This window comes from Streptomyces sp. XM83C (assembly GCF_023072675.1).
In the GTDB taxonomy this organism is placed as follows: domain Bacteria; phylum Actinomycetota; class Actinomycetes; order Streptomycetales; family Streptomycetaceae; genus Streptomyces; species Streptomyces thermocoprophilus.
Genome location: NZ_JALLGL010000003.1, coordinates 1 through 55,936, shown reverse-complemented (window position 1 = coordinate 55,936; position 55,936 = coordinate 1). Strand labels below are relative to the sequence as shown.

52 protein-coding genes, 1 pseudogene and 1 riboswitch (1 of these 54 cut by a window edge) are annotated in these 55,936 nt (G+C 72.6%); of the genes and pseudogenes, 32 read left to right on the top strand and 21 right to left on the bottom strand.

The features are described from left to right. The 9 genes from MTQ10_RS01020 to MTQ10_RS00980 all read left to right on the top strand — a co-directional run. A protein-coding gene (locus MTQ10_RS01020) for a sugar-binding transcriptional regulator (protein ID WP_247461209.1) crosses the window boundary here: on the top strand, window positions 1-676 show its 3' portion. The gene continues 368 nt to the left of window position 1, outside the view; 676 of the gene's 1,044 nt are visible here — the last part of the coding sequence; its start codon lies beyond the left edge, outside the window; it ends in the stop codon at window positions 674-676. Window positions 677-716: 40 nt separating this feature from the next. After that, window positions 717-1,124: a ribonuclease domain-containing protein gene (locus MTQ10_RS01015; protein ID WP_247461207.1), complete on the top strand. Its 408-nt coding sequence runs from the start codon at window positions 717-719 to the stop codon at window positions 1,122-1,124. Continuing rightward, complete coding sequence (locus MTQ10_RS01010; RefSeq protein ID WP_247461205.1) at window positions 1,121-1,414, top strand: barstar family protein; 294 nt, start codon at window positions 1,121-1,123, stop codon at window positions 1,412-1,414. Before MTQ10_RS01015 ends, MTQ10_RS01010 begins: the two co-directional genes overlap by 4 nt. A gap of 291 nt (window positions 1,415-1,705) precedes the next feature. Next, window positions 1,706-3,157 carry a GuaB1 family IMP dehydrogenase-related protein gene (locus MTQ10_RS01005; RefSeq protein WP_308404525.1) on the top strand — a complete coding sequence of 484 codons (1,452 nt, stop codon included), beginning with the start codon at window positions 1,706-1,708 and terminating at the stop codon, window positions 3,155-3,157. A 448-nt stretch (window positions 3,158-3,605) separates the two neighbouring features. Continuing rightward, on the top strand, window positions 3,606-5,072 hold the full coding sequence (locus MTQ10_RS01000; protein ID WP_247461203.1) for an amino acid permease: 1,467 nt from the start codon (window positions 3,606-3,608) through the stop codon (window positions 5,070-5,072). Between the two features lie 25 nt (window positions 5,073-5,097). Beyond that, a complete protein-coding gene (locus MTQ10_RS00995; protein ID WP_247461201.1) occupies window positions 5,098-5,550 on the top strand; it encodes an Lrp/AsnC family transcriptional regulator in 453 nt (150 codons plus the stop codon). A 366-nt stretch (window positions 5,551-5,916) separates the two neighbouring features. Then, window positions 5,917-7,107 carry an MFS transporter gene (locus MTQ10_RS00990; RefSeq protein WP_247461199.1) on the top strand — a complete coding sequence of 397 codons (1,191 nt, stop codon included), beginning with the start codon at window positions 5,917-5,919 and terminating at the stop codon, window positions 7,105-7,107. A 145-nt stretch (window positions 7,108-7,252) separates the two neighbouring features. Continuing rightward, entirely contained in the window at window positions 7,253-8,041 is a 789-nt protein-coding gene (locus MTQ10_RS00985; protein WP_247461198.1) for a carbon-nitrogen hydrolase family protein, read from the top strand. A 55-nt stretch (window positions 8,042-8,096) separates the two neighbouring features. After that, window positions 8,097-9,794, top strand: coding sequence for a flavin monoamine oxidase family protein (locus MTQ10_RS00980; RefSeq protein WP_247461196.1), 1,698 nt, complete (start codon window positions 8,097-8,099; stop codon window positions 9,792-9,794). 40 nt (window positions 9,795-9,834) lie between these two features. Here MTQ10_RS00980 and MTQ10_RS00975 read toward each other — a convergent pair whose 3' ends face one another. After that, window positions 9,835-10,764, bottom strand: a complete 930-nt coding sequence (locus MTQ10_RS00975; protein ID WP_247461194.1) for a TIGR03619 family F420-dependent LLM class oxidoreductase — start codon at window positions 10,762-10,764, stop codon at window positions 9,835-9,837. Window positions 10,765-10,843: 79 nt separating this feature from the next. Continuing rightward, window positions 10,844-11,530, bottom strand: a complete 687-nt coding sequence (locus MTQ10_RS00970; RefSeq protein WP_247461192.1) for a DUF5995 family protein — start codon at window positions 11,528-11,530, stop codon at window positions 10,844-10,846. A 283-nt stretch (window positions 11,531-11,813) separates the two neighbouring features. Here MTQ10_RS00970 and MTQ10_RS00965 point away from each other — a divergent pair, with 283 nt between their 5' ends. Next, window positions 11,814-12,947: a glycoside hydrolase family 6 protein gene (locus MTQ10_RS00965; protein ID WP_247461218.1), complete on the top strand. Its 1,134-nt coding sequence runs from the start codon at window positions 11,814-11,816 to the stop codon at window positions 12,945-12,947. On the opposite strand, the gene MTQ10_RS00960 is transcribed toward MTQ10_RS00965, so the two are convergent. Next, complete coding sequence (locus MTQ10_RS00960) at window positions 12,926-14,305, bottom strand: uracil-xanthine permease family protein (RefSeq protein ID WP_247461190.1); 1,380 nt, start codon at window positions 14,303-14,305, stop codon at window positions 12,926-12,928. The genes MTQ10_RS00965 and MTQ10_RS00960 overlap by 22 nt on opposite strands. Before the next feature lie 140 nt (window positions 14,306-14,445). Between MTQ10_RS00960 and MTQ10_RS00955 the strand changes: the two genes are divergently transcribed. Next, window positions 14,446-14,907 (top strand): acyl-CoA thioesterase, encoded by a 462-nt coding sequence (locus MTQ10_RS00955; RefSeq protein WP_247461188.1) that lies wholly within the window; start codon window positions 14,446-14,448, stop codon window positions 14,905-14,907. On the opposite strand, the gene MTQ10_RS00950 is transcribed toward MTQ10_RS00955, so the two are convergent. Further along, entirely contained in the window at window positions 14,864-16,078 is a 1,215-nt protein-coding gene (locus MTQ10_RS00950) for an MFS transporter (protein WP_247461186.1), read from the bottom strand. The two genes, MTQ10_RS00955 and MTQ10_RS00950, sit on opposite strands and share 44 nt — an antisense overlap. Before the next feature lie 84 nt (window positions 16,079-16,162). Between MTQ10_RS00950 and MTQ10_RS00945 the strand changes: the two genes are divergently transcribed. Then, a complete protein-coding gene (locus MTQ10_RS00945) occupies window positions 16,163-17,344 on the top strand; it encodes an ROK family transcriptional regulator (protein ID WP_247461184.1) in 1,182 nt (393 codons plus the stop codon). A gap of 486 nt (window positions 17,345-17,830) precedes the next feature. Here MTQ10_RS00945 and MTQ10_RS00940 read toward each other — a convergent pair whose 3' ends face one another. Both MTQ10_RS00940 and MTQ10_RS00935 read right to left on the bottom strand, forming a co-directional pair. Then, entirely contained in the window at window positions 17,831-18,727 is an 897-nt protein-coding gene (locus tag MTQ10_RS00940) for an RNA polymerase sigma-70 factor (RefSeq protein ID WP_247461183.1), read from the bottom strand. 96 nt (window positions 18,728-18,823) lie between these two features. Continuing rightward, entirely contained in the window at window positions 18,824-21,154 is a 2,331-nt protein-coding gene (locus MTQ10_RS00935) for a chitinase C-terminal domain-containing protein (RefSeq protein ID WP_247461180.1), read from the bottom strand. A 173-nt stretch (window positions 21,155-21,327) separates the two neighbouring features. Next, a riboswitch (FMN riboswitch) is annotated at window positions 21,328-21,458 on the top strand. Window positions 21,459-21,613: 155 nt separating this feature from the next. Between MTQ10_RS00935 and MTQ10_RS00930 the strand changes: the two genes are divergently transcribed. From MTQ10_RS00930 to MTQ10_RS00890, 9 genes are all read left to right on the top strand, one after another. Then, window positions 21,614-22,216 (top strand): riboflavin synthase, encoded by a 603-nt coding sequence (locus MTQ10_RS00930; RefSeq protein ID WP_247461178.1) that lies wholly within the window; start codon window positions 21,614-21,616, stop codon window positions 22,214-22,216. Beyond that, window positions 22,213-22,854, top strand: coding sequence for a nicotinamide mononucleotide transporter family protein (locus tag MTQ10_RS00925; protein ID WP_247461177.1), 642 nt, complete (start codon window positions 22,213-22,215; stop codon window positions 22,852-22,854). The genes MTQ10_RS00930 and MTQ10_RS00925 overlap by 4 nt, the downstream gene beginning before the upstream one ends. Then, complete coding sequence (locus MTQ10_RS00920) at window positions 22,851-24,155, top strand: bifunctional 3,4-dihydroxy-2-butanone-4-phosphate synthase/GTP cyclohydrolase II (protein WP_247461175.1); 1,305 nt, start codon at window positions 22,851-22,853, stop codon at window positions 24,153-24,155. The genes MTQ10_RS00925 and MTQ10_RS00920 overlap by 4 nt, the downstream gene beginning before the upstream one ends. Before the next feature lie 24 nt (window positions 24,156-24,179). Continuing rightward, window positions 24,180-24,665, top strand: a complete 486-nt coding sequence (ribH, locus tag MTQ10_RS00915) for a 6,7-dimethyl-8-ribityllumazine synthase (RefSeq protein WP_247461173.1) — start codon at window positions 24,180-24,182, stop codon at window positions 24,663-24,665. 34 nt (window positions 24,666-24,699) lie between these two features. Then, the gene (locus MTQ10_RS00910; RefSeq protein WP_031486114.1) at window positions 24,700-24,972 is read left to right on the top strand and encodes a phosphoribosyl-ATP diphosphatase; all 273 of its coding nucleotides are present in this window, start codon (window positions 24,700-24,702) and stop codon (window positions 24,970-24,972) included. 65 nt (window positions 24,973-25,037) lie between these two features. Further along, a complete protein-coding gene (gene hisG / locus MTQ10_RS00905; protein WP_247461171.1) occupies window positions 25,038-25,886 on the top strand; it encodes an ATP phosphoribosyltransferase in 849 nt (282 codons plus the stop codon). Between the two features lie 10 nt (window positions 25,887-25,896). Then, window positions 25,897-26,361, top strand: coding sequence for a PH domain-containing protein (locus MTQ10_RS00900; RefSeq protein WP_247461169.1), 465 nt, complete (start codon window positions 25,897-25,899; stop codon window positions 26,359-26,361). Between the two features lie 480 nt (window positions 26,362-26,841). Beyond that, a complete protein-coding gene (locus MTQ10_RS00895) occupies window positions 26,842-28,176 on the top strand; it encodes a hemolysin family protein (protein WP_247461167.1) in 1,335 nt (444 codons plus the stop codon). Further along, on the top strand, window positions 28,173-29,222 hold the full coding sequence (locus MTQ10_RS00890; protein WP_247461165.1) for a hemolysin family protein: 1,050 nt from the start codon (window positions 28,173-28,175) through the stop codon (window positions 29,220-29,222). Before MTQ10_RS00895 ends, MTQ10_RS00890 begins: the two co-directional genes overlap by 4 nt. A gap of 34 nt (window positions 29,223-29,256) precedes the next feature. Here the strand turns inward: MTQ10_RS00890 and MTQ10_RS00885 are convergent, their stop codons facing one another. Both MTQ10_RS00885 and MTQ10_RS00880 read right to left on the bottom strand, forming a co-directional pair. Then, on the bottom strand, window positions 29,257-31,113 hold the full coding sequence (locus tag MTQ10_RS00885; protein WP_247461163.1) for an AAA family ATPase: 1,857 nt from the start codon (window positions 31,111-31,113) through the stop codon (window positions 29,257-29,259). Between the two features lie 443 nt (window positions 31,114-31,556). Next, complete coding sequence (locus tag MTQ10_RS00880; protein ID WP_247461215.1) at window positions 31,557-32,168, bottom strand: uridine kinase family protein; 612 nt, start codon at window positions 32,166-32,168, stop codon at window positions 31,557-31,559. A 313-nt stretch (window positions 32,169-32,481) separates the two neighbouring features. On the opposite strand from MTQ10_RS00880, the gene MTQ10_RS00875 reads away from it, so the two are divergent. The 3 genes from MTQ10_RS00875 (at window position 32,482) to MTQ10_RS00865 (ending at window position 34,833) form a co-directional block, all read left to right on the top strand. Beyond that, window positions 32,482-33,834 carry a peptidase C39 family protein gene (locus tag MTQ10_RS00875; protein ID WP_247461162.1) on the top strand — a complete coding sequence of 451 codons (1,353 nt, stop codon included), beginning with the start codon at window positions 32,482-32,484 and terminating at the stop codon, window positions 33,832-33,834. 104 nt (window positions 33,835-33,938) lie between these two features. Continuing rightward, window positions 33,939-34,079, top strand: a complete 141-nt coding sequence (locus tag MTQ10_RS00870) for an SCO1431 family membrane protein (protein WP_247461160.1) — start codon at window positions 33,939-33,941, stop codon at window positions 34,077-34,079. An 88-nt stretch (window positions 34,080-34,167) separates the two neighbouring features. Next, on the top strand, window positions 34,168-34,833 hold the full coding sequence (locus MTQ10_RS00865; protein WP_247461158.1) for a TetR/AcrR family transcriptional regulator: 666 nt from the start codon (window positions 34,168-34,170) through the stop codon (window positions 34,831-34,833). 76 nt (window positions 34,834-34,909) lie between these two features. Here the strand turns inward: MTQ10_RS00865 and MTQ10_RS00860 are convergent, their stop codons facing one another. Together MTQ10_RS00860 and MTQ10_RS00855 are read right to left on the bottom strand one after the other, a co-directional pair. Next, complete coding sequence (locus MTQ10_RS00860; RefSeq protein WP_247461156.1) at window positions 34,910-35,164, bottom strand: hypothetical protein; 255 nt, start codon at window positions 35,162-35,164, stop codon at window positions 34,910-34,912. A gap of 303 nt (window positions 35,165-35,467) precedes the next feature. Beyond that, window positions 35,468-35,902, bottom strand: coding sequence for a hypothetical protein (locus tag MTQ10_RS00855; RefSeq protein ID WP_247461154.1), 435 nt, complete (start codon window positions 35,900-35,902; stop codon window positions 35,468-35,470). Between the two features lie 293 nt (window positions 35,903-36,195). Between MTQ10_RS00855 and MTQ10_RS00850 the strand changes: the two genes are divergently transcribed. The 4 genes from MTQ10_RS00850 (at window position 36,196) to fxsA (ending at window position 40,397) form a co-directional block, all read left to right on the top strand. After that, window positions 36,196-36,636, top strand: coding sequence for an Lrp/AsnC family transcriptional regulator (locus MTQ10_RS00850; protein ID WP_247461152.1), 441 nt, complete (start codon window positions 36,196-36,198; stop codon window positions 36,634-36,636). A 47-nt stretch (window positions 36,637-36,683) separates the two neighbouring features. Beyond that, window positions 36,684-38,285, top strand: coding sequence for an amidohydrolase (locus MTQ10_RS00845; protein WP_247461151.1), 1,602 nt, complete (start codon window positions 36,684-36,686; stop codon window positions 38,283-38,285). A 583-nt stretch (window positions 38,286-38,868) separates the two neighbouring features. Beyond that, on the top strand, window positions 38,869-39,711 hold the full coding sequence (locus MTQ10_RS00840; RefSeq protein ID WP_247461149.1) for a polyprenol monophosphomannose synthase: 843 nt from the start codon (window positions 38,869-38,871) through the stop codon (window positions 39,709-39,711). 116 nt (window positions 39,712-39,827) lie between these two features. After that, a complete protein-coding gene (fxsA, locus tag MTQ10_RS00835; RefSeq protein WP_247461147.1) occupies window positions 39,828-40,397 on the top strand; it encodes an FxsA family membrane protein in 570 nt (189 codons plus the stop codon). Window positions 40,398-40,602: 205 nt separating this feature from the next. Here the strand turns inward: fxsA and MTQ10_RS00830 are convergent, their stop codons facing one another. The 4 genes from MTQ10_RS00830 to yczE form a co-directional block, all read right to left on the bottom strand. After that, window positions 40,603-40,977, bottom strand: coding sequence for an RNA polymerase-binding protein RbpA (locus MTQ10_RS00830; protein WP_010357981.1), 375 nt, complete (start codon window positions 40,975-40,977; stop codon window positions 40,603-40,605). A 280-nt stretch (window positions 40,978-41,257) separates the two neighbouring features. Further along, window positions 41,258-42,604, bottom strand: coding sequence for an MFS transporter (locus tag MTQ10_RS00825; protein WP_247461145.1), 1,347 nt, complete (start codon window positions 42,602-42,604; stop codon window positions 41,258-41,260). 64 nt (window positions 42,605-42,668) lie between these two features. Then, on the bottom strand, window positions 42,669-43,436 hold the full coding sequence (locus tag MTQ10_RS00820) for a glycerophosphodiester phosphodiesterase (protein WP_247461143.1): 768 nt from the start codon (window positions 43,434-43,436) through the stop codon (window positions 42,669-42,671). Next, window positions 43,433-44,080 (bottom strand): membrane protein YczE, encoded by a 648-nt coding sequence (yczE, locus tag MTQ10_RS00815; protein ID WP_247461141.1) that lies wholly within the window; start codon window positions 44,078-44,080, stop codon window positions 43,433-43,435. The genes MTQ10_RS00820 and yczE overlap by 4 nt, the downstream gene beginning before the upstream one ends. Window positions 44,081-44,290: 210 nt before the next feature. Between yczE and MTQ10_RS00810 the strand changes: the two genes are divergently transcribed. After that, on the top strand, window positions 44,291-45,790 hold the full coding sequence (locus MTQ10_RS00810; RefSeq protein WP_247461139.1) for an SCO1417 family MocR-like transcription factor: 1,500 nt from the start codon (window positions 44,291-44,293) through the stop codon (window positions 45,788-45,790). 369 nt (window positions 45,791-46,159) lie between these two features. Here MTQ10_RS00810 and MTQ10_RS00805 read toward each other — a convergent pair whose 3' ends face one another. Beyond that, window positions 46,160-47,731: an ATP-binding cassette domain-containing protein gene (locus MTQ10_RS00805; protein WP_247461138.1), complete on the bottom strand. Its 1,572-nt coding sequence runs from the start codon at window positions 47,729-47,731 to the stop codon at window positions 46,160-46,162. Window positions 47,732-47,771: 40 nt separating this feature from the next. Beyond that, window positions 47,772-47,966, bottom strand: a complete 195-nt coding sequence (locus tag MTQ10_RS00800) for a hypothetical protein (protein ID WP_110626839.1) — start codon at window positions 47,964-47,966, stop codon at window positions 47,772-47,774. A gap of 274 nt (window positions 47,967-48,240) precedes the next feature. On the opposite strand from MTQ10_RS00800, the gene MTQ10_RS00795 reads away from it, so the two are divergent. Then, window positions 48,241-48,633: an ankyrin repeat domain-containing protein gene (locus MTQ10_RS00795; protein ID WP_247461136.1), complete on the top strand. Its 393-nt coding sequence runs from the start codon at window positions 48,241-48,243 to the stop codon at window positions 48,631-48,633. Between the two features lie 323 nt (window positions 48,634-48,956). Next, window positions 48,957-50,375, top strand: a complete 1,419-nt coding sequence (locus MTQ10_RS00790) for a HEAT repeat domain-containing protein (protein WP_247461132.1) — start codon at window positions 48,957-48,959, stop codon at window positions 50,373-50,375. A 120-nt stretch (window positions 50,376-50,495) separates the two neighbouring features. Here the strand turns inward: MTQ10_RS00790 and MTQ10_RS00785 are convergent, their stop codons facing one another. The 5 genes and pseudogenes from MTQ10_RS00785 to MTQ10_RS00765 all read right to left on the bottom strand — a co-directional run bounded on the left by MTQ10_RS00785 (window position 50,496) and on the right by MTQ10_RS00765 (window position 55,039). Then, the gene (locus MTQ10_RS00785; RefSeq protein WP_247461130.1) at window positions 50,496-51,368 is read right to left on the bottom strand and encodes a biotin-dependent carboxyltransferase family protein; all 873 of its coding nucleotides are present in this window, start codon (window positions 51,366-51,368) and stop codon (window positions 50,496-50,498) included. After that, window positions 51,365-52,018: a 5-oxoprolinase subunit PxpB gene (pxpB, locus tag MTQ10_RS00780; RefSeq protein ID WP_247461128.1), complete on the bottom strand. Its 654-nt coding sequence runs from the start codon at window positions 52,016-52,018 to the stop codon at window positions 51,365-51,367. The genes MTQ10_RS00785 and pxpB overlap by 4 nt, the downstream gene beginning before the upstream one ends. After that, a complete protein-coding gene (locus MTQ10_RS00775; protein WP_247461126.1) occupies window positions 52,015-52,773 on the bottom strand; it encodes a LamB/YcsF family protein in 759 nt (252 codons plus the stop codon). Before MTQ10_RS00775 ends, pxpB begins: the two co-directional genes overlap by 4 nt. 19 nt (window positions 52,774-52,792) lie before the next feature. Beyond that, window positions 52,793-53,624: pseudogene (locus MTQ10_RS00770) on the bottom strand (putative hydro-lyase). Between the two features lie 113 nt (window positions 53,625-53,737). Continuing rightward, entirely contained in the window at window positions 53,738-55,039 is a 1,302-nt protein-coding gene (locus MTQ10_RS00765) for an MFS transporter (protein ID WP_247461124.1), read from the bottom strand. A gap of 125 nt (window positions 55,040-55,164) precedes the next feature. Here MTQ10_RS00765 and MTQ10_RS00760 point away from each other — a divergent pair, with 125 nt between their 5' ends. Next, complete coding sequence (locus MTQ10_RS00760) at window positions 55,165-55,872, top strand: GntR family transcriptional regulator (RefSeq protein WP_247461122.1); 708 nt, start codon at window positions 55,165-55,167, stop codon at window positions 55,870-55,872. Window positions 55,873-55,936: the final 64 nt, after the last annotated feature.

The window sequence follows — 55,936 nt, the reverse complement described above, 5'->3', positions numbered from 1 at the left end:
CGGGGAACTGGTCAACGAGGGCGACGTACTGGGCCTGGCCTGGGGACGTTCCACGATCCACATGGCGGCGGCGCTCGACCGGCTGCCGCCGTGCACCGTCGTGCAGCTGACGGGCGTGTACGACGCCGGAACCGCCGAACGCGGCTCCGTCGAGGCCGTGCGCCGCGCCGCCCAGGTGTCCGGCGGTGACGCCCACCCCATCTACGCGCCGATGCTGCTGCCGGACGCGGCCACCGCGGCGGCGCTGCGCAACCAGACCGGGATCGCCCGGGCCTTCGAGTACTTCGACAAGGTCACAGTCGCCTGCGTCTCCATCGGCTCCTGGGAGCCGGGCATCTCCACGGTGCACGACATGCTCAGCGAGGAGGAGCGCGCCCACTACGCCTCCCTCGGTGTCGCCGCCGAGATGTCCGCGCACCTCTTCGACGCCGAGGGACGCCGCGTCGGCCGGGACCTGGGCGAGCGGTGCATCACCGTCAAGGCCGACCAGCTGCGCCGTATCCCCGAGGTCGTGGCGATCGCGGGCGGCCAGCGCAAGGCGCCCGCCATCGACGCGGTGCTGCGCTCGGGGCTCGTCACCAGCCTGGTGACGGACACCTCCGCCGCCGACTACCTGATGACGGCGGGCCCCACGCCGCGCCCCGCGCTGAACCGGGCGGACCCGGACGGTGCCTGACAGCGGGTGAGCGGGGGAGGGCCGTGGCAGCATCGACCGCATGCTGCAGCGGTTCGTCCCCCGCGTCCTGGTGTGCCTGCTCGCCCTCCTCGTCGGCTGCTCCGGCACCCCGGCGCCCGGCACACCCTCCGGCGGCACACCGTCCGCCGGTATCCCGTCCTGGGCCCGCGGCACGGCCGTCGTGCGGGTGGCCGACCTGCCCGCCGAGGCGCGCGAGACCCTCGACCTCATCGACCGCGGCGGCCCCTTCCCGTACGCCAAGGACGGCGCCGTCTTCGGCAACTTCGAGGGCCTGCTGCCGAAACACCGGCGCGGCTGGTACCACGAGTACACCGTCCCCACGCCCGGCTCCCGCGACCGCGGCGCGCGCCGCATCGTCACCGGCGAGGGCGGCGAGATCTACTACACCGACGATCACTACGAATCGTTCCGGGCGGTACTGAGATGACGCGCACCGTGCTCACCCTGGACCTCGCCGGGGTCACCGACAAGGCTGCCCTCATGGAGCGCTGCGCCCGTGACCTGGACCTGCCGGAGTGGTTCGGCCGCAACTGGGACGCCCTCGCCGACGTGCTCTCGGACCCCGGGCTGTGGCCGCGCCCCGCCGGCGCGGACGAGCCGCTGGTCGTCGTCCGCAACTGGCAGCGATACGCCCAGGCCCGGCCCGCCGAGTGGGAGACCGCCCGCGAGGTGTTCGCCCTGGCCGACGCGGTCACCGTGGCGCTCGCCCTGCGGTGAGCCGGGACGCCGGACCCGGGCCCTGCCCCGGACGCGGACCGAAGCCCGGACCGACCCGGCCACCGGACGTCCGGCGCCCGAGCCTGCCCCGGACGCGGACCGAAGCCCGAGCCCGGACCCGAGCCGGAGCCCGCTGAGCCCGCCCAGGCCCCTGTCGGATCCTCCAAAGCGTCACGGACGGTTCCTGGACGTTACGACCAGGCGTCGCATTCCCCCTGACATGGGACAATGAAGTACGTGCTCTTTCCCCCTGGCACACCTGTCAGGGGGTCGCCTCTGAACGACTGGGATGTGCAGCACGTGCGTTTCCTCAACGACATCCGGCCCGCTTACGACCTGACGTACGACGACGTCTTCATGGTGCCGAGCCGCAGCGCCGTCGGCTCCCGTCAGGCCGTGGACCTCCGCTCCCCGGACGGTACGGGCACCACGATCCCGCTGGTCGTCGCCAACATGACCGCCATCGCGGGCCGCCGGATGGCGGAGACGGTGGCCCGGCGCGGCGGCCTCGTCGTCATCCCGCAGGACATCCCGATCGAGGTCGTCACCGAGGTCGTCTCCTGGGTGAAGAGCCGCCACCTGGTGCTCGACACGCCGATCGTGCTGGCCCCGCACCAGACCGTCGCAGACGCCCTCGCCCTGCTGCCCAAGCGCGCCCACAACGCCGGCGTCGTGGTCGACGAGGAGCAGCGGCCCATCGGTGTCGTCACCGACCAGGACCTCACCGGCGTCGACCGCTTCACGCAGCTGTCCGTCGTCATGTCCAAGGACCTGCTGCTGCTCGACGCGGACATCGACCCGCGCGAGGCGTTCAACACCCTCGACGCGCACAACCGGCGCTACGCCCCGGCCGTCGGCAAGGACGGCAGGCTCGCCGGCATCCTCACCCGCAAGGGCGCCCTGCGCGCCACCCTGTACACGCCGGCCGTCGACGCGCAGGGCCGGCTGCGGATCGCCGCCGCCGTCGGCATCAACGGAGACGTCGCCGGCAAGGCCAAGCAGCTGCTCGACGCGGGCGTGGACACGCTCGTCATCGACACCGCGCACGGCCATCAGGAGACGATGATCAGCGCGATCCGGACGGTACGGGCACTCGACCCGCAGGTCCCGGTCGTGGCCGGCAACATCGTCTCCGCCGAGGGCGTCAAGGACCTGATCGAGGCGGGCGCCGACATCATCAAGGTCGGTGTCGGACCCGGCGCGATGTGCACCACCCGCATGATGACCGGCGTCGGCCGGCCGCAGTTCTCCGCGGTGCTGGAGTGCGCCGCCGAGGCCCGCAAGTACGGCAAGCACGTGTGGGCCGACGGCGGTGTCCGCCACCCCCGTGACGTCGCCATGGCCCTCGCCGCGGGCGCGTCCAACGTGATGATCGGCTCCTGGTTCGCCGGCACGTACGAGTCGCCGGGCGACCTCCAGCAGGACGCGAGCGGACGGGCGTACAAGGAGTCCTTCGGCATGGCCTCCGCGCGCGCCGTGCGCAACCGCACCTCCGAGGAGTCGGCCTACGACCGCGCCCGCAAGGCGCTGTTCGAGGAGGGCATCTCCACCTCCCGGATGTTCCTCGACCCGGCCCGCCCCGGCGTGGAGGACCTGATCGACTCGATCGTCGCGGGTGTCCGCTCCTCCTGCACCTACGCCGGCGCCTCCACCCTGGAGGAGTTCGCCGAGCGCGCCATCGTCGGCATCCAGAGCGCCGCGGGCTACGCGGAGGGCAAGCCGCTGCACGCCAGCTGGAGCTGACCCGCCGTAGCCCGCACAGCGCCCCCGCCGCCCCGACCGACCGGGGTGGCGGGGGCCTTGTCGTACCCGTCGTCGACAGCGTTGTCACGCCGTACGCCGCTCCGCGCCCTCGCCGACAGCGCCTACACGCCGAATGCCGCCTGGTCCTCGACAGCGTTGTCACGTCGAGATCCCGGCCCGCCTCGACAGCGTTGTCACGCTTCCTCGACGACCGGTGCGCAAAGTGCGGATGCAACGCCCGAAACCCGGTGTGCAACGAATGGTCGTCTGACCGCGAGCAACGCAATGATCTTGCAGAAGTGCGCAAGGTTGCTGCATTACAGGGGCAATGTCCCCACCCCTAAAGTGTCGCGCTGTACGTGGCGGGGACCCCGCTCGGTGGCCCCCGCGGGACGCGGCGCCGCCCGGTCCCCGCCGCCCCCTCCCCGGCAGCGACAAGGAGCCGCGCGTGCTCGACCAAGGTGCACCCCCGCAGGACCCCGACCGGACCGCCACCATGTCCCTCATGGGCGGCCTCATGCGCCGCAAGCCCGTGGAACGCCTGGTCGCCGAGGGCGGCCACGGTGAGGGCGGCTCGCTCCGCCGCTCCCTCGGGCTGTGGCAGCTCACCATGATCAGCATCGGTGCCACGCTCGGCACCGGCATCTTCGTCGTCCTCGGCGACGCCGTCCCCGAGGCCGGCCCCGCCGTCACCCTCTCCTTCGTCATCGCGGGCCTGACCGCCCTGTTCTCGGCCCTGTCCTACGCCGAGCTGGCCGGCAGCATCCCCGTCGCCGGCTCCTCGTACTCGTACGCCTACGCCACCATGGGCGAGCTGGTCGCCTGGGTGTGCGGCTGGTGCCTGGTGCTGGAGTACGGCGTGTCCGTCGCGGCCGTCGCCGTCGGCTGGGGCGAGTACCTGAACGAACTCCTCGACGGCACCATCGGCGTCACCATCCCCGACGCCCTGTCCTCGGCGCCCGGCGAAGGCGGCATCGTCGACCTGCCCGCGCTGCTCGTCGTTCTGCTGGCCATGGTGTTCCTGCTCGGCGGCGCCCGTGAGTCGGCCCGCGCCAACACGATCATGGTCGCCGTGAAGATCGTCGCGCTCGTGCTGTTCTGCGCGGTCGGCATCACCGGCTTCAAGTCCGGCAACTACGCCGACTTCATGCCGATGGGCATGGCCGGCGTCAGCGCCGCCGGCGCGACCCTGTTCTTCTCGTACATCGGCTTCGACGCCGCCTCCACCGCCGGTGAGGAGGCGAAGAACCCGAAGAAGGACCTGCCCCGCGCGATCATGCTCTCGCTGATCATCGTCACCGCGCTGTACGTCCTCGTCGCGGGCGTCGCCGTCGGCGCCTGGAACTGGACGAAGTTCGACGGCTCCGAGGCCTCCCTCGCCGCGATCATGAAGGACGTCAGCGGCCAGACCTTCTGGGGCACCCTCCTCGCCCTCGGCGCGGTCATCTCCATCGCCAGCGTCGTCCTGACCGTCCTGTACGGCCAGACCCGCATCCTCTTCGCCATGTCCCGCGACGGACTCGTCCCCAAGGCGCTCGGCAAGGTCCACCCGAAGACCGGCACCCCACGCCTGAACACGCTCCTCGTCTCCCTGTTCTGCGGCGCCCTCGCCGCGCTGATCCCGCTCGGCAAGCTCGTCGACGCCACCAGCATCGGCACGCTGTTCGCCTTCGCCCTGGTCAACGTCGCGGTGATCGTGCTGCGGGCCAAGCGTCCGGAGTTGGAGCGCACCTTCAAGGTGCCGTTCGGGCCGGTGCTGCCGCTGCTCGGCTTCCTCTTCTGCGCGTACAACATGTTCAGCCTGGACACCGTGACCTGGGTGGTGTTCGGGTGCTGGATGGCCGCCGGTCTCGTGTTCTACTTCAGTTACGGTCACCGCCGTTCCCGGCTCGCGGTGACCGGCCCGCAGTCCTGACCAGAAGCGAAGTGAACCACCTTCCGTGCTGAACGATCTCGACGAACGCATCGTGCACGCCCTCGCCGAGGACGCCCGCCGCTCCTACGCGGACATCGGCCAGCTCGTCGGCCTCTCCGCACCCGCCGTGAAACGGCGCGTGGACCGGCTGCGGGCCACCGGGGCCATCACCGGCTTCACCGTCCGCGTCGACCCGGCGGCGCTCGGCTGGGAGACCGAGGGGTTCGTCGAGATCTTCTGCCGGCGCAACACCTCACCGGAGACCATCCAGCGAGGCCTGGAGCGCTACCAGGAGGTCGTGGCCGCGTCGACCGTCACCGGCGACGCGGACGCGATCGCGCAGGTGTTCGCGGCGGACATGCGGCACTTCGAGAGGGTGCTGGAACGCATCGCGGGGGAGCCGTTCGTGGAGCGGACCAAGTCGGTGCTGGTGCTGTCGCCGCTGCTGCGCCGGTTCTCGTCCGGGTCGCCCACGTAGGCGCCACGGGGCCTGTCCCGGGGCGCCGTTCTCGGGGGCTCTGCCGCCGTCCGGCGGGTGCGGTCCGTCGTGGTCGCTCGCGCGGTTCCCCGCGCCCCTGGGGGCATGTCCCGTCCCGGCGCCGCAAGCGGGCCCCCCGGAACCCCGGCCCACCGGAGCCCGCACTCCTTCAGGCTTCCCGTGAATCCCCGGGTCCACAGGGCCCCGCCCGTTCAGGCTTCCCGTAAATCCCTGGGCTGCCAGGTTCCCGGCGGATAGCATCGGTCACATGACCCGGCGACATTGATCCACACCTGATGCCTCCCGAGGGCCGCCTCGGACGCCGTTCCCGCGACGACGTCCGAACCGCCACCTCGGGAAGGCCCCATGACACTCACCTCCGCGCGCGTGCCCGCAGCCGTCGGTGAACGGCGCATCACGGCCACGCTGTACGGCTATCAGTTCCTGGACGACTTCGTCCTGCTCTACCCGGTGTACGCGCTGCTCTTCGCCGACGCCGGACTGTCCCTGTGGCAGATCTCCTCCCTGTTCGCCCTGTGGTCCCTCACCGGCGTCCTGCTGGAGGTCCCCTCCGGCGCCTGGGCCGACTCCGTCTCGCGTCGGCTGCTGCTGTGGATCGGCCCCCTGCTCACCGCCGTCGGCTTCGCCCTGTGGGTGATCCTGCCGTCCTACGGCGCGTTCGCGCTGGGCTTCGTCCTGTGGGGAGCGCGCGGCGCGCTCGGCTCCGGCGCCCTGGAAGCCCTCGTCTACGAGGAACTGGACCGCATCGGCGCCGCCGGACGGTACGCCCGCGTCATGGGCCGCGCCCACGCGGCGGGACTCGCCGGCGTGATGGCTGCCATGGCTGCCGCCGGGCCCGTCTTCGCCTGGGGCGGCTACCCGGCCGTCGGCACGGCGAGCGTCCTGGCCTGCCTGCTGACCGCGGCCACCGCGACCCGCTTCCCCGAACACCGGCGGCCCCTGGCCGACGACGAACGCTGGGCCGCCGTGCTGAAGTCCGGCCTGTCCGCCGCCCGCCGCGACCGCCGGCTGCGCGCCGCCGTGCTGCTCGTCCCGGCCGTCGGCGCGATCTGGGGCTCCCTCGACGAGTACACCCCGTTCCTCGCCCGCGAGACCGGCGTGCCCGACGCGTTCGTTCCGTACGCACTGCTGCTGATCTGGGCCGGAGCCACCGTCGGTGGACTGTTCGCCGGGCCCGCCGAACGCCTCGGCACCCGCGGTCTCGCCGCCCTGCTCGCCGGCGCCGCCCTCGCCCTCGCCGCCGGCGCCCTGACCGGCCGGCCGGCCGGACTGCTGCTGGTGGCGGTCGCCTTCGGCGGCTTCCAGTTGGCCACCGTCCTCGCCGACGCCCGGATGCAGCACCGCATCGAGGACACCGGACGCGCCACCCTGACCTCGGTCGCGGGCCTCGGCACCGAGGTGGCGACCGTCGCCGTCTACGGGGCGTACGCGGCGATCGGCTCCATGGCCGGACACGGCACCGTCTTCGCGGTGCTCTCCGTGCCGTACCTGGTCACCGCCCTGTCGCTGACCGTACGGGCCCGGACGCGCGAATAGGGCCGCGCAACGAATCGCCGCGAAGGGCCCCGGGGACGCAACGAACCTTCCACCGGCGCGCAACGGCTTCTCCTTGTCCGGCCGCGCGCGCCGACCGTACCGTCTAGGTGATCCCCCGAACCCCCGTGACCGGTGAGGAACCCGCATGCGTACCGCCCTGCTCCAGAGCTCCGGCCGCCCCGGCTCGACCGCCGAGAACCTCAAGGTCCTCGACGACGCCGCGGCCCGTGCCGCCGCCGCCGGAGCCGGGCTGCTGGTCACGCCGGAGATGTTCCTCACCGGGTATGCGATCGGCGACGACATCGCGCGCCTCGCCGAGCCCGCCGACGGCGAGTCCGCCGACGCCGTCGCGGAGATCGCCGGGCGGCACGGCCTGGCCGTCGCCTACGGCTACCCGGAACGCGACGGCGACACCGTCCACAACTCCGCCCAGCTGATCTCCGCCGACGGCACCCGCCTCGCCGACTACCGCAAGACCCACCTCTTCGGCTGCTACGAGCGGGACCACTTCACCCCCGGCGAGCAGCAGGTGGTGCAGGCCGAGCTGAACGGCCTCCGCGTCGGCATCCTCATCTGCTACGACGTCGAGTTCCCGGAGAACGTCCGGGCCCACGCCCTCGCCGGCACCGACCTGCTGCTCGTGCCGACCGCGCAGATGCACCCCTTCCAGTTCGTCCCCGAGTCGATGATCCCGGTCCGGGCGTTCGAGAACCAGATGTACGTCGCGTACGTCAACCGCGTGGGCCTCGAAGGGGAGTTCGAGTTCGTCGGCCTGTCCACCCTGGCCGGACCCGACGGCGTCGCCCGCACCCGCGCCGGACGCGAGGAGGACCTGGTGTTCGCCGACACCGACCCCGTGTTCCTCGCCGCCTCCCGCGAGGCCAACCCGTATCTGAAGGACCGCCGCCCCGGCCTGTACGGGTCCCTCGTCTGAGGCCCGCCCCCCCACCCCCGCACAGTTCTCGCAAGTCGCAAGGAGTCCGTACCCCATGACGTCCACGGTGCCCAACGCCGTCGAGCACACCGACGCGCAGCAGCCGCCGATCACCATGTTCGGCCCGGACTTTCCCTACGCCTACGACGACTTCCTCGCCCACCCGGCGGGCCTCGGCCAGATACCGGCGACCGAGCACGGCACCGAGGTCGCGATCATCGGCGGCGGCCTGTCCGGCATCGTCGCCGCCTACGAGCTGATGAAGATGGGCCTCAAGCCCGTGGTCTACGAGGCCGACCAGATCGGCGGCCGGCTGCGCACCGTCGGCTTCGACGGCTGCGACGAGTCCCTCAACTGCGAGCTGGGCGCGATGCGCTTCCCGCCGTCCTCCACCGCCCTCCAGCACTACATCGACCTGGTCGGCCTGGAGACCAAGCCGTTCCCGAACCCGCTCGCCGAGGCCACCCCGTCGACCGTCGTCGACCTCAAGGGCGAGACGCACTACGCCGAGACCATCGACGACCTGCCCCAGGTGTACCGGGACGTCGCCGAGGCCTGGAACAAGTGCCTCGAAGAGGGCGCCGACTTCTCCGACATGAACCGCGCCATGCGCGAGCGGGACGTCAAGCGCATCCGCGAGATCTGGGCGAAGCTCGTCGAAAAGCTCGACAACCAGACCTTCTACGGCTTCCTCTGCGACTCCGAGGCCTTCAAGTCCTTCCGCCACCGCGAGATCTTCGGCCAGGTCGGCTTCGGTACCGGCGGCTGGGACACCGACTTCCCCAACTCCATCCTGGAGATCCTCCGCGTCGTCTACACCGAGGCCGACGACCACCACCGCGGCATCGTCGGCGGCTCCCAGCAGCTGCCGCTGCGCCTGTGGGAGCGCGAGCCGGAGAAGATCGTCCACTGGCCGTACGGCACCTCGCTGAAGTCCCTGCACGTCGACGGCGAGCCCCGCCCCGCCGTGACCCGGCTGCACCGCACCACCGGCAACCGGATCACCGTCACCGACGCGAACGGCGACATCCGCACCTACAAGGCGGCGATCTTCACCGCCCAGTCCTGGATGCTGCTGTCGAAGATCGACTGCGACGACGCGCTGTTCCCGATCGACCACTGGACCGCGATCGAGCGCACCCACTACATGGAGTCCTCCAAGCTGTTCGTTCCCGTGGACCGGCCGTTCTGGCTGGACAAGGACGAGGAGACCGGCCGGGACGTCATGTCGATGACGCTCACCGACCGCATGACCCGCGGCACCTACCTCCTCGACAACGGCCCCGACCAGCCGGCCGTGATCTGCCTGTCGTACACCTGGTGCGACGACAGCCTGAAGTGGCTGCCGCTGTCCGCGAACGAGCGGATGGAGGTCATGCTGAAGTCGCTGTCGGAGATCTATCCGAAGGTCGACATCCGCAAGCACATCATCGGCAACCCGGTCACCGTCTCCTGGGAGAACGAGCCCTACTTCATGGGCGCGTTCAAGGCCAACCTGCCCGGCCACTACCGCTACCAGCGGCGCCTGTTCACCCACTTCATGCAGGACCGGCTGCCCGAGGACAAGCGGGGCATCTTCCTCGCCGGCGACGACATCTCCTGGACGGCCGGCTGGGCCGAGGGCGCCGTGCAGACCGCGCTCAACGCCGTCTGGGGCGTCATGCACCATCTGGGCGGCGAGACCGACCCGACCAACCCCGGCCCCGGCGACGTCTACGACGACATCGCGCCGGTCGAGCTGCCCGAGGACTGACACCCACCGTCGTCGGCGGGCACGGCGCGCGCCGCCCGGGTCACAGCCCGGCGGCGCGCGCCTTCTCGTACACCTCCGCAGCGACGTCCTTCAGCTCCTGCGCGTCGCGCGGCGTGGTCTGCAGATCGATCAGCACCTCGTCCATGCCGACCTCGGCGTGCGCGACGAGGTCCTCGACGATCTGGTCGACGCTGCCCTGGAACGGCTGCCGGTCGTCACCGTCGTACGGCTTCGGCGAGTACATCGCGTTGGCCCGCGGCACCCGCTCGATCGGCCGGGTGCGGCCCCGCTCGGCGGCGATGTCCTGCAACCGCCGCCAGCCGTCGGCGTACCCCTCGGCGCCCATCGCGACGGGGATCCAGCCGTCGCCCCGCTCCACGACCCGCGCCAGCGCCTTCGGCCCGGACGCCGCGAGCAGCACCGGGATCGGACGCGCCGGCTTCGGTGCGACCACCGCGGCCTCGATCGTGGCGAGCCGGCCCTCGTGGGAGACCGGGTCCGGGCCCCACACCGCCCGGCACACGTCGAGCGTCTCCTCCAGCACCCGGTTGCGTTCCTCGTACGGCGTCGCCGACGCGGCGGCGAACTCCTCCGCCGACCAGCCCGGGCCCAGGCCCGCGACCACCCGGCCGCCGCTCGCCGCGTCCAGCGTGGCCAGCGCCCTGGCCAGCTGGAACGCCCCGTGCAGCGGCGCGACGATGATGCCGGAGCCCAGCCGGACCCGTTCGGTGACGGCGGCGGCCAGGGTCAGCGTGACCAGCGGGTGCGCCAGGCCCTTGTACGAGTCCGGCCAGGGCAGGCCGGGGATGCCGTACAGGCCCTGCTTCGGGTTCTCCGGGACGAGCGCCCGCTCGTACACCCATACGCTGTCGTAGCCGATCCGCTCGGCCTCGCGCGCCACGTCCGTGACGTCCTTCGCGGGGTCGTACTGCCGGTGCTGGGGAAGACCGAGTCCGAGACGAACGGCCATGGCACTGCTCCTTCGCGCGTCGGTGTGCCCCATCGGCCAACGTACAGCGGGCCGCCGCGGGCGCCAGTCGGGCCGGGGCTCAGGCGGACAGCGGGGTGAGCAGCATCCGGCCCGCGAACCCCACGGCCGCGTCCAGCCGGTCCGTGAACTCCGCCGTCAAGTCCGGCATGTCCCGCAGCGCCCACAGCGCGCGGGCCGCCGCCCAGGTGGCGTCCCGGGCGCGCTCCAGGCTCCAGGAGGCGAGGAGATGGGTGAGCGGGTCGGCGATCTGAAGCAGGTCGGGGCCGGGCATCAGATCCTCGCGGATGCGCTCCTCCAGCGACACGAGGAGATCACCCACCCGGTCGAACTCGTCCTCGAGCTCGGACGGGGCGCAGCCGAGCGTACGGCAGGCGTCCACCACGGCGAGCGCCAGGTCGTGGCCGATGTGCGCGTTGATACCGGCCAGCGCGAACTGCAACGGGCGTACGCCGGGATGGCGGCGGAACTGGAGCAGGGGCCGCCAGCAGGCCGGCGGACGGCGGTCGGGCCCGGGCGGCTCCACCGCCGTCAGATACCGTTCCGCGAACCGTACGTCCAGGGTGATCGCCGCCCGCCGGTCGGGGAAGTCGCCCGCGTCGATCCGCCGGTCCACGGCCTCCGTCACCGCGAGATAGACGCGGTTGAACACCGCGACGCCGTCCCGGGCGGGGAGCGCCGCCTCCAGGGCCCGCATCCGGGAGAGCACCGCGTCGACGGGTGTGGTGAACTGTTCCAACTGCGCCATGGGGGCAGGGTCCCAGTCCTAGGCTGGCCGTGGTGGTGACGGGCCGCGGCTTCCCCGGAACGGAGCAACGCGCGCGTCACACGGAAGAGTGAGCCACCGGGGGGTGGCAGGCCCGCGACGACGACGTCGCGGCCCAGGGGGCAAGGCCCGGCGGACGGCACCGGAAGACGGTGGCGTCCGGCGGAAGGAACGACGAGGGGGAGGAGCGACCGTGCCAGGCACCCGTGCCCAGAGGCTGGCCGCCCGCCGGACACAGCGCAACCACACCGCCCGCCGGGGCGCGATGGTGACGGCGGCGTCCGTCGTGGTCGCCGTCGGCGCCGCCACCGGAATGATCACCGCACTCGAGGACCGGGACGGCACGGACGAGGCCAGGCCGTCGGTCACGAACTCGCCGTCGCTGGACCCGGCGCCCGTGGTGCCGCCCTCCCCGTCGGCGTCCCCGACACCGGCGGAGCGCGGGCGTCTGTCCGGGTCGCCCGTGCCGAAGGCGTCCGCCCGGCCGACCGCGACCGCCCCGGCGGCCGGGCGGACCCGTGCCCCCGCCGCGTCCGGGCGTCTCTACCGCAACCCGTCCTCCCAGGTGCTGGACTGGGTGCGGGCCAACCCGGGCGATCCCCGGGCGTCCGTCATCCGGTCACGGATCGCGGAGCAGCCGGCCGCGGTCTGGTTCACCGACAGCCGGCGGGACACCATCGCCTCCCGGGTCCGCGCCGTCACCTCGGGTGCCGCCGCACAGGGCCGGGTCCCGGTGCTCGTGGTGTACGCGATACCGGAGCGGGACTGCGGCGGCGCCTCCGAGGGCGGCGCGCCCGACCTCGACTCCTACGACGCCTGGATCGACGGTTTCGCAGCCGGGCTGGGCTCCGGCGAGGTCATCGTCGTCCTGGAGCCCGACTCGATCGCCCAGTCCGAGTGTCTCTCCGCCGACGGGCGCGCCGCGCGTTTCGCCTCGCTGGCCCGCGCCGGGCGCGTGTTGAAGTCGGCGAACCCGCGGGCGCGGGTCTACTACGACGCCGGGCACTCCGGCTGGCACGCGGCGTCCAAGCAGGCGGCGCTGCTGCGGCAGGCCGGTGCCGCGTCGGCCGCCTCCTCCGATGGCATCTTCAGCAATGTCTCCAACTTCCATCGCACGGCCGACGAGATCGTCTACGACCGTGCCGTCCTCGACGCGCTCGGCGGCCCCGCCGGGCTGGGTGCCGTGATCGACACCAGCCGCAACGGGGCCGGCGCTCCGCCCGACGGGGAGTGGTGCGACCCCGACGGGCGCAAGCTGGGCCGCACCCCCACGCTGAGCACCGGTGAGGCGCGCATCGACGCCTACCTGTGGGTGAAGCTGCCGGGGGAGTCCGACGGCTGCAAGGGCGAGCCGGGGCAGTTCTCCCCCTCGTACGCCTACGACTTGGCGTCGTCGTAGCGGGATGTGCCCTCGTCGAGCAGCGGCTCCTGCTGCTTGAGGTGGGCGGGCGCGAAGGCGCGCAGGGCGTGATAGCCGGTGATCACGACGACCGTGCCGAGCGCGATGCCGCTGAGGGAGAAGGTGTCGGTGAACTTCATCGTCACGTTGCCGACCCCGATGATGATGCCCGCCGCGGCCGGGACCAGGTTGAGCGGGTTGCGCAGGTCGACCCGGGCGTTCGTCCAGATCTGGGCGCCGAGCAGGCCGATCATGCCGTACAGGATGACGGTGATGCCGCCGAGGACGCCGCCCGGGATCGCGGCGACGACCGCGCCGAACTTCGGGCACAGACCGAACAGCAGGGCGAAGCCTGCGGCGGCCCAGTACGCCGCGGTGGAGTAGACGCGGGTCGCGGCCATCACGCCGATGTTCTCGGAGTAGGTGGTGTTGGGCGGGCCGCCGACCGCGGTGGAGAGCATCGAGCCGATGCCGTCGGCGGAGATCGCGGTGCCCAGCCGGTCGTCCAGCGGATCGCCGGTCATCTCGCCGACCGCCTTGACGTGCCCGGCGTTCTCGGCGACCAGGGCGATGACCACAGGCAGGGCGACGAGGATCGCCGACCACTCGAAGGACGGGCCGTGCAGATGCGGCAGGCCGATCCAGTCGGCCTTCGACACACCGGACAGGTCGAGCCGCCAGTGGTCGGTGAGCTTGCCGCTCGCGTCCACGGAGTGGATCTTGCCGAAGATCCGGTCGAACGCCCAGGAGATGCCGTAGCCGAAGACCAGCCCGAGGAAGATGGCGATCCGGGACCAGAAGCCGCGCAGGCAGACCACGGCCAGACCGGTGAAGAGCATCACCAGCAGGGCGGTCCACTGGTCCTGCGGCCAGTACGTGGACGCGGTGACGGGCGCCAGGTTGAAGCCGATCAGCATCACGACCGCGCCGGTGACGATCGGCGGCATCGCGGCGTGGATGATCCGCGCCCCGAACCGCTGCACCGCGAGACCGACCAGGAACAGGGCCGCGCCGACGACGAAGACCGCGCCGGTGACGGTGGCGCTGCTGCCGCCCTGGGCGCGGATCACGGCCGCGACGCCGACGAAGGACAGCGAGCAGCCCAGGTAGCTGGGGATGCGGCCGCGGGTGGCGAGCAGGAAGACGACCGTCGCCACACCGGACATCATGATCGCGAGGTTCGGGTCGAGACCCATCAGAACGGGCGCGACGAAACTCGCGCCGAACATCGCGACCACGTGCTGCGCGCCCAGCCCGACCGTGCGCGGCCAGGACAGCCGCTCGTCGGGCCGGACGACCGCACCGGGGGCCGGGGAGCGTCCGTCGCCGTGAATTTTCCAGCGGACGCCGAGATCCATGGTGGTTTCGCTTTCGGTTGTACGGGGTGAAGGACCGTGGGGGACGACGGGCCGCGGACCATTGTCCCCGCCCGTGAGCATGGTGAGCGCCCGCTTAGGATGGTAGGTGGTTGAACCATCCACCACAGGAGTGCCCCGCCGTGACCGCCGAAGCTTCCCTCGCCCCCGCCGTGTCGTACGGCCGGCTCGTCCCCGTCACCGTCCACTTCGACGACCTCGACGCGCTCGGCCTGCTGCACAACGCCCGCTACCCGGTGATGGTCGAGCGGGCCTGGGCCCGGCTGTGGCAGGAGCACGGCCTGACCTTCGAAGGCGACTGGGCCGCCGCCGGCGACGCCTGCAACGCCGTGAAGGAACTGCGGATCACCTACGACGCCCCGGTCACCCGGCCCGGCGCGTACGCCGTCCATCTGTGGCTGGAGCGGCTCGGCACCACCGGCCTCACCTACGGCTTCCGCTTCTGCTCGGCCGACGGAGCGACGACCTACGCCCACGGCAGCCGCGTGCTGGTCCGGCTCGACGCCGAGACCCTGCGCCCGGCGCCGTGGAGCGAGACGTTCAGGACCGCGGGCCGGGAACTGCTGCGTCCTTCGGACGGCTGACCGTCGGCCGGCTGCTGTCGCCGGCCCGCAGCACCCCCGCGAACGCGACCAGACCGCAGGCCAGCAGGGTCACCAGCCCGAACGACACCACCAGGCTGGTCGCCTGGGCGAGCCCGCCGATCGCGCTCGGCGCGACCAGCCCCGAGGTGTAGGTGATCGTGGCGACACCCGCGATGGCCTGGCTCGGGTTCGGGCCGCTGCGGCCCGCCGCGGCGAAGCACAGCGGTACGACCACCGCGATGCCGAGTCCCATCAGTGCGAACCCGGTCATCGCCAGGGCGGGATGCCCCGCACACACGACGAGCAGACCGCCGAGGACGGCGAGCACACCGCCCGCCCGCACGGTGCGCACCGAGCCGAAGCGGTCCACCACCCTGTCGCCGGCGATCCGGGCCACGGCCATGGTGAGGGTGAAGCCGGTGGTGCACGCCGCGGCGAGCCCCGCGGACGTCTCCAGCCGGTCCCGCAGATACACCGCCGACCAGTCCAGGCTCGCCCCCTCGGCGAACACCGCGCAGAACCCGACCGCGCCGATGAGCAGCGCCGACTTCGGCGGCAGCGCGAACCGCGGCGGGGTCTCCTCGTCCTCGGCCGGCTGGAGGTCCAGCACCCAGGAGCAGGCGCCCACCCCGAGCACGGTCAGCACGGCCGCCGCCAGCAGATGATGCAGCCGGGCGTCGGAGCCCAGATGTGCTGCGAGCGTGCCCGCCGCCGAACCCACCAGGGCCCCCGCGCTCCACATGCCGTGCAGCCCGGACATGATCGAGCGGCCCAGCCGGTTCTCCACCTCCACCCCGAGCGCGTTCATCGCCACGTCGGCCATGCCGGCGGTCGCGCCGTACGTGAACAGAGCCAGGCACAGGGCGAGCAGGTTGGGGGAGAGGGCCGGCAGGGTCAGCGACAGCGTCCACAGCGCGATCAGACCGCGCAGGGCGTTGCGGGCGCCGAAGGTGTGGCTGATCCGCCCGGCGAGCGGCATCGCCAGGGACGCGCCGAGCGCCGGGAACGCCAGCGCCAGCCCGAGCTGGCCCGCGCTCACCCCGGCATGGTCCTGGATCCACGGAACGCGCGTCGCGAACGAGCCGGTCACCGCGCCGTGCACGGCGAACACGGCGGCCACGGCGTACCGGGCCCGCCGCACGTCGCGTTGCTCGTAGGTCACTGCCTCCATTGTCCCGCCCCTCCGCCTGTCCGTTCGATGCGGCAGTAAACTATCAGGAAGCCTGCCTGATAGATAGCGGATACGATGGCCGTCATGCCCGCATCACCGAGCACCGCCAGAGCGATCAACGACCGGCTCGCGCTGCGGCTGCTTCAGCAGGAAGGGCCGCTCACGGCCGCACAGCTGAAGCAGCTCACGGGACTGTCCCGGCCGAGCGTCGCCGACCTCGTCGAACGGCTCACCGCAGCCGGGCTCGTCCAGGTCGTGGGCGAGGCGGGCGAACAGCGCCGCGGCCCCAACGCCCGGCTGTACGGCATCGTCGCCGACCGCGCCCATCTCGCCGCCCTCGACGTGCGCACCGAGGGCGTCGCCGTCGTCGTCTCCGACCTGGTCGGCCGGGTGCTCGCCGAGGATTCCGCCCCGATCGCCGGCGAGTCCGGCACCGAGCCCGCCGTCGAACAGGCGGTCGCCCTCGTGGAGCGGGCCGCCGAGGAGGCCGGCGCCAAGGAACTGCACACGGTCGGCATCGGCGCGCCCGGCCTGATCGACCCCGCGACCGGCGAACTCCGTGACACCGCGGCGTTGCCCGAATGGCACCGCCGCCTGGTCGCCGCCCTCCAGCAACGTCTGCCCGACGCCCGGGTCAGCGTCGAGAACGAGACCAACCTCGCCGCGCTCGCCGAGCAGCGCGACGGTGCCGCCCGCGACCGGGACACCTTCGTCCTGCTGTGGCTCGGCCACGGCACCGGCGCCGCCGTCGTCCTCGACGGCACCCTGCGCCGCGGCGCCTCCGGCGGCACCGGCGAGATCGGGTTCCTGCCGGTGCCCGGCACAGGCGCGCTGCCGGCGGCCACCGACTGCTCGGGCGGCTTCCACGCCCTGGCCGGCTCCCAGGCCGTCGCGGACCTCGCCGCGGAGCACGGGCTGACGGCCACCCCGACGGGAGGCGAGCCGAGGGCGGCGGCGCTGGTCCGCGCGGCGGTTCGGCTCGGCACGGCCGGCGCCTTCCTCGACGCCCTCGCCGACCGCGTGGCTATCGGCGTCGCTTCCGTCGTGGCCGTCCTGGACCCCGGCTGTGTGGTCCTCGGCGGCGAGGTGGGCCGGGCCGGCGGGGACGCGCTGGCCGGGCGGGTGGAGGAGCGACTCCGGCGGCTGTCGCCCCTGCCGACGGAGGTGCGGGCCTCCGCGTTGGGCGGCGAGGCGGTGCTTCGCGGTGCGGTGCTCACTGCGCGTGAGAGGGCGCAGGAGGAGTTGTTCGGGGCGGGGGAGTGGTGATTTCGCGGGTGCGGGATCTTTTCTTGTGCGCAGTTCCCGGCGCCCCTTCTGTGCCACCGGCGTGCCGGTGACGCCCCCTGTGCGCCGTTCCCCGCGCCCCTGGTTCGGGGTGCGTGAGGTTTCGCTGTTCCCCGCGGGCCGGTGGGGGCCGGCCGCGCGGTTCCCCGCGCCCCTTGAGGTGGCGGGGCCATCGTTTCCACCTGCGGGCCGGGTGGGGGGCCTGTCGCGCAGTTCACCGCGCCCCTATAGGTCACCTGCGGGCCGGTGGGGAACTTGCCGCGCAGTTTCCCGCGCCCCTGATGGCTGCGGCGGCCCGTCTGTGGGTGGGTGGCTGGTGTAGGGCCGACCGTCCGGTGGGTGCGTCGGGGGCGCGCCGGGGGGTGTCCGTCCTCGGTGCGACGCTCTGTCCCGTAGATCCGCGCCCGGGGTTCGCGCCGCACGCTGCGGGCGGGCACCCCCGGCACGCCCCTTCCCCGCCGTGGGCGGCTAATCGTCGTCCTGCGCGGACAACTGGCGCCGTGCGAAGTCCAGTTTCTCCGGGCTCATCACGGCCCGGGCGTGGACGATCCGGTCCTCCCGGTACTCGAACGCGATCACCGCGATCAGCGCCCCGTCGGCATGGACGAGGACGCCGGGCTCGCCGTTGATCTCGGCCTCGGCCAGTTCCCAGGTGGGCCCGTACTTCTGCGCCAGGCCGGCGAGGAAGCGCAGTACCTTCTCGCGGCCCAGGACCGGGCGCAGCGCGGTGCGGACCTTGCCGCCGCCGTCGCTGGACCAGACCACGTCCTGCGCGAGCAGCTTCTCCAGGCCGGCCAGGTCGCCGTCGCGCGCGGCACCGAGGAAGGACGTCACGAGCCGGCGCTGCCGTTCGGGCGTCGGTGTGAAGCGGGTCTCCTCGGCCGAGATCCGCTTCACGGCCCGGCGGTGCAGCTGGCGGCAGTTGGCCTCGGTCAGCTCCAGCAGCTGGGCGATCTCCCGGTGGGCGTACCCGAACGCCTCCCGCAGGACGTACACCGCGCGCTCGGTCGGGGTGAGCCGCTCCAGCAGCACCAGCAGGGCGAGGGAGACCGCCTCGCGCTGCTCCGCCGACTCCAGCGGGCCGAGCGTGCCGTCGGCGGTGACGACGGGCTCCGGCAGCCACGGTCCGACGTAGGTCTCGCGTCGGGCCCGGGCCGAGGTGAGCCGGTTCAGGCACAGATTGGTGACGGCCTTGGCGAGCCAGGCCCCGAGCTGCCCGATCTCGCCCCGGTCGGCGCCGCTGTAGCGCAGGTAGGCGTCCTGGACCACGTCCTCGGCCTCGTGCGCCGAGCCCAGCATGCGGTAGGCCAGGCCGAACAGCCGGGGGCGGTGCGTTTCGAAGTCGTCGGCTACTGTGGTGGTCATGCCTTCACCCTGCCACGGCCGCCGCGGGGGAGGGTTGGGAGGCCCGGCGGCGGGCAAGGGCCGTCTTCACCGCCGCCGAGCCGGTCCGTGCGGGCGTCAGCAGGCGCCGAGGTCCTGCCACACGCCCCATTCGCCGGTGGTTCCGGGCTCCTCGCCCTTCGTCCACCACTTGGCCTTCCAGGTGCGGGAGTTGTGGGAGACGGTGCTGTTGCCGCCGTACTCCGTCGTCGCGGACCACTCGGGCGCGGTGCAGGTGCCGCCGGGGGTCTGCGTCGGGTCGGGGGTCGGCGTGGCCGTCCCCGGGTCCGCCGGTGTGGTGCCGCGGGCCAGGTCCCCGGTGAGCGCGTACGTCTTCCCGCCGAACGTCACCGTCCAGTTGGACGGGGTGGACACGGGCAGGTAGTAGACGAAGTCCAGCTCCACGGAGGCGCCCGGCGCCAGCGACTGCCAGGCCGGCAGCTTCAGCGAGACGCGGTGGTAGTCGCCCTCGAGGCCGCCGACGTTGGACCCGGTGTGGTCGCTGCGGATCACTGTCGTGCCCCAGCCGGACTGGTCCTTGGCGTTGCCGGGGGCCGAGGTGCCGTAGTCGAACTGGAACTCGGTGCCGCCCGGCAGGGTCACCTCAGTGTTGTTGGTGATCTTCAGCTTGGGGCTGATCGGGTAGTTGGAGTCGCCGAGCGGGAACTGCCCGAAGTCCACGGCGATGTCCAGCGCCTCGGAGGGCAGCTCGGTCGTGGCGCGCCGCGCGCCGTAGGGGGAGGCCGTCTTGAACTTCTCGTACAGCGCCGTCGTCAGCGTGGTGCCCGGCTCGTACTGGCCCTTGGCCGCGTTCCAGCCGTAGTCGCCGGCGAGTTCCCAGATCATCGCGCCGCCGATGCCGCGGTCGACGACATAGTCGGCCTTGGTGTTCACCGACTGCTCGTCCTCGGTGGACAGGAAGACCTTCTTCTGCGCGTTCCACAGCCAGGGCGCGACCAGAGTGGAGTCGTACTTGCGGGCGTACGTGCCGGTCAGCTGTGTGTCCGCGGGGAAGCCGTACGCGGTGACGTAGTCGCCGACGATGCCCTTCTCCAGGTTCTTCGCGTGCCACATCGGGTTCGAACCGGCAGGTGCCTCACGGCCGTTGTCGTCCAGGTCGTGCCACAGGTTGTCGATGCCGGTGGCGCCGTCCCCGCACTTGGTCAGGCCCGATCCCGCGGGACAGTCCGTCGAGGGAGCCTTGCCCCACAGGCCGTCGGTGCCGCCGGTGACGTTCTTGAAGCCGCGGGTGTAGTACGGCAGCCCGATGTTGATGCGGCCCGCCGGCATCGAGCCGCGGAAGTAGTGGTACGCCCAGTCCGTGTTGAGGTAGCCGATGCCGCCGTACTGGGACGTGGAGTACACGCCCGCCGCGGCGAGTTCGGCGTCCTTGCCGTCGTCGAAGAGGGAGGCGTTGGGGCCGACGTACTCGTTCCACGCGCCGTGCAGGTCGTACGACATGATGTCGACGTAGTCCAGGTACTTCTGCACCTGGAAGGTCTCCATGCCGCGCAGCAGATAGCCGGAGGAAGGCGCCGCCACCGTGAGCAGATAGTGCCGGCCGTCCGCCGCGCCCGCCCGGTCCAGCTTCTCGCGCAGCGTCTTCATCAGCGCCGCGTAGCCCTTCACCAGCCCGGCCCTGCGGCCGTTGGAGATCTGCCGGTCGAGCGGGTTGCCGGCGTCCTTCATCGTCGTCGGGTACTCGTAGTCGATGTCGACGCCGTTGAAGCCGTACGTGCGGATGAAGTCGACGGCCGAGTCCGCGAACGTGTCGATGCCGGACTGGTTGACCGAGCCGTCGGCGTTGGTGGCCATCGAGTAGAAGCCGCCCGAGCCCACTCGTGTGCCGTCGGCGTCGAAGTAGCCGCCGGTCTCCGCCCAGCCGCCGACCGAGATCAGCGTCTTGACGTCCGGGTGCTGCTTCTTGAACTTGGTCAGCAGATTGAAGTGGCCCTTGTACGGCAGCGACGGGTCCATCTCCGCGCCCGGCACACCCGGCCAGGTCATCCCGGTCGCCGCGTTGGACGGGCCGTCCGCGCCCACCGAGATCCGGTTGCCGGCGTCGACGTGCGCGAAGGCGTAGTTGATGTGGGTGACCTTGTCCCAGGGGATGTCCGAGGCGAGGTAGGCGGGCGTGCCGTCCTTGCCGGTGCGCCAGCCGGTGAAGTAGCCGATGACCCGGCGCTGATGGTCGGGGCCCATCTTCTCGCGCCCGGCCTCGTCGTAGACCGAGCAGTACGGGACGGCCACCCCGGGCGTCCGGTACAGCCCGTCGGGGCGGCAGGAGTCCTGGTCGGCGGCGTGCGAGACGGTCGCCGGGAGACCCGCGAGCAGCAGGCCGGCGACGGCGGCGGCGCTTGCGAGCAGGGCGGGTCTCGCGCCGCGGCGGTGACGTGTCGGGGACAGCAAAATCGGTTCCTCTCCACGGAGTTGGGCAGACCCTAGAGAGGACTAGACCAGTGCGTCAATAGGTATGGACCAATGCCCCCGAGTGGTGCTCGCAGCACTGGCTGTGAGCCAACCCACATGGATCACCCGCATGGACGCATCGAAGCCGTGGCACACTGGCCCTGTACCAGAAGCAGCGCACTCCGGGGTCGGTGAAAGTCCGAACCGGCGGTTACAGTCCGCGACCCGGTCGCCTCCAGCGGCCGGTTGACCAGGTGAAATTCCTGGACCGACGGTTAAAGTCCGGATGGGAGGCAGTGCGCGGCGGGCGGGCATGCCTTCATGTCGCGCCGCCGTCTTCGGGCCACGCCCCACGCGGGCGGGACCCCTACGGCGTCGCACCCCGTGTGCCCACCTGTTCACTCTGTCGTCATCGACAGCCCCGGAGTCCGAGCCCGAAGAGGCAGGAGGACCCGGGAAGTGTTCACCGGAATCGTCGAAGAGCTGGGCGAGGTCACCGCCGTCGAGACCCTCGACGACGCCTGTCGCTTCCGCCTGCGCGGCCCCGTCGTCACCGAAGGCGCCAAGCACGGCGACTCCATCGCCGTCAACGGCGTCTGCCTCACCGTCGTCGAACACGAGGGCGACGAGTTCACCGCCGACGTCATGGCGGAGACCCTCAAGCGCTCCAGCCTCGGCGCCCTCACCGTCGGCTCCCGCGTCAACCTCGAACGCCCCATGGCCCTCGGCGCCCGCCTCGGCGGCCACATCGTGCAGGGCCACGTCGACGGCACCGGGCACATCCTGGAGCGCACCCCCTCCGACAACTGGGAGATCGTCAAGATCTCCCTCCCCGCCGACCTCACCCGGTACGTCGTCGAGAAGGGCTCCATCACCGTCGACGGCATCAGCCTCACCGTCGTCGACGCCGCCGACGACCACTTCACCGTCAGCCTCATCCCCACCACCCTCGCCCTGACCACGCTCGGCATCAAGCAGCCCGGCGACCCGGTCAACCTCGAGGTCGACGTCGTCGCCAAGTACGTCGAGCGGCTGCTCGGCACCCGGGGGGCCGCACAGTGAACTGGCTGAACTCCGAGGCCTTCGCCCTCCTCGGCCAGCACATCATCTGGTCCGACATGATCGGCAACATCCTCGGCCTTGTCGCCCTCGCCCTCGGCTGGCGCCGCTCCCTGCTCACCTGGCCCGCCCAGTTCGTCTCCGGCCTGGTGCTGTTCACCGCCTTCTACGGCCACCTCACCGGCAGCGCCGGCAAGCAGGTCGTCGTCATGGCCGTCGCCGCGTACGGCTGGTGGCAGTGGCAGCGCGGCAAGGGCCGCGGCGACGACGGCCGCATCACCGTCCGCTTCGCCACCTGGACCGAACGCGCCGCCCTGGCCGGCGCCGCCGCGGCCGGCACCGTCGCCGTCGCCCTCCTCTTCGAGGCCCACCCGTCCCTGTCCTGGGACCCCTGGCCCGACGCCTACATCTTCGTCGGCACAGTCGTCGCCATGTACGCCCAGGCCCGCGGCATGGTCGAGTTCTGGCTCGCCTGGCTGCTCGTCGACCTCGTGGGCGTCCCCCTGAACTTCGCCAACGGCTACGCCTTCTCCGGCTTCGTCTACATCATCTACGGCGCGCTCGTCCTCTCCGGCCTGCGCGACTGGTGGCTGCGCTCCCGCCGGACGTCGCAGCCCACCCTGGAAGGAGCACCGGCATGACCACGGCCCCGATCCTCCGCCCCGCCGACGACATCGAGGAGTTCCGGCTCGACACCGTCGAGCAGGCCATCGCCGACATCGCCGCCGGCCGCCCGGTCGTCGTCGTCGACGACGAGAACCGCGAGAACGAGGGCGACCTCGTCATCGCCGCCGAGAAGGCGACCGAGGAGATCGTCGCCTTCATGATGCGCGAATGCCGCGGCATGATCTGCTGCCCCATGGAGGGCGACGAACTCGACCGCCTCGACCTGCCCCAGATGGTCCAGGCGAACACCGAGTCCATGCGGACCGCGTTCACCGTCACCGTCGACGCCTCCGCCGCCCACGGCGTCACCACCGGCATCTCCGCCTCCGACCGCGCCACCACCCTCCGGCTCCTCGCCGGCGGCACCGCCCAGGCCGACGACTTCGTCCGCCCCGGCCACATCTTCCCGCTGCGCGCCCGGCCCGGCGGCGTCCTCGCCCGCGACGGGCACACCGAGGCCGCCGTCGACCTCGCCCGCCTCGCCGGGCTCCGCCCCGCCGGCGCCATCGTCGAGATCGCCGGCGACGACGGCCGCATGCTCCGCCTGCCCGAGCTGATCCCCTTCGCCCGCAAGCACGGCCTGTCGATCATCTCCATCGAGGACCTGATCGCCTACCGCCGCGCCACCGAGAGCACCGAGCCCACCGTACGCCGCGAGGCCGAGGTCCACCTGCCCACCGCGCACGGCACCTTCACCGCGTACGGCTACCGCTCCACCGCCGACGGCGTCGAACACGTCGCCCTCGTCCACGGCGACCTCGGCGACGGCCGCGACGTCCTCGTCCGCGTCCACTCCGAATGCCTCACCGGAGACGTCTTCGGCTCCCAGCGCTGCGACTGCGGACCCCAGCTCGACACCGCCCTGGAACGCATCCAGGCCGCCGGCCGCGGAGTCGTCGTCTACCTGCGCGGACACGAGGGCCGGGGCATCGGCCTGATGTCCAAACTCCGCGCCTACGAGCTGCAGGAACGCGGCCGTGACACCCTCGACGCCAACCTGGAGCTCGGCCTGCCCGCCGACGCCCGCGACTACGCCGCCGGCGCGCAGATCCTCGCCGACCTCGGCGTCCGCAGCGTCCGGCTGATGACCAACAACCCCGACAAGAGCGCCGCGCTGCTGCGGCACGGCATCGAGGTCACCGACCGCGAGCCGATGCCGGTGACCGCCGGCGAGCACAACCTCCGCTACCTGCGCACCAAGCGGGACCGGATGGGCCACGACCTGCCCTGGCTGGACGCGGCCCCCACCGCGGCCTCCACCTGCGGCAACCAGTAACGACACGGCAAGGAGACACACCACGTGAGCGGCAAGGGCGCACCCGAACTGTCCGTACGCAACGCCGGCGACCTGCGCGTCGCCGTCATCGCGGCACAGTGGCACGAAAAGGTGATGGACGGCCTGGTGGACGGCGCCCTGCGCGCCCTGCACGAGATGGGCATCGACGAGCCGACCCTGCTCCGCGTCCCCGGCAGCTGGGAGCTGCCCGTGGCCGCCCGGGCCATGGCCAAGCGCGGCTACGACGCCGTCGTCGCCCTCGGCGTCGTCATCCGCGGCGGCACCCCCCACTTCGACTACGTGTGCCAGGGCGTCACCCAGGGCCTCACCCAGGTCTCCGTGGACACCGGCGTCCCCGTCGGCTTCGGCGTCCTCACCTGTGACGACGAACAGCAGGCCCTGGACCGGGCCGGCCTGGAGGGCTCCAGCGAGGACAAGGGGCACGAGGCGGTCACCGCCGCGGTCGCCACCGCGACGACGCTCCGCTCAGTATCCGAACCCTGGCACTGAGGAGTGGCCCGCAGCGCGTAGGGTTAGGACCACCATGTCCAAGAAGACGTTCGAGGAGCTGTTCACCGAGCTCCAGCACAAGGCCGCCAACGGCGACCCCGCCACCTCCCGCACCGCCGAGCTGGTGGGCAAGGGCGTCCATGCCATCGGCAAGAAGGTCGTCGAAGAGGCCGCCGAGGTCTGGATGGCCGCCGAGTACGAGGGCAAGGAGGCGGCTGCCGAGGAGATCTCGCAGCTGCTGTACCACGTCCAGGTGATGATGGTCGCCCGCGGGATCTCCCTCGACGACGTCTACGCCCATCTGTGACGCGCCCGCCGTCGAAGCCCTGACAACGCAAGAACACACCCCTTCACGCAAAGGAAGCCGACCTCATGCTGCGCATCGCCGTCCCCAACAAGGGTTCCCTGTCAGGCCCTGCGGCGGAGATGCTGCATGAGGCCGGCTACCAGCAGCGCCGCGAGTCCAAGGAACTGCGCATCGTCGACCCGGAGAACGAGGTCGAGTTCTTCTACCTCCGCCCCCGCGACATCGCGATCTACGTCTCCTCCGGCCGCCTCGACATCGGCATCACCGGCCGCGACCTGCTGATCGACTCCGGCGCCGACGCCGAGGAGATCCTCCCGCTCGGCTTCGCCCGCTCCACCTTCCGCTTCGCCGCCAAGCCCGGCACCGCCGAGACCATCGCCGACCTCAAGGGCCGCACGATCGCCACCTCGTACGAGGGCATCGTCACCCAGCACCTTGCCGAGCAGCGCGTCGACGCCTCCGTCGTCCACCTCGACGGCGCCGTCGAGACCGCCATCGAACTCGGCGTCGCCGAGGCCATCGCCGACGTCGTCGAGACCGGCACCTCGCTGCGCAACGCCGGCCTGGAGGTCTTCGGCGAGCCGATCATGAAGTCCGAGGCCGTCGTGATCCGCCGTACCGGCGCGGACGGCGAGGAGCCCAAGGTTCAGCAGTTCCTGCGCCGCCTCCAAGGCGTCCTCGTCGCCCGGACCTACGTGATGATGGACTACGACTGCCGCGTCGAGCAGCTCGAGAAGGCCGTCGCCCTCACCCCCGGCCTGGAGTCGCCGACCGTCTCCCCGCTGCACAACGAGGGCTGGGTCGCCGTCCGCGCCATGGTCCCCGCCAAGGAAGCCCAGCGGATCATGGACGACCTGTACGCGATCGGCGCCCGCGCCATCCTGACCACGGCCATCCACGCCTGCCGTCTCTAAGAGGCCACCGATGTCCGACCTCCCGCCCCTTCCCGAACTCCCCGTCACCTTCCGGCCGACCCGTACCCGCGCGGTGCTGCTCACCGCCGGCGCCGTCATCTTCGTGGTGATCTCCGCGGTCGGGCTGCTCCTGGAGCGGCTCGGCCCGGGGGAGAAGCTCAGCTTCGTGGTCACCGGCGCGCTGATCTTCGGTGTGCTGCTGTGGCTGTCCCGGCCCAAGGTCGTCGCCGAGGAATCCGGGGTGACCGTCGTCAACTTCGCCAGTACGCGCCGGCTGGAGTGGGCGGAGATCATCAAGGTGAACCTGCGGGTCGGCGACCCGTGGGTGTTCCTCAACCTCAGCGACGGCACCAGCCTGCCCGCGCTCGGCATCCAGCCCGGCATCGCCAAGCAGCAGGCCATCGCCGACGCGCGCACCCTCAACGCGCTCGTCGAGGCCCGCACCGTACCGGAGCCCGACCGGCCGCAGGGCTGACGGGCGGCGCACCCCGGCCGCCGGTCCGACCACAGGGCGGGCGGTCCGCGGGGCGAGCGGACCGCCCGTACGTCGGCCGACCGGCCGGGGCGGCCGACCCGTCGGGCGGCCGGACGAGACGTAGGCCACACGCCGAGCACGCCCGCCGGCCGGCCCGAACCCCCCTCCCGCCGCCCGACGGCCCAGTCCCCGCAGGGCCGGTGGCCCGTGCCCGGCCGCCGTCTCAGGGACGGCTCAGGGCATTGTCAGGGCTGACTGGGGGACCTCCACCCTGCCGTTGCGGGCCCAGTCTTGATTAATCTGTGAGGCGGAGACGTTCTCGCTGCGCCTCCACCCCTGCGTGCCGCCCGGCGCCCGGGGGTTCCTGCTATCCGAGGAGTGACCCTCTCCGGCGATGGACGGATCGTCCTGTAGTACCTGCGCCGCCCCCTCCCGACATAGCGCGGACCCGGTCCGCGCCCACGCGGAGGCGGCGGCATCATGACCATCCCCCTGCTGCTCCTGGCAGCCGCTCTTCTGCTCATCCTCGCCAACGGCTTCTTCGTCGCCGCCGAGTTCGGCCTCGTCACGGTCGAACGGCCCGACGCCGAGAAGGCCGCCGCCGAGGGCGACGCCCGTGCCCACAGGGTCGTGGAGTCGCTGAAGGAGCTGTCCTTCCAGCTGTCCGGCACTCAGCTCGGCATCACCATCACCTCCCTGGTCGTCGGCATGCTCGCCGAACCGGCCCTCGCCGAGCTGCTGCACGGCCCGTTCACCGCGATCGGCATCCCCTCGGGCGCCGTCGGCGGTGTCGCCGTCGTCGTCGGTATGCTGCTCGCGTCCGCCGTGCAGATGGTGATCGGCGAACTGGTGCCGAAGAACTGGGCGGTCTCCAAGCCGCTCCAGGTCGCACGCTTCGTCGCCGGCCCGCAGCATGTGTTCTCCCGGCTGTTCCGACCGGTCATCGCCGGCCTCAACGCCGTCGCCAACCGTCTGGTGCGCGCGCTCGGTGTCGAGCCCACCGACGAGCTGGCCTCCGCCCGCACCCCCGGCGAGCTGGTCTCGCTCGCCCGGCACTCCGCGCAGGCCGGCGCGCTGGAACAGGACACCGCCGACCTGTTCGTGCGGACCCTGTCACTGGGCGAACTGACCGCCCAGCATGTGATGACCCCGCGCGTGAAGGTCAGCGCCCTTCAGTCGTCGGCCACCGCCGAGGACGTCGTCAACCTCACCCGGGCCACCGGCCTGTCCCGCTTCCCCGTCTACCGGGAGAAGATCGACGAGATCGTCGGCATGGTCCACCTCAAGGACGCCCTCGCCGTCCCCGTCCACGACCGGCTGCGCACCCCCGTCGGCCGCATCGCCCGGCGCGCGCTGCTCGTCCCCGAGACGCTGCCGGTGCAGCCGCTGCTGGCCCGGCTGCGCAGCGAGCAGCCCATCGCCGTCGTCGTCGACGAGTACGGCGGCACCGCGGGCGTGGTCACCCTGGAGGACATCGTCGAGGAACTCGTCGGCGAGGTCCGCGACGAGCACGACGGACACGACCTGCCCGAACTCGCCCCGGCCCCGCCCGAGGACGGCCGGCCCGCCTGGGACGTCGACGGCGGCGTCCGCGTCGACGTCCTGCGGCGCATAGGCCTCACCGTGCCCGAAGGGCCGTACGAGACCGTCGCGGGTCTCGTCGCGGACCTGCTCGGCCGGATCCCGGCCCCCGGCGACCGCGCCGAGCTGCCCGGATGGCGGCTCTCCGTGCGCCAGGTCGGCCACTACCGCGCCGAACGGGTCCGCCTGGTCCGCACGGCGCCGGTCGCGAACGCGATGGAGACCGCCCGATGACCGTGCTCCAACTTCTCTTCGCCGCGCTGCTCGTCCTCGCCAACGGCTTCTTCGTCGGCGCCGAGTTCGCTCTGGTCTCCGTCCGCCGCAGCCAGATCGAACCGCTCGGCACCGCCCGCGCCCGCCAGGTGCTGTACGGCCTGGAGCGGCTGCCGCAGATGATGGCCGCCGCCCAGTTCGGCATCACCGTCTGCTCGCTCACCCTGGGCGCGGTCGCCGAACCCACCGTCGCCCGCCTGCTGGAGCCGGTCTTCGAGTGGATCCATCTGCCGCACGGCATGATCCACCCGCTCGGCTATGTCATCGCGCTCGCGGCAGTCGTCTTCTTCCACCTCGTCATCGGCGAGATGGTCCCGAAGAACCTGGCCATGGCCGCCCCGGAGAAGGCCGCGCTGTGGCTGAGCCCCGGACTGGTGTGGTTCGCCCGGCTGTGCCGCCCGATCACGGTGTTCCTCGGCGCCTGCGCCCAGGGCATCCTGCGGCTCTTCCGCGTCGAACCGAAGGACGAGGTCGAGGCCGTCGTCACCAGCGAGCAGCTCAACCGCCTGCTGGAGGACTCCGGGCAGGCCGGCCTCCTCGACCCGGAGGAGCAGGAACGCCTGGAGGACGCCCTGGAACTGGGCTCCCGCCCGGTCACGGACGTCCTGCTGAAGCGGGAGGACCTGATCACGGTCCCGCCCTCGGTCACCCCGGGGCAGATCGTCGAACTGACCGCCCGCACCGGCTACTCCCGCTTCCCCATCGCCACCGAGTCCGGCGCCTTCATGGGCTATCTGCATGTGAAGGACGTCCTCGACCTGGAGGACTCCGAGCGGGCCGTGCCGCAGCACATCTGGCGGCCGATGGCCACGCTGCGGTCCGAACTGCCCCTCGACGACGCCCTCACGGTCATGCGCCGCGCCGCCACCCACCTCGCGCAGGTCGCCGACGCCGGCGGCCGGGTGCTGGGCCTGGTCACCCTGGAGGACGTACTGGAACTCCTCGTCGGCGAGGTCCGTGACCCCGCGCACCGGGAGGAACCCGGCGAGCCGGTCCTCGCGTCGTAAGGTTTCTCCTCGTGCCGTGCCCGGGCGGGGGCCGTCAGGACAGCGGGTCCTGCGGCCCCCGCCCGCTGAGCACCTCGCCGTAGGCCTGCATCAGGTCCGGCAGCCGCAGCGTCGCCAGATCTTCCCGGGACAGCGGGCCCGCGTACGCCGACAGCCGCAGATCCCGGTAGGCGCAGCTCTTCTCGTACAGCGTGCGCAGGAACCGCCCGTTGCCCAGCTCGTCGATCCACCCCTGATCGACGACATGCCCGGCGATCGACCGCAGCTCGTCCAGGGCCTCCTCGTCCCACTGGTCGCCGTTCTCCGCGGCGAGCACCTTGCCGATCTCGGTCAGCTCCAGCGGCCGGTACGAGGGGAAGTCGACGCGAGTGGTGAACCGGGACGACAGGCCGGGGTTGGCGGCCAGCAGCCGGTCCATGCCCTCCGGGTAACCGGCGAGGATCACCACCAGATGGTCACGGTTGTCCTCGGCCCGCTTCAGCAGCACCTGCAGCGCCTCGTCCCCGTACGCGTCGCCCTTGCCGTAGCCGGAGTTGGACAGCGAGTACGCCTCGTCGACGAAGAGGACCCCGCCGAGCGCGGAGTCGATCAGCTCATTGGCCTTCACCGCGGTCTGCCCGAGATACTCGCCGACCAGGTCGGCCCGCTGCGCCTCCACGAGATGGTCCCCGCCGAGCAGCCCGAGGGCGTAGAAGACCCGGCCGAGGATGCGGGCGACGGTGGTCTTGCCGGTGCCGGACGGGCCGGAGAAGACGAAGTGCCGCTTCGGCGGCTGCACCGGCAGCCCCTGACCGGCCCGCAGCCGCGCCATGTTCAGCTGTGCCGACAACGCCTTGACCTGGCGTTTCACCGGCTCGAGGCCCACCATGCGCTCCAGCTCCGCCAGCGCCTCCTCCAGTAAGCCCGGGTCGGTCGGCCCGGCCGGCAGGGTCACCGGCGCGGCGGTCGTCTTCTCCCGCACTGCCGGATCGGCCGCCGCGGGCGGCGGGCCGGCGGGCGGCTCCGGGTCGGACACCTTCAGATCACGGCCCTCGGCGTCGTACAGCGGTTCCAGCCCGTCGGCCGCGTCCGCGCCCTCACCGCCGGCCCCGGTCAGCAGCAGACCCAGCTCGGCGTGATCGTCGTATCCGTCGCCCTCCGAGATCGCGGCGAGGCGGGCCGCGGTGTCCATGAACGCGGGGTCCACCCGGTGCACCGCCCGGTACAGCGGCAGCGCGGCGGCGGACCGCCCGGTGCCCTCGTGCGCGCGGGCCAGCCAGTAGCGCAGCTCCTTGCGCTGCGGCTGCTCGCTGCGGCAGCGCATCAGCGCGGCCGACAGCAGCGGCTCCGCCTGCCCGTACATCTCCAGACGCACCCGGGCCATGCCGCCGAACAGCCCCGCCTCGATACCGAGCAGCGGATCGTCCAGCAGCGGGTCGGTGTGCCGCACCAGCTGCTCCCAGTCCTTCACCAGGTAGGCGCGGCACGCGTGCAGGAACCTCACCTGCGGGTCGGTGTCGACCGGTGGCAGCCCTGCCAGGGCCCGGTCCAGCTCGGGCACGTGCCGGCCGTCCAGCCAGTGCGAGGCGTGCGCGAGCAGCAGATCGCGGGTGCTCTCCAGCACCGGCTGCACCCACCAGCCCAGCCAGTACCAGGAGTTGAGCTTGCGGCGGTGCCGGGCGCGCTGCTCGCCGAAGCGGTCGCGGTGGCGGTACATCCGCAGCAGCGCGGTCGTCGTGTCGACGCGCAGCGCGTGCAGTCCGAGCCAGGCGTCGGCCATCCCCGGGTCGATGCGCACCGCCGCCCGGAACTCCTCCTCCGCCTGCGGATACGCGCCCATGGTGTAGGCGTCCACACCCCGCAACCAGGCGAGGTCGGCCGGGGCCTCGGGGCCCTGCGTGCCGAAGTCCATCACGTCCCCCACAGACCGTGCCCCCGTCGGTGTGCCCCCGGGCCGTCGCCCGTCGGCTTCCTTCGTCGAACCGCTGCGCCGCGGACCGGAGTTGCAAGGTGCGCGTGACAGTCGTCCGTAGGTCGCACCGAGGGCATCGTACCCGCGGGAACTGTGCCGCCGAAGGGTGTGGCGGGGTGCGTTCGACGGGGTGGGAGCGGACGGGGGCGCACACGAACTGGTGACCGAGGGTGATGGTGTGATGTCACGTGGCGTCCACAGAACGGGACCGCGCGGGGCGTGCGGGCAGAACGAAGCCCCCGATCACGGGGGAACAACCGGGGGCTTCGCGTCTGCCGGCGGCTGTCGAAAGCCGCACATTGAGAACGTAAGACCTGTACGGGCCCTGGGTCAAGCGGAGTTGGGAGCCTCACGCAACTTCCCGCGCAAGGGTCTTCACCACTTCACCACATCGGGGGTGGCCCGTCACCATGGGTGATGACCGGGTGCTCCGCGGCGGGCCCCGGCAGCACCTCGTACCCCTGGGGCACCTGCCGCACCAGCAGATGCGCGTACGGGCGTGAAGGGTCCTTCGCGAAGTGCTCCCGCTCGGCTTCGACCCAGCCGTCCCAGAACTCCCGCTGTTCCGCCCCGTCCCTCGCCCGCCCGCGGGTCCACGCCGTCTTGGCGGGTACGTCCATCCACAGCAGCCGGGCGAGCAGCCCCCGCAGCGCGCGCCGCCCCGCGCCCACACCTTCGACGAGGACCACCGGCGCGGCGGGCAGGGCGCGCGGCTCACCGAAGCGCCGGGCGCGCCAGTCGTACGGCGTGTAGTGAGCGGTCCGTCCCTGCGACAGCGGATCGGTCACCTGCTCGCGCAGCCGCTCCGTCCAGGCGAACAGCTCCGTATGGCTGGCGATGTCGTCGAGGTGCAGCACCGGTGCGCCGCCGAGCGCCTCGGCGAGCCGTGCGGCGAAGGTCGACTTCCCGGACCCGGCGTGCCCGTCGACGGCGATCAGCCGGACCGGACCGCAGGACGGCGGCAGCCGGCGCAGGAAGGCGGCGAGGTGCTCGATGACCGCTCCCGGGGTGGGTACGACAGGACCGCGCCGAGTCTACGGGGCCCCGACGGACGCCACGGGCGGCGTGGCAGGCGCGTGGAGGGTGCCCGAGCGGCAGCGCGGCGATCTCGCCGGTGCGGTCCGTGGCACGCGCGCGTGGAGGGTGCCTCCGCCCAGGTCGCGCCAGTGGTGCAGACCAATATTGGTGGGCTTGTCATGCCCCGAGGTGCTGGCAGGAGCGCCCGCGTGCCGCCATAGTTGGCGCACACACCCGGACTTGACCGTCCACTGGACCTGCCCCGACCCGGACACATGGGGGTTTTCGCCGATGAGCAGAGCCGAACAGCCGTCCCGCAGAACGCTGCTGACCGCCGTGGCCGCCGTCGCGGCCGTACCCGCCCTCGCCGGCACCGCCACCGCCGCCGGGCACCGCGGCAGGACGGCCCCGGCCCGACCCGTCGACTACCGCGCCTGGACGACGTACACCGACTGGCGCGGCGGCACCACGCACGGCACCCGGGCCGTCGCGGGCGCCCGTCCCGGCCTCGTGATCGGCACGCCGGCCGGCACCACCGACTACACCGACCCGCACACGGGCACCACCGCCGCCTGGGAGTACGCCACCTGGGCCTCGCCGGTCCACCGGCTCCGCGTGCCCGCCACCGAGGTCATCGCCTCCTGGAACGCGCACACCCCCGCCGGCACCTGGCTCCAGACCGAACTCCAGGGCATCTACTCCGACGGCACCACCACGCCCTGGTACGTGATGGGCCGCTGGGCCGCAGGCGACCAGGACATCCGCCGTACCTCCGTCGACGACCAGAGCGACGGCAGGAGCAGCATCTGGACGGACACCTTCGCCATCGACGACCCGGCCTCGGGCCTGCGCCTGCTCTCGTACCGGCTGCGCCTGACGCTGTACCGCCGCCCAGGGTCCGGCACCACCCCGAAGGTGTGGCGGGTCGGAGCGATGGGCTCCGACATCCCCGACCGCTTCGAGGTCCCCGCCAGCACCCCGGCTCTCGCCCGCGAACTGCGCGTCCCGCGCTACTCGCAGGAGATCCACAAGGGCCAGTACCCCGAGTACGACAACGGCGGCGAGGCCTGGTGCAGCCCCAGCTCCTCGCAGATGATCATCGAGTACTGGGGCGGCCGGCTCACCCCCGAGCAGCTGTCCTGGGTCGATCCCACGTACGCCGACCCGCAGATCTGCCACGCCGCCCGCCACACCTACGATCATCAGTACGCGGGATGCGGCAACTGGCCGTTCAACGCCGCCTACGCCGCCACCTTCGACGGCCTCCAGGGCGTCGTGACCCGCCTGGGCTCCCTCACCGACCTGGAGATGCTGATCGCCGCGGGCATCCCCGCCATCACCTCCCAGTCGTTCCTCAGCACCGAGCTGACCGGGGCCGGGTACGGCACCTCCGGGCATCTGATGACGGTGATCGGCTTCACCGCCGACGGCGACGTCATCGCCAACGACCCCGCCTCGCCCAGCAACGACTCCGTGCGGCGTGTGTACCGGCGCCGCGAGTTCGAGAACATCTGGCTGCGCACCAAGCGGTACAACGCCTCCGGCAAGGTCGTCTCCGGCACCGGCGGTGTCTGCTACCTCTACTTCCCGGCGCACCCCAGCCCGGTCCAGCGCAAGGCGCTCGCCGCCGTCGGCATCCGCTGACGTGACGCGGGCCACGTGAGGAACCTCTCCCTCCGCGCCGGGCGCGGACGGTGGCAAGGTGGACGGGTCGACCGCACGCAACCGCACGACCCGAGCGAGACACCATGAGCGCACACTCCGCCACCGCCGCCCGCGCCCGCACCGGAGGGCCGCGCGAGGACGGACCGAACATCCTCGAACACGCCCTGGGCTGGACCCTCGTGGTGGTCCTGGCGATGCTCGTCACCCAGCTCGGGCTGGTGTGACCCCGGACACCGGTCCGCTGTGACCTGAGACATAGCCGACCTGACATACTGCGGGGGTCCCGCCGCCCGCAGGAATCCAGGGTCGAAAGTGAACATCAGCCGTCAGTACGACGCCGTCCCCCGCCCCCGGGCCCGCGGCACCGAGCGCTCGCTGGCCCGCCGCGCCGAGCTCCTCGCGATCGGGCGGAAGCTGTTCGCCGACACGTCGTACGACGCCCTCTCCATGGACGACATCGCCCGCCACGCCGGTGTCGCCAAGGGGCTGATCTACTACTACTTCCAGTCCAAACGCGGCTACTACCTGGCCATCGTCCAGGACTCCGTCGCCGACCTGGTGACCTTCGCGGCGAGCGGCACCGACCTGCCCCAGGTGGATCGTGTGCACCGCACCATCGACGGCTATCTGCGCTACGCCGAGCACAACCACGCCGCCTACCGCACCATCGTCAGCGGCGGCGTCGGCTTCGACGCCGAGGTGCACGCCGTGCGGGACTCGGTGCGCGAGGCGATCGTCGCGACCATCGCCGAGGGCGCCTACGGGCACGGCGACATCGCGCCGGCCGCCCGTACGGGCCTGCTCGCCTGGGTGTGCGCGGTCGAGGGGGCCACCCTCGACTGGATCGACCGGCCCGAGCTGTCCCGCGCGACGATGTGCGAACTGCTGGTCAAGATGCTCGGGGGCACCCTGCGGGCCGTCGAGGAGCTGGAACCCTCCCTGCCGGCCCCGCCGCCGGCCCGCCGCGACGGCACATAGCCGGTGGGCTCCGTCGCGGGGGAGGCGCTCGGCGCGGTACGCGCGGAGGGCACCCGCCCGGCCAGGCGCTCGGTGATCACCGCTCGCCGTCGGGCGCGAACCGGAACCCGCTGAACTGCCCCGGTCGGACCAGGGGCGCCGCCAGCCGCACCCACTCGGGGTCGTGACGGCCCGGCAGGGTGCGGCCCCGCTCGGCCCACGTCCGCATCAACTCCCGGTAGATGGGCGGGTCCTGGGGCTGCCGCGAGACGTCGGCCCGGGGAACCGATTCTGCGGGTGCCGGGACGAAGACGAGACGCTGATGTCCGGTCACCGTAGAGGTTCGGGTCATACCAGGGCAACGCGCCGTGGGGCGGACAGGTCACCGGCTCCCGGAATCGACTCTGAGTTCGCGCGCGCTCCCGCCGCCGAGCCCGCCCTGTCCGACAGGACGTCAACTTGCCCGCCGTACAACGGAATCCGCGCACCGTCGCACTCAGCGGGCCGGTGCGCGGAATGGAACCGGTGCCCCGGAAGCCTCCGGGGCGTACGGCGGGGGCGGACGGCGACGGTCCCGCGGCCGTTTCCGTGCGGGGCACGTCGAATGGCTCGGGCCGGCCGGCGGGTCGGGCCGCCCGGCCGCGCGCGACGGCGCTCAGGCCGCCCGGCGCATCGACGGCATGCGCATCGGGCGTGAACCCGGGCCGCCGACGTGCGAGAAGGGCTGCATCCGCCAGTCCAGCCCCTGAGGCAGCGTCAGCAGCAGGGCCGTGTCCTGCTCCTGGGGCTCCACGGTCTCGTCCGCGGGCCGGGCCTCGGAGGCGCGGCGGCCGGTGCCCGCGCACACCGTGAGGCCGAACGGGTTCCACGGCGAGGCACACAGCGCGTGCTCCGGCAGGACCTCCTCGCCGGCCAGCAGCGCGATCGGCTGCGCGCAGTCCGGGCAGATCACCCGGTACATCTCGAAGGTGTCGTACGCGTCGTAGTCGTCGTCCTCGAAGGCGTCGGGTTCGACGCCCTCCGGCTCGGGCTCGACGACCGGCTGCTGCCTCTTGGACACAGAACGACCAGGGCGCTTAAGACTCTGCATGGGATTCTCCCCCTCGGGCTGGGCCGTGAAGGCGCTGCGGCCTCGACCACAGCAAGCACTTCCCGTCCGGTCTCCCGGGTAATCACGGGAACATTACGGAGACCGTTCGAAGGGTGTGGCGTTGGTCACATGCCGCGCGCGCGTGTCCACCGAAGCCTCCGAGTCCCCCACGCCGCCCCCTCCCGTCCGTTCCCCCGATCGGGTCAGAACCGCCCCTGCCGCTGTCCGGAACCGTGGGCCCGCGCGCCACCACCGGTATCCGACGCGATCGGCGGCACTGTAGGTTCTGCGCCATGGAGGAGCTCGACCGTCAGATCGTGCAGCTGCTCGTCAAGGACGGGCGGATGAGCTACACAGACCTGGGCAAGGCCACCGGCCTGTCCACATCGGCCGTGCACCAGCGGGTGCGCCGGCTGGAACAGCGGGGCGTCATCCGCGGCTACGCCGCCGTCGTCGACCCGGAGGCCGTCGGGCTGCCGCTGACCGCGTTCATCTCGGTGAAGCCGTTCGACCCGAGCGCCCCCGACGACATCGCCGACCGGCTCTCCGGCGTCCCCGAGATCGAGGCCTGCCACAGCGTCGCCGGCGACGAGAACTACATCCTCAAGGTCCGCGTGGCCACCCCGCACGAACTCGAGGAACTCCTCGCCCGCGTACGCTCGCTCGCCGGGGTGTCCACCCGCACCACCGTCGTGCTGTCCACGCCGTACGAGGCACGCCCGCCGCGGATCTGACCGACCTGCCCGCAGCCCCACCCGCCCCGGGCGGGACACTGGTGCCCATGAGTGAGCGCACCGCCCAGCCGAAGACCGTCCTCCTGCGCCGCGGGGAGGTCCACAGCCCCGCCGATCCCTTCGCCACCGCCATGGTCGTCGAACGCGGCCAGGTCGCCTGGGTCGGCTCCGAGGGCGCCGCGGACGCCTTCGCCGCCGGCGTCGACGAGGTGATCGACCTCGACGGCGCCCTCGTCACCCCCGCCTTCACCGACGCCCACGTCCACACCACCGGCACCGGCCTCGCGCTCACCGGCCTCGACCTGTCCGACGCGCCCACCCTGGAGGCGGCACTCGACGCCGTCCGCGCCTTCGCCGCGTCCCGCCCGCACGACCGGATCCTGCTCGGCCACGGCTGGGACGCCTCCCGCTGGCCCGGCGGACGCCCCCCGACCCGCGCCGAACTCGACGAGGCCACCGGCGGACGGCCCCTGTACCTGTCCCGCATCGACGTCCACTCCGCGGTCGTCACCACCGCCCTGCTCGATCTCGTGCCCGGCATCGGCCCCGTCGACGGCCCCCTCACCGCCGACGCCCACCACGCCGCCCGCGCCGCCGCCTTCGCCGCCGTGAGCCCGCAGCAGCGCACCGAGGCCCAGCGCGCCGCCCTCGCCCGCGCCGCCTCCCTCGGCATCGGCACGATCCACGAGTGCGGCGGCCCCGAGATCTCCTCCGAGGACGACTTCACCGGCCTGCTCGCCCTCGCCGCCGAAGAACCCGGCCCGCGCGTCGTCGGCTACTGGGCCGAGCAGAACGTCGAACGGGCCCGGGAACTCGGCGCCGCCGGTGCCGCGGGCGACCTCTTCGCCGACGGCGCGCTCGGCTCCCACACCGCCTGCCTGCACGAGCCGTACGCCGACGCCGCCCACACCGGCACCGCCTACCTCGACACCCACGCCGTCGCCGCGCACGTCGTCGCCTGCACCGAGGCCGGCATCCAGGCCGGCTTCCACGCCATCGGCGACGCCGCCGTCACCGCCGTGATCGACGGCGTGCGCGCCGCCGCCGAGAAGATCGGCCTCGCCCGCGTCCGCGCCGCCCGCCACCGCGTCGAACACGCCGAGATGGTCACCCCCGAGACCATCGCGGCCTTCGCCGAGCTGGGCCTCACCGCGTCCGTGCAGCCCGCCTTCGACGCGCTGTGGGGCGGCGAGGACGGCATGTACGCCCAGCGGCTCGGCGCCGAGCGCGCCCGCACCCTCAACCCCTTCGCCGCGCTGCTGCGCGCCGGCGTACCCCTCGCCTTCGGCTCCGACAGCCCCGTCACCCCCCTCGACCCGTGGGGCACCGTCCGCGCCGCCGCCTTCCACCGCACCCCGGAGCACCGGATCTCGGTCCGCGCCGCCTTCACGGCGCACACCCGCGGCGGCTGGCGCGCCGCCGGCCGCGACGACGCGGGCGTCCTGGTGCCCGGCGCGCCCGCGGACTACGCCGTGTGGCGCACCGGCGAGCTGGTGGTGCAGGCTCCCGACGACCGCGTGGCCCGCTGGTCCACCGACCCCCGTTCCGGCACCCCCGGCCTGCCCGACCTCAGCCCCGGCCAGGAACTGCCGGTCTGTCTGCGCACCGTCGTCGGCGGCCGGACCGTGTACGTACGGCCGGGCGAGTGATCCACGAGCCGGGCGCCGCGCCGCGAGGGTGGTGCCCCGGAGTCGTCCACCCCGCGCCGCCCCCGCCCTGACCTGCGGGGCACGGGCTCCGGTGCAGGTCGAACGGCTGTTGACAGGCGACCGTCCGGGGCCGGTAGGTTCGGCGGGTCCACCCCAGGACGCCCGACCGGCGACCGTCCGCACTCGCCGAGCGCCGCCGGGTCAGGGAGCCAGGCTCGGTGCCCGCGCCGGCGAAGGAGGTTCCGGCCGGTCGGGGAGGTGTGACCCGGGTGGGGCCCGGGCGTTCAGTAGACAACGGCCCCGGCCGATCCGCAGCCAGCGGGTCCCGGGCCGGCCCGAAGGACACCGGGCCCCCATCCGCCGCACCCGCCGCCCGGGCACCGCACCGGCCGCCCGGCCGGGCCGCTCGCGGAGCGGGGCCACGGGGCAGGACCGCGCCCGAGGTGCCGTACATCGCGACCCGATTGCGGTCGCTTGTCCCCGCTCTTCCCAAATCGCCGCCTGCCGTACGTACGTCCTGTCACGTCGGTGCGGGGCGCGCCGACTATGGTGGTCCCCTGCGTATTGACATGAAGGGGCAGCAGTGAACGACGGCGACGGGACCCTCGAGGCCAAGGCCCAGGGGAGGCAGTTCGGTCCGCTCGGCACAGCCTTGGTGATCATCCCGACCTACAACGAGGCGGAGAACATCAAGAGCATCGTCGGCCGGGTGCGCAAGGCCGTTCCCGAGGCGCACGTTCTCGTGGCCGACGACAACAGCCCGGACGGCACCGGCAAGCTCGCCGACGAGCTGGCCGCCGAGGACGAGCAGGTGCACGTCCTGCACCGCAAGGGCAAGGAGGGTCTGGGCGCCGCCTACCTCGCGGGCTTCCACTGGGGCATGGAGCGCGACTACGGCGTCCTGATCGAGATGGACGCCGACGGCTCCCACCAGCCCGAGGAACTGCCCCGCCTGCTCACCGCGCTCAAGGGCGCCGACCTGGTCCTCGGCTCCCGCTGGGTGCCGGGCGGGCGCGTGGTGAACTGGCCCAAGTCCCGCGAGTTCATCTCCCGCGGCGGCAGCCTCTACTCGCGCCTCGCGCTCGATCTGCCGCTGCGCGACATCACCGGCGGCTACCGCGCCTTCCGCCGCGAGACCCTCCAAGGCCTCGGCCTCGACGAGGTCGCCTCCCAGGGCTACTGCTTCCAGGTCGACCTCGCCCGCCGCGCCGTGAAGGCCGGGTTCCATGTCGTCGAGGTCCCCATCACCTTCGTCGAGCGGGAACTGGGCGACTCCAAGATGAGCCGTGACATCCTCGTCGAGGCCCTGTGGCGGGTCACGGCGTGGGGTGTGGGGGAGCGCGTCGGCAAGATCACCGGCAAGGCGAAGCCGGGCGGCCGGGGCGCCGACGCGGCGGACCGCGCGAAGCCGCAGAGCGAGGTCTGAGGGGCCGGCACGCGGACCGGCGGTGCGCGTGCCGGGGGCCGACCGCCGGGTCCCGCACAGCCGGGGCTGATCAGGCGCTTATCCCGCGCTGAGCCGGGGCCGGGCACACTGGAGGCATGACGACTGGCGTTTCCACCTCTCCGTCCTCCGCACGGCCCCGACGCTCCCGGCTGCGGACCTGGCTGCCGCTGGGACTCGCCGTGTGGGTGGTGCTGGAGATCTGGCTGCTGACCATGGTCGCGGGCGCGACCAACGGCCTCACCGTCTTCCTGCTGCTGGTCGCCGGTTTCGTCCTCGGCTCGGTGATCGTGAAACGGGCGGGCCGGCGGGCGTTCCGGAAACTGAACGAGACGCTGCAACGGGGCGGCTCCCCCTCGGAGGGCAGCAGCGGCAACGGCTTCCTCATGCTCGGCGGCCTGCTGCTGATGATCCCCGGACTGATCTCGGACGCCGTCGGCCTCGTCCTGGTGCTCCCGCCGGTGCAGAAGGCGCTGGGGAAGCGCGCCGAGCGGTCCCTGGACCGCAGGCTGCGGGCCACCTCCGACGGCGGCCTCGGCGACGCCTTCCAGCAGGCCCGTATCCACCACCCGGACGGCAAGATCGTCCAGGGTGAGGTGATCCGCCGCGACGAGCCCGGCGACTCCCCGTCGGACCCGACGGAGCCCCGCCCCCCGCTGACCGGCTGAGCCGCACTCCGAAGACCGCACACGGCTGCGGCACCCTTCGGACAGCGCAACGGCTGCGGGACACAGGACCCACTGTGGCTCGCAGCCGTTGCCCGCTTCTTCAGGTTTCCCGGCTCCCGGGCATGCCGACGACCGCGGGCGCCGCACGTGAAGATCACGTGCGGCGCCCGCGGTCGATATGTCGCGCGGCCGAGCCTCGCGGGGACTAGGCGCTCTTGCGGCTGTCCCGAGGATGAACCGCGAGGTTCATCGCCCCGGAGCGCAGAACGGCCAGGCGCTCCTCGAGGACCTCTTCGAGTTCCTCGCGGGTGCGCCGCTCCATCAGCATGTCCCAATGCGTACGCGCGGGCTTGGCCTTCTTCTCCTCAGGGCCGTCGCCATCCACGAGGAGTGCCTGGGCACCGCAGACCTTGCACTCCCACTCCGGCGGGATCTCCGCCTCGACCGAGAAGGGCATCTCGAAACGGTGCCCCTTCTCGCATGCGTACTCCACGGCCTGGCGCGGGGCCAGGTCGATGCCGCGGTCCGTCTCGTAGCTGGTCACCACGAGGCGCGTGCCGCGAAGAGCTCGCTCACTCATGAATCGTGCCTCCCGGGCTTGTCGCCCACAGGACAGGTGTCGCTGTCGTCGTCATCCGGTCAACGTCCGGTCGGCGGTAAAGATTCCCGATCCGAGGTCCCCGTTCCGGGTCAAGCGTCGCCGTCGTAGCCGCAGCCTTAGTCAACCAGTGCGTACCCACCAGCGCCCGGTTTGTCACGTCTGCTGACAGATGTCACCCGGCGTTTCGTCATCTTTGACGCGCAGTAACGGTACGCCTGGCAGGCCAAACGCGTACACTACAGCCCTTTCGCCCCGAGCGCTAAATCTTCTCGGGAAGCGGATTCCCCGCGTCGCTGATCGCCCTGCGCACCGGCACCCGCGCCAGCAGCACGAACCCCAGCACGAAAAAGGCCACAAGCGAGATGATCGCGTCCCGGTAACTTCCGGTCAGCTGGTAGGTGAGGCCGAACAGCAGCGGCCCGAGCCAGCTCATGCCGCGGTCGCTCACCTCGTACGCCGAGAAGTACTCCGCCTCCTTGCCCGGCGGGACCAGGTGCGAGAAGAGGGAGCGGGACAGGGCCTGGCTGCCGCCGAGGACCAGCCCGATCCCGGCCGCCAGCACGAAGAACCACACCGGTGCCCCGGCCGGCAGGAAGTACCCGGCGCCGAGCGTGAGCGTCCACGCCACCAGCGAACCGAGGATCGTCCGCTTCGCACCGTACGAACGCGCCAGCCGGCCCATCGCGAGCGCGCCCGCCACCGCGAGCACCTGCACCAGCAGCACCGCCCCGATGAGCGTCGACTGGCCGAGCCCCAGTTCCTCCGATCCGTACACCGACGCCTGTGTGATCACCGTCTGGATGCCGTCGTTGTAGACGAGATACGCCAGCAGGAACGCCAGGGTCAGCGGATGCCGGCGCATGTCGCGGACGGTCGCGGCGAGCTGCCGCAGCCCCGGCAGCGCCTCCTCCCGCGCGACGGTCCGCCGGTCGCGCAGCCGGCGCAGCGGCACCAGCGCGAAGGCGCCCCACCACAGACCCGCCGAGGCCAGACAGATCCGTACCGCCGTGCTCTCCGACACGCCGAAGGCATCGTGCCCCAGATACTGGGCGAGGTTCACGATCAGCATCAGTGAGCCGGCGGCGTAGCCGAGGGCCCAGCCTCGGGAGGAGACCGCGTCGCGTTCCTCGGGCGGGGCGATCTGCGGCAGATAGGAGTTGTAGAGCATCATCGCCACGGACTGCGCCGCGTTCGCCACCACCAGCAGCAGCCCGCCGAGGAGATACCGCTCCCCATCGAGGAAGAACATGCCCGTCGTCGCCGCGGCCCCCGTGTACGCGGCCCCCGCCAGCAGGGGCTTCTTGCGTCCGCTGCGGTCGGCGGCGGCACCCACCAGCGGCATCAGCAGTACGGCGACGATCACCGAGAGGGAGACCGAGTACGCGAAGAACGAGCCCGCCCGCACCGGAACGCCCAGCGGGTGCACATAGCCGTCCGCGTCCGCGGCGGCCTTCGCCACGGACGTCAGATAGGGCCCCAGGAACACGGTGAGCACGCTCGTCGAATAGACGGAGCACGCCCAGTCGTAGACGTACCAGCCGCGCTGTTCGCGCCGCCGGTCCGCGGCCTCGCCGGCCGCCGGTGTGCGCACGGTGCCGATGTCCACCCGTGCCCTCGCTTCCCCGCCGCAGGTGCCGTGCCAAGGTGCGGCGGGGCGGCGGGCCGGGCCGTCAGACCCAGACGCCGCGTTCCTCCATGACCTTGCGCAACGTGTCGATGTGATCGGTCATGATGCCATCCACTCCCAGATCCAGGAGCCGGTGCATGCGCTCCGGTTCGTTCACCGTCCACACGTGCACCTTCAGCCCGCGCGCGTGCGCGGTCCGTACGAAGCGGTGGTCGACGACACGGACGCTGCCCTGCGTCTCGGGCACCTGCGCGGCCACGGCCGAGCGGCGCACCGCCGCGGGCAGCCCCCAGGAGCGCAGCCGCAGCCCCAGCACCCCGCGCGTGCCGAACGACGTGGCCAGGCGCGGGCCCGCCAGCCGCTGGGCGCGTACCACGCGGGCCTCGGAGAACGAGCCGAGGCAGATCCGGTCCCAGGCGTCCGCCCGCTCGACCAGCTCCAGGAACGGCAGCAGCGCCGGCTCCGCCTTGACGTCGACGTTCCAGCGCACCTCGGGGAACGTCTCCAGCAGCTCCTCGAACAGCGGCAGCGGTTCACGGCCCGCCACGCGCGCGTGCCGCACCTCCTCCCAGGGCAGCTCCGCGATGGCGCCGGCGCCGTCCGTCACCCGGTCCAGGGTCGCGTCGTGGAAGGCGACCAGCCGGCCGTCGAGGGTGGCGTGCACATCGGTCTCGATGTACCGGTAGCCGGCCTCGACCGCCCGCCGGAACTGCGCCAAGGTGTTCTCCAGACCGTCGGCCGCCCCGCCGCGGTGGGCGAAGGCGATCGGGCCGGGATGGTCGAGGTACGGATGGCGTATCGCGGTGGTCACCGACGCAGTATCGCCCCGTGGGGGGTGTTGCCCGCAACGACCGTGCTGTGCCGCGGGGCCTCCGGCACGTCGAACACCCGCAGGAAGAACTGGGCGAGCGGGCCGATGCTCAGCGCGTACAGCAGCGTGCCCACGCCGATGGTGCCACCGAGGGCGAACCCGGTCACCACCACCGCCACCTCCACGCCCGTACGGATCAGGCGGATCGACCGGCCGGTCCGCCGGTGCAGGCCGGTCATCAGACCGTCCCGCGGACCCGGGCCGAACCGGGCGGCGATGTACAGGCCGGTGGCCGCTCCGTTCAGCACCACACCGGCGACCAGCAGCAGGACCCGCAGAGCGTGGCCGTCGGCGTCCGGGACCAGCGCCAGCGTGCCGTCCATGGCGAGGCCGATGACGAAGACGTTGGAGACCGTGCCGAGCCCCGGCCGCTGCCGCAGAGGGATCCACAGCAGCAGCACCACCGCGCCCACGATGATCGCCACCGTCCCGATGGACAGACCCGTGTGCTCGGCTAGGCCCTGATGCAAGACGTTCCACGGCTCCAGACCGAGGTCGGCGCGGACCAGCAGGGCGGAACTCGCGCCGTACAGCACGAGCCCCGCGTAGAGCTGCACCAGCCGCCGCGCCAGACGGTCGGGCACCGCGAGGCCGGGCAGGGGACGGGACGGGGGACTCGACGCGGAGCGGGACGATGGACGGGTGAGGGGCCGGGACCGGCGACGGGACGGAAAGCGGGACGAGAAACGGGACAAAGCAGCCCCCGGATGGTGGTGGTGGCCTGACGCATGACACTCTGTGGCTTGGGAGGAAACCCGCTCCATGGCCAATTCGGGGAAGGTGGACTGGAAACCATGGCCCAGTGGACTTCTGCGGTGGGTGCCGCGCAGCTCGCCCGGCAGCTCAACGCGCAGCAGGACCGGCCGGCCGGCCCCGGCACCCGTCGCCCGCCCGCCTACCGGGCCCTCGCCGACGGCATCCGCCTGCTCGTGCTGGAGGGCCGCGTGCCCGTCGCCGCCCGGCTCCCCGCCGAACGCGAACTGGCCCTCGCCCTGTCCGTCAGCCGTACGACCGTGGCGGCGGCCTACGAGGCGCTGCGCACCGAGGGGTTCCTGGAGTCGCGGCGCGGCGCCGGCAGCTGGACCGCCGTACCGGCCGGGAACCCGCTGCCCGCCCGGGGGCTGGAGCCCCTGCCGCCCGAGGCGCTCGGCTCCATGATCGACCTGGGCTGTGCCGCACTGCCCGCGCCCGAGCCGTGGCTCACCCGGGCCGTGCAGGGCGCGCTGGAGGAACTCCCGCCGTACGCGCACACGCACGGCGACTACCCGGCCGGGCTGCCCGCCCTGCGCGCCATGATCGCCGAGCGCTACACCGCGCGGGGCATCCCCACCATGCCCGAGCAGATCATGGTCACGACCGGTGCGATGGGCGCGATCGACGCGATCTGCCATCTCTTCGGCGGCCGGGGCGAGCGCATCGCCGTCGAGTCACCGTCGTACGCCAACATCCTCCAGCTCATGCGGGAGGCCGGTGCCCGTCTCGTCCCGGTCGCGATGGCCGACGGGCTGTCCGGCTGGGACCTCGACCGCTGGCGTCAGGTGCTGCGCGAGGCCGCTCCCCGGATCGCGTACGTCGTCGCCGACTTCCACAACCCCACCGGCGCCCTCGCCGACGAGGACCAGCGGAGGCGGCTCGTGGAGATGGCGCGCTCGGCGGGGACCGTGCTGGTCGCCGACGAGACGATGAGCGAACTGTGGCTGGACGACGACGTGGACATGCCGCGACCGGTGTGCGGCTTCGACCCCGCAGGGTCCACGGTGATCACGGTCGGCTCGGCCAGCAAGGCCTTCTGGGCAGGGATGCGCATCGGCTGGGTGCGCGCGGCGCCGGACGTCATCCGCAGCCTGGTCGCGGCGCGGGCCTACGCCGACCTGGGGACGCCGGTGCTGGAGCAGCTCGGCGTGACCTGGCTGTTCGGTACGGGCGGCTGGGAACAGGCCGTTGAGCTGCGGCGCGCTCAGGCCCGGGAGAACCGGGACGCCCTGGTCGCCGCCGTCCGGCGGGAACTGCCGTCCTGGGAGTTCGAGGTGCCGAAGGGCGGGTTGACGCTGTGGGTCCGGGCCGGCGGACTGTCCGGCTCGAGGCTGGCCGAGGCGGGGGAGCGGATCGGTGTCCGCGTGCCGTCCGGGCCGCGCTTCGGCGTGGACGGCGCCTTCGAGGGGTATGTGCGGCTGCCGTTCACCGTGGGGGGCGCGGTGGCGGAGGAGGCGGCGCTCCGGCTGGCCGCCGCCGCGCGGCTCGTGGAGAGCGGCGGGACGGCCGGCGCGGAGGCACCGCGGACGTTCGTGGCGTGAGCCGGGCGGGGCGGTTCCCGCCGGAGGCCGTTGTGGCGGCGGCGCCTGCCGGTCGGCGCGGGGTTCCGGTTCGGCGGTGTCTCCTGACACCGGCTTGATACGGCGGTGCCGCGGCGCGGGGCTGCCCGTTGGGGCCCGGCTCGGGTTTGTTCCGGTCGTGCCCCCGGCTCGGGTTTGTTCCGGTCGCGTCCCCGGCTCGGGTTTGTTCCGGTCGTGCCCCCGGCTCGGGTCTGTTCCGGTCGCGTCCCCGGCTCGGGTCTGTTCCGGTCGTGCCCCAGGCTCGGGCCTGATCCGGTCGCCCCACGGCTCCGGTCTGATGCGGCGGCGCCCCCCGGCTCGGGGCAGCGTCGGCGGCGGCCCCGGCGCCGCCTACGAGGAGGCTTCCGCCGGTGCCGCCTCCGCGGGGGCCGGCACCCTCTCGCCGTCCGCCGGGGTCGTGCGCGGCGGGAGCAGTTCCAGCACCGCCTGCCGGTGGGCCTCGCTCGTCGCGTCGTCGTACGGGTCCGGCGTGGCCGGCACCTGTAGCCGGTGCACGGGCCCGGACCCGAGCCGCGCGTAACCGCGCCCCGGCGGGACCTGGGGCACGGGCGTCGTCTGCGGACGGGCGCCCAGCACCGCTTCGAGCTGCTCGAGGGTGGCCGGTCCCAGCACGACACGCGCGCGCGTGTGCTGCCGAACGGCGTCGCTCAGCGCGTCCGCGTTGTCGAACTGGTCGGCCACCACGACGGTGACGCTCGCCGCGCGACCGTGCCGCAGCGGCACCTGGAGCAGGGCCTGCGGGTCCTTGCGGCCGTCGGCCGCGGCGAGATGGGTGAACGCGGTCGGCCGGTCGACGAGGATCCACAGCGGGCGCCGTGTGTCCTCCGGCGGAGCCTCGCCTTCCTGGCGGGCCCGGTTGGCCGCGATCAGCCGCCGCTCGGTCTCGCCGGCCGCCCACTCCAGGCTCGCCACCGCCCCCGACAGCCCGCACTCGACGGCCAGGACACCGTCCCGGCCGGTCAGGCAGGCGTGGTCGCCGGTGCCGCTGCCGTCCACGACGAGCACGTCGCCGTACTGGAGGGCCTGCAAGGCGAGAGAGCGCAGCAGGGTGGAGGTGCCGCTGCCCGGCTGGCCCATGACCAGCAGATGCGGCTCCGTGGACCGGGCGCCGGTGCGCCAGACGACCGGCGGTACGTCGCGCTGCGCGTCGCCGTAGCCGAGCGGAAGGGTGCGCTGCACCTGGAGGGGGTCGGTGAAGCCGAGGACCGCCTCGCCCGGCGCGGTGACGAACCGCTGGGCGGCGATGTCGGTGGGCAGCGGGGCGAGCACCGTGACGGTCAGTTCGTTGCCCTCCTCGTCCCAGGCGAAGTGGTACTCGCGTCCGCGGCCCGCCTTGGCGGTCAGCAGATGCTCGACACGCGCGCGTGCCTCCGGCTCGCCGTCCGGGAAGTAGGCGGGGTAGCGGATCAGCAGCTGGGCGACACGGCCCGTGTCGTCGAAGTCGTACGACGGGAACGCCTTCTCCCAGTCACCGCCGTGCGCGTACAGCGGGGCGGGGTCCTCCGCGGCGGAGAAGTACGGCACGAGCGCCTCGTAGAGCGTCTTCAGCCGCTGTGTCTGGGACTCGTCGGGTCCCTCGGGGGCGGGCGGGGTGCGGTCCCTGCCCTGCCAGGCCGCCGCCGCCATCAGGGTGATGACGGCGAGCAGCGGGCCGTACGGCACCAACGCCACGACCAGGATCACCGATGCCACCAGGAACAGCAGCGGTCCGCGCTTGTCCTTGGGGGTGTCGGCCCACCTGCGCCGCCCGGCCGAGGCCAGCCGGCGCAGTCCGCGGGAGATCGTGATCAGCGGATGGAGGACGTCGGTGGCGCTGTCGGCCGCCGTCCGGGCCAGCTCCCGGCTCCGGGCGATCTGCGCGCTGCCTGTGCTCAGGATGCGGGGGAGGGGGCGCCGGGCCACGTGACTCTCCTGTGGGTGCGTACGGACGGGAGGAGCGGCGTCAGAACTTGATGCCGCCGAGGAGGCTGGCCAGGCTCTCTCCGCCGGCCTTGATGCTGGGTGCGATGGCCGTGCTCGCGAGATAGAACCCGAACAGGGCCGAGATCATCGCGTGCGACGCCTTCAGTCCGTCCTTGCGGAAGAAGATGAACACGACGATGCCGAGAAGTACGACGCCTGAGATGGACAGGATCATTGGGGCTCTCCTGGTGTTTCGGTGGGGACAGTCACCATGAGTACTTCCAGGATCACAGCATGTATCCATACGATAAAAGGTGCAAATGGGGGAAATCTTTGCGATTTCCCTCTGCTGGCGGAAGCCGAGTACGCCCGCCTGAGCAGCGGTGTTGCGTCGAACGGACCCCCGGGTGATCTTTGCCTGCGGCGGGTCCGCTCATGTGCCCGCCGAGCCAGTACCCTGGCGATTCACCTGAACGGCTGCGATGAGCGATGGAGAGGCGGTCACGCCGATGAGTGAAGCCCCCGACCCCGAGGTCGTGGAGCTGGCGACGAAGATCTTCGACCTCGCCCGGCGCGGCCAGACCGAGGCGCTCGTGGCGTACGTCGACGCGGGCGTCCCGGCCGGTCTCACCAACGACCGGGGCGACTCCCTGGTGATGCTCGCCGCCTACCACGGCCACGCCGGTACGGTCCGCGCCCTCCTGAAGCGCGGCGCCGAGGCCGACCGGCCCAACGACCGGGGCCAGACCCCGCTCGCGGGCGCCGTCTTCAAGGGGGAGACCGAGGTGATCCGGGCCCTCCTGGACGGCGGCGCCGACCCGCACGCCGGCACTCCGTCGGCCGTGGACACAGCACGCATGTTCGGCAAGACGGACCTGCTCGAACTGTTCCGCGCGGAGTGACGAGAACCGCGCTGACCAGGTAGAACAGTGTCGTTGACCACGTAGGACAGCACAGACGGGGGAGGCGGTACGGGGCCGCCGGAAATATCGGTCGCGGTGGGCGGAACCGCCGGGTCATCATGACGTCGTGATTCACGGACGCGACGGCTGGGCAGGTGTTGCCGCACCGCGCGGGCCGTGACAGGTCCGCACGGGCCACAGACGAGAGGCAGAGGAAGATGGCTTACAGCAAGCAGGAAACGGCGGGCGCCCCGACGTGTTGCGGCGCGACCAGGTAGTGCACGGTCCCGGTTGCGTCGACGCTTGATGTGAGGCTGTTTCCCATGTTCGAACCGGTCATAGCGCCCAGCGGCACCCTGCTCGGGCTCCTGCAGAGGGGCCGCGGCGACGGCACGCTCCACGCGCTCACCGCTCCGCGCTCCGAGGCGCTCGCGGCCCTGACCCACTGCGTGACGCGCGATCCCCGCCACGACTGGCAGGTGGAGAACCGCTCCCTCTACTACGCCCGACTCTTCCTCGACCTCAACGGCGAGCTGGACGAGATCGAGGCGCACCTCTTCGATGCCGAGGACGCCTTCGACACCGACGAGTCCCGCACCGGGCTCGCCCTGGCCGTCCTCGGCCACCTGGCCTCCTACGGCCGCCGCGACGCCCTGGAGCTGCTGCGCCGGTACGCGGCCACCGGCTCCAACTGGACCTGGGCCCTGGACGAACTGGCCCTGCGCGACGACGACGCCGGGCTGCGCGCCCTCGCCGCACCCGTCCTCGCCCGGTTCGCCGACGACGCAGAAGGCCGGGCCGAACTGGCCGCGGTCGTCCGCGACGCCTTCGAACCACGGCCCTGGCGCCTGTGGGCGGAGGACCCGCGCGACTACATCTCGGCACGCGTGCGTGCCGCCCACGAGACAGGCTGCTTCGACCGCTGGCAGCGCCAGATGCGGCCGTCAGGGCCGCGCCCCGGCTGGAGCGTGCGGGCCGTCTTCGACTGGGCCCAGCAGGGCCTGGACCGCGGCGCCGCCCTGCACGTGCCCGCCGCCCGCTGCCTCGCGGCCGTCGCCGGCCCCGAGGACCGGCCCGAGATCCTCAGAGCCGCCAGGCAGGGCGGCGACGGAGCCCGCTGCACCGCGCTGCGCTACCTCGCCGACGGCGACGATCCCGACACGCTCGATCTGATCGAGGGCGCCGTCGACGACGGAACGGCCGTCGTCGTGGAGGCCGCCGCCGACGCCTTCGAACGCATGCGCAGCGACGCGGCCGTGGAGCGGGCCCGCCGCTGGGCCGGCCGCCCCGACCTCCTCGGCGCCGCCGCCGGACGCGTGCTCGCCTGCCGCGGCGGCACCCAGGACAAGGACCTCGTCCTCGGCGCCCTGCGCGAGGCCGTCCGCGGCGACGGCTGCGACGCACCCACCCTCGCGACCCTCGTCGACGGCGCCGGACGCCTCGGCATCGCCTGCGCCGCCCCCGTCCTGCGGCACGTCTACCGCGAGACCGCCTCCTCCCATCTGCGCGGTCGCTGCGCCAGCGCCCTCGCCGCCACCGACACCTCGTTCGCCACGGGCTTCGCCGTCGAATGCCTGTGGGACTGCGAGGAGACCACACGGGAACTCGCCGCCCGGCACGCCGAGACCGGCGACGCCCGCGTCGTGGAACGCCTGCGCCGCCTCGCCGCCGACCCCGCCGAGGAGGCCGAGGTCCAGACGGCCGTACGCAGCCGGATCGGAACGGACCCCGCCCCGATGTGAGCACGTTCGGCCCCGGTGGCGTGTCCGGCGCCGGGCCACCGTAGGGGGGTGACCCGGCGCCGGGGCTTGGAAGTACGAGGCCGGGGGGCTCCGGAGCGCGGAGCACGGCGCCGGGGGCCCTCAGCGGTGCCGTACCACCACGAACCGCACCGGAGTGCCCGGCAGGGCCTGGGCCGCGGGCGCCAGGTCGGCGGGGCGGATCACCCCGACGACCGGGTAGCCGCCTGTGGTCGGGTGGTCGGCGAGGAACACGACCGGTCTGCCGTCCGGCGGCACCTGCACCGCGCCCAGCACCACGCCCTCGCTGGGCAGCTCACCCGTGCGGGCCCGCTCCAGCGCGGGCCCCTCCGTGCGCAGGCCGATCCGGTTGCTCGCGGGCGAGACGCGGTACACGCGCGTGCCGAGCGTTCGCAGGGCCTCCGCGGTGAACCAGTCGTCGCGCGGGCCGAGCGTCACCCTGAGCACCAGCTCCGTCGGCGGGCCCGGCTGCGGGGCCACGTCCACGCGCGCGTGCTGCCCCGCCACGGGCCGCCCCAGCGGCAGCACCGTGCCGTCCGTGAGCGGCGCCGGTCCGAGCCCGGAGAGCAGATCGGTGGATCGGCTCCCGAGAACCGGCTCGACGGCCACGCCTCCCAGGACGGCGACATAGCTGCGTACGCCCCCGACGGCCGCCCCGGCCTCCAGGACGGCCCCGGCGGGCACCCGTACCGGCGCGCCCCAGGCGACCGGCCCGCCGTTCACCGTGACCGGGCAGGGCGCGCCCGTCACCGCCGCGACGACAGCGGACCGCGGGCGCACGGCACACCCGTCCAGGGTGGTCTCCAGAACCGCCGCACCGGCCGGATTGCCGACCAGCCGGTTGGCGAGCGCCGCCGCCGGAGCGTCCAGCGCCCCCGAGCGGGGCACACCGAGGTGCGCGTACCCCGGACGGCCCCCGTCCTGCACAGTGGTCAGCGCCCCGGCTCGTACGACGGCGAGCGCGCGGTCCGTCATACGGCGCCTCCCGGGCCTGCCGGCACGGCGGCATCCCCCGCGCCGACCGGCACGAACCGCACGCGGGTGCCCGGGGTCAGCAGAGCGGCCGGCACACGCGTGTGGTCGAACAGCACGGTGTCGGTCGTACCGATCAGCTGCCAGCCCCCGGGCGACGACCGCGGATACACGCCCGTGTACGGCCCCGCCAGGGCCACCGCCCCCGCCGGGACGGCGGTGCGCGGCGTGGCCCGGCGCGGCACCTCGTACCGGGCCGGCAGACCGGTGAGATAGCCGAAGCCGGGCGCGAAGCCGCAGAAGGCGACGCGGAACTCGGCCGCCGCGTGGATGCGCGGCACCTCCGCCTCCCCGACCCCCCAGTGCGCGGCGACCTCCGCCAGGTCGGGGCCGTCGTAGCGGACCGGGATCTCCACCGCCTGACGGGACGGCGGGGGAGCGGGCGGCAGCTCGGCCGAGGTCAGCTCCGCCGCCAGCCGCGCGGGGTCGGACAGCCCGTCGAGCAGGACCGTACGGGCCGCCGGGACGATCTCCGTGACCCTGAGCAGGCCCTCGGCGCGGCGGCGCTTCAGCTCCGCGTGCAGGGCCTGAGCCTCCTCGCCCGAGGCCACCTCGACCAGCAGGGCGTCGTCTCCGACGCGCAGCACCCTCATGCGAAGGCCTCCACCGTGACACCCGACGCCTCCAGCCGCTCGCGCACCCGGCGGGCCAGGTCGACGGCGCCGGGCGTGTCGCCGTGCAGGCACAGGGAACGCGCGCGTACCTCGACCGTCGTACCCGCGTACGAGGTGACGGTGCCGCAGCGGGCGAGGCGCAGCGAACGCTCCACCACCGCGTCCGGGTCGGTGACCACGGCACCGTCCCGGCCGCGCGGCACGAGGGTGCCCTCGTCGCTGTAGGCGCGGTCCGCGAACGCCTCCGCGACGACCGGCAGCCCGGCCTTCCCGGCCAGCTCCAGCAGCCGTGAGCCGGGCAGCCCGAGCACCGGCAGTGTCGCGCCGGCGAGCAGCACCCCGTCCACGACGGCACCGGCCTGGTCCTCGTCGTGCACGACCCGGTTGTACAGCGCGCCGTGCGGCTTCACATACGCCACCCGTGCGCCCGCCGCGCGGGCGAACACCTCCAACGCGCCGATCTGATAGGCCACTTCGGCCGTGAGCTCGGCGGGCGGCACCTCCATCGCCCGCCGCCCGAACCCGGCCAGGTCCCGGTAGGAGACCTGCGCGCCGATCCGTACGCCCCGCTCGGCCGCCAGCTCGCACACCCGGCGCATGGTGACCGCGTCCCCGGCGTGGAAGCCGCAGGCCACGTTGGCGCTGGTGACGACGGACAGCAGCCGTTCGTCATCGGTCAGCTGCCAGCGGCCGAAGCCCTCGCCGAGGTCGGCGTTGAGATCGATGGAGGTCATGGTCTTCTTTCCGGATCGTTCAGGCCACGCGGTACTGCTCGTCGCGGGCGTCGGTGAGGAACATCTGTCCCGGTGCGTGCGTCAGGGCGAAGGGCGGGCGGGAGGCCGCCAGCGCCGCCTGCGGGGTCACACCGCAGGCCCAGAACACCGGGATGTCGTCCGGCTCGGTGTCCACCGGGTCGCCGAAGTCGGGGCGGCCGAGGTCGTCGATGCCGAGCCCCGCGGGATCGCCGCAGTGTACGGGGCCGCCGTGCACCGCCGGCAGCAGACCGGTCTCCCGGCTCGCCGCGGCCAGGTGCCGCGGCGGCACCGGACGCATCGACACCACCATCGGACCGTGCAGCCGCCCCGCCGGCCGGCATGGTCTGCCGGGTCGTGTACATCGGCACGTTGCGGCCCTGCTCGACGTGGCGCAGCGGCACACCGGCCTCGGTCGGCGCCCACTCGAAGGTGAAGCTGCTGCCGATCAGCAACGTCACCAGATCGTCCCGCCAGTACGCCCGCACATCGGTCGGCTCGTCGACCGGGACGCCGTTCTCCCACACCCGGTAGCGGGGCACATCGGTGCGCAGGTCGGCGCCGTCGGCGAGGACCGTCGTCCACGACCCGGCGTCCGTGACGTCGAGCACCGGGCAGGGCTCGGGGTTGCGGACGCAGAACAGGAGCATGTCGTACGCCCATTCCGCGGGCACGGAGACGATGTCCACCTGGGTGTGTCCCGCGACGACGCCAGAGGCGGGGCCGCTGAGCCCGTCCCGGAAGCGGGCACGGGCCTGCGCGGCGCTCCACGCGTGCGCGTGCGGGTGCGTGAGGGCGACGGGCCGGTCGGCGGGGCCGACGGCCCGGGCGATGCGCTCGTCGGTGCCGGTGCCGGTGCCGGTGCCGGTGCCGGTGCCGATGCCGGTGCCGGTGCCTGTGCCGGAGCCTGTGCCGGAGGCCAGGGCCACGGAGGTGTCCCGGAGGTTCACAGCAGCTCCTTCCCGCGCGTCTCCGGCAGCCCCAGCAACGCCAGGGCGGCGACGCCGTAGCCGATCGCGCCGAACACCAGAGCGCCGCCCACGCCCCAGCTGTCGGCGAGGAAACCGACCGTGGTGGGGAACACGGCGCCCATGGCACGGCCCGTGTTGTACGTGAAGCCCTGACCGGTGCCGCGTACCGCTGTCGGGTACAGCTCGCTCAGATACGACCCGAAGCCGCTGAAGACGGCCGACATGCAGAACCCGAGCGGGAAACCGAGCACCAGCACGAGCGTGTTCGCACCGGCGGGGATGTGCGCGTACACGGCGACGCAGATCGCCGACAGCAGCGCGAACAGCCAGATGTTGCGGCGGCGGCCCAGCCGGTCGGTGAGGTGACCGCCGGTCAGGTAGCCGAAAAAGGCACCGGAGATGAGGAAGGCGAGATAGCCGCCGGTGCCCACGACCGACAGTCCGCGCTGCGACTTCAGGTATGTCGGCACCCAGGTGGCGAGCGTGTAGTAGCCGCCCTGCACGCCGGTCGAGAGCAGACAGGCGAAGACGGTCGTGCGCAGCAGGCCCGGCTTGAAGACAGCCGTGAACGAGCCTCTGTCCGCGCTCCGTTCACGGACGGCCGCGGCCTCCGGCGCGTCGTGCACGCTGCGGCGCACCCACACCACGAGCAGCGCGGGCAGCGCTCCCGTCCAGAACATCACCCGCCACGCCAGGTCGTCGCCGACGAACGAGAACACCAGCGTGTACACGATCACGGCCAGCGCCCAGCCGACCGCCCAGGAGCTCTGCACCGCGCCGAGGGTGCGGCCCCGGTGCCGGGTGGTCGCGTACTCGGCGACCAGGATCGCGCCGACCGCCCACTCACCGCCGAAGCCGAGACCCTGCAGTGCCCGGAAGGCCAGCAGCGTCTCGTAGTTCGGCGCGAAACCGCACGCGACGGTGAAGACGGCGTAGGTGATCACGGTGATCATCAGGGCCCGCACCCGGCCGACCCGGTCGGCCAGCACTCCCGCGAGCGCGCCGCCGACGGCGGAGACCACGAGGGTGACGGTGGTGAACAGGCCGGTCCGGCCGCTGTCCAGGCCGAAGTACGCCGCCAGCGCGACCATGCCGAGCGGCAGCGTGAAGTAGTCGTACGCGTCCAGGGCATAGCCGCCGAACGCTCCGGCGAAAGCGCGCCGGCCGCGCGGGCCGAGGGCGCGCAGCCAGCCGAACGCGCCGTCGTCGGCGGCGCGTGCACTCCTGGCCGGGCGGGTGTCGGTGGGAAGGGCCTGCGGTGGAGGGGTCGTGCTCATGGGCACCTCGCAGTGGGATGACGGAGGGTGCGACAGAAGAGCGTGCCCAGCACCGTAGAGGATCGTTCAACGATCCTTCAATACCCGTGTTGTTTCGTTCTGGTGTCTGCGGTTGAATTCCGGGCATGGCAGAGCAGCTGGCGTCACTGGCCGACGACCGGGCCCTCCTGGGCCGCACCAGCACGGCCGAACGGGTCTCCGACATCCTCCGCAGCCGGATCGCCGACGGCTTCTTCCCACCCGGCACCCGCCTGTCCGAAGACAGCATCGGCGGCGCGCTCGGTGTGTCGCGCAACACACTTCGCGAGGCGTTCCGGCTCCTCACACATGAACGACTGCTCGTCCACGAACTCAACCGGGGCGTCTTCGTCCGGGTCCTGACCGTCGAGGACGTCGAGGACATCTACCGCACGCGCGCGTTGGTCGAGTGCGCCGTCGTCCGCAGCCTCGGCGAACCGCCGTACGCCCTCGACGGACTCGCCGACGCCGTCGCCGACGGCGAACGGGCCACCGCCGAGAACGACTGGAAGGCGCTGGGCACCGCCAACATCCACTTCCATCGCGAACTGGTCGCCCTCGCCGGCAGCGAACGCACCGACGAGGTGATGCGCAGCGTCTTCGCCGAGCTGCGCCTCGCGTTCCACGTCGTGGACGACCCGCGCCGGCTCCATGAGCCGTACCTGGCTCGCAATCGCGAGATACTCCAGGCCCTGCGGGAGGGGGACCGGGACCGGGCGGAACGGCTCCTCGCCGTGTATCTCGACGACTCGCTGGAGCGGATGGTCGAGGTCTACCGGCGGCGCGTGGGGGACGACGGCGCGTCGGCGGGCTGAGCGCGGCGTGTGCGGCGAGGGGTGCGGGCGTTCGGGGCCTGGGGTGTGGGCGGGGGGGAGGGCG

Bases quoted from the DNA above. Each gene is read 5' to 3' on its own strand.
- MTQ10_RS01015 (WP_247461207.1), top strand. From the start codon at position 717: ATGCTGCAGCGGTTCGTCCCCCGCGTCCTGGTGTGCCTGCTCGCCCTC.
- MTQ10_RS01010 (WP_247461205.1), top strand. From the start codon at position 1,121: ATGACGCGCACCGTGCTCACCCTGGACCTCGCCGGGGTCACCGACAAG.
- MTQ10_RS00990 (WP_247461199.1), top strand. From the start codon at position 5,917: ATGACACTCACCTCCGCGCGCGTGCCCGCAGCCGTCGGTGAACGGCGC.
- MTQ10_RS00985 (WP_247461198.1), top strand. From the start codon at position 7,253: ATGCGTACCGCCCTGCTCCAGAGCTCCGGCCGCCCCGGCTCGACCGCC.
- MTQ10_RS00980 (WP_247461196.1), top strand. From the start codon at position 8,097: ATGACGTCCACGGTGCCCAACGCCGTCGAGCACACCGACGCGCAGCAG.
- MTQ10_RS00975 (WP_247461194.1), bottom strand. From the start codon at position 10,764: ATGGCCGTTCGTCTCGGACTCGGTCTTCCCCAGCACCGGCAGTACGAC.
- MTQ10_RS00970 (WP_247461192.1), bottom strand. From the start codon at position 11,530: ATGGCGCAGTTGGAACAGTTCACCACACCCGTCGACGCGGTGCTCTCC.
- MTQ10_RS00965 (WP_247461218.1), top strand. From the start codon at position 11,814: ATGGTGACGGCGGCGTCCGTCGTGGTCGCCGTCGGCGCCGCCACCGGA.
- MTQ10_RS00960 (WP_247461190.1), bottom strand. From the start codon at position 14,305: ATGGATCTCGGCGTCCGCTGGAAAATTCACGGCGACGGACGCTCCCCG.
- MTQ10_RS00950 (WP_247461186.1), bottom strand. From the start codon at position 16,078: ATGGAGGCAGTGACCTACGAGCAACGCGACGTGCGGCGGGCCCGGTAC.
- MTQ10_RS00945 (WP_247461184.1), top strand. From the start codon at position 16,163: ATGCCCGCATCACCGAGCACCGCCAGAGCGATCAACGACCGGCTCGCG.
- MTQ10_RS00940 (WP_247461183.1), bottom strand. From the start codon at position 18,727: ATGACCACCACAGTAGCCGACGACTTCGAAACGCACCGCCCCCGGCTG.
- MTQ10_RS00920 (WP_247461175.1), top strand. From the start codon at position 22,851: ATGACCACGGCCCCGATCCTCCGCCCCGCCGACGACATCGAGGAGTTC.
- MTQ10_RS00910 (WP_031486114.1), top strand. From the start codon at position 24,700: ATGTCCAAGAAGACGTTCGAGGAGCTGTTCACCGAGCTCCAGCACAAG.
- hisG (WP_247461171.1), top strand. From the start codon at position 25,038: ATGCTGCGCATCGCCGTCCCCAACAAGGGTTCCCTGTCAGGCCCTGCG.
- MTQ10_RS00900 (WP_247461169.1), top strand. From the start codon at position 25,897: ATGTCCGACCTCCCGCCCCTTCCCGAACTCCCCGTCACCTTCCGGCCG.
- MTQ10_RS00895 (WP_247461167.1), top strand. From the start codon at position 26,842: ATGACCATCCCCCTGCTGCTCCTGGCAGCCGCTCTTCTGCTCATCCTC.
- MTQ10_RS00890 (WP_247461165.1), top strand. From the start codon at position 28,173: ATGACCGTGCTCCAACTTCTCTTCGCCGCGCTGCTCGTCCTCGCCAAC.
- MTQ10_RS00885 (WP_247461163.1), bottom strand. From the start codon at position 31,113: ATGGACTTCGGCACGCAGGGCCCCGAGGCCCCGGCCGACCTCGCCTGG.
- MTQ10_RS00875 (WP_247461162.1), top strand. From the start codon at position 32,482: ATGAGCAGAGCCGAACAGCCGTCCCGCAGAACGCTGCTGACCGCCGTG.
- MTQ10_RS00870 (WP_247461160.1), top strand. From the start codon at position 33,939: ATGAGCGCACACTCCGCCACCGCCGCCCGCGCCCGCACCGGAGGGCCG.
- MTQ10_RS00860 (WP_247461156.1), bottom strand. From the start codon at position 35,164: ATGACCCGAACCTCTACGGTGACCGGACATCAGCGTCTCGTCTTCGTC.
- MTQ10_RS00855 (WP_247461154.1), bottom strand. From the start codon at position 35,902: ATGCAGAGTCTTAAGCGCCCTGGTCGTTCTGTGTCCAAGAGGCAGCAG.
- MTQ10_RS00850 (WP_247461152.1), top strand. From the start codon at position 36,196: ATGGAGGAGCTCGACCGTCAGATCGTGCAGCTGCTCGTCAAGGACGGG.
- MTQ10_RS00845 (WP_247461151.1), top strand. From the start codon at position 36,684: ATGAGTGAGCGCACCGCCCAGCCGAAGACCGTCCTCCTGCGCCGCGGG.
- fxsA (WP_247461147.1), top strand. From the start codon at position 39,828: ATGACGACTGGCGTTTCCACCTCTCCGTCCTCCGCACGGCCCCGACGC.
- MTQ10_RS00830 (WP_010357981.1), bottom strand. From the start codon at position 40,977: ATGAGTGAGCGAGCTCTTCGCGGCACGCGCCTCGTGGTGACCAGCTAC.
- MTQ10_RS00810 (WP_247461139.1), top strand. From the start codon at position 44,291: ATGGCCCAGTGGACTTCTGCGGTGGGTGCCGCGCAGCTCGCCCGGCAG.
- MTQ10_RS00800 (WP_110626839.1), bottom strand. From the start codon at position 47,966: ATGATCCTGTCCATCTCAGGCGTCGTACTTCTCGGCATCGTCGTGTTC.
- MTQ10_RS00795 (WP_247461136.1), top strand. From the start codon at position 48,241: ATGAGTGAAGCCCCCGACCCCGAGGTCGTGGAGCTGGCGACGAAGATC.
- MTQ10_RS00790 (WP_247461132.1), top strand. From the start codon at position 48,957: ATGTTCGAACCGGTCATAGCGCCCAGCGGCACCCTGCTCGGGCTCCTG.
- MTQ10_RS00785 (WP_247461130.1), bottom strand. From the start codon at position 51,368: ATGACGGACCGCGCGCTCGCCGTCGTACGAGCCGGGGCGCTGACCACT.
- pxpB (WP_247461128.1), bottom strand. From the start codon at position 52,018: ATGAGGGTGCTGCGCGTCGGAGACGACGCCCTGCTGGTCGAGGTGGCC.
- MTQ10_RS00775 (WP_247461126.1), bottom strand. From the start codon at position 52,773: ATGACCTCCATCGATCTCAACGCCGACCTCGGCGAGGGCTTCGGCCGC.
- MTQ10_RS00765 (WP_247461124.1), bottom strand. From the start codon at position 55,039: ATGAGCACGACCCCTCCACCGCAGGCCCTTCCCACCGACACCCGCCCG.
- MTQ10_RS00760 (WP_247461122.1), top strand. From the start codon at position 55,165: ATGGCAGAGCAGCTGGCGTCACTGGCCGACGACCGGGCCCTCCTGGGC.